Annotated in this window: 49 protein-coding genes (1 of these 49 cut by a window edge); 24 read left to right on the top strand and 25 right to left on the bottom strand. The window is 62.3% G+C overall.

Annotation, left to right across the window (positions count from 1 at the left end):
* Window positions 1–703, top strand: the 3' portion of a protein-coding gene (locus M2267_RS27715) for an FCD domain-containing protein (protein ID WP_429119063.1). The gene continues 176 nt to the left of window position 1, outside the view; 703 of the gene's 879 nt are visible here — the last part of the coding sequence; the start codon falls outside the window, past its left edge; its stop codon occupies window positions 701–703.
* A gap of 20 nt (window positions 704–723) precedes the next feature.
* Window positions 724–1,812: a mannitol dehydrogenase family protein gene (locus M2267_RS27710; protein WP_429119061.1), complete on the top strand. Its 1,089-nt coding sequence runs from the start codon at window positions 724–726 to the stop codon at window positions 1,810–1,812.
* Here the strand turns inward: M2267_RS27710 and M2267_RS27705 are convergent.
* On the bottom strand, window positions 1,806–2,612 hold the full coding sequence (locus M2267_RS27705; RefSeq protein ID WP_429119059.1) for an aldolase/citrate lyase family protein: 807 nt from the start codon (window positions 2,610–2,612) through the stop codon (window positions 1,806–1,808). The genes M2267_RS27710 and M2267_RS27705 overlap by 7 nt on opposite strands.
* Before the next feature lie 127 nt (window positions 2,613–2,739).
* On the bottom strand, window positions 2,740–4,194 hold the full coding sequence (gene gabD / locus M2267_RS27700) for an NADP-dependent succinate-semialdehyde dehydrogenase (protein ID WP_429119058.1): 1,455 nt from the start codon (window positions 4,192–4,194) through the stop codon (window positions 2,740–2,742).
* A gap of 246 nt (window positions 4,195–4,440) precedes the next feature.
* On the opposite strand from gabD, the gene M2267_RS27695 reads away from it, so the two are divergent.
* Window positions 4,441–5,037 (top strand): nitroreductase family protein, encoded by a 597-nt coding sequence (locus M2267_RS27695; RefSeq protein ID WP_043624348.1) that lies wholly within the window; start codon window positions 4,441–4,443, stop codon window positions 5,035–5,037.
* Window positions 5,038–5,100: 63 nt separating this feature from the next.
* Here M2267_RS27695 and gyrB read toward each other — a convergent pair whose 3' ends face one another.
* The 5 genes from gyrB to M2267_RS27670 all read right to left on the bottom strand — a co-directional run bounded on the left by gyrB (window position 5,101) and on the right by M2267_RS27670 (window position 10,430).
* Complete coding sequence (gene gyrB, locus M2267_RS27690; protein WP_043624256.1) at window positions 5,101–7,536, bottom strand: DNA topoisomerase (ATP-hydrolyzing) subunit B; 2,436 nt, start codon at window positions 7,534–7,536, stop codon at window positions 5,101–5,103.
* A 134-nt stretch (window positions 7,537–7,670) separates the two neighbouring features.
* Window positions 7,671–8,048: a helix-turn-helix domain-containing protein gene (locus tag M2267_RS27685; protein ID WP_043624249.1), complete on the bottom strand. Its 378-nt coding sequence runs from the start codon at window positions 8,046–8,048 to the stop codon at window positions 7,671–7,673.
* Window positions 8,045–8,614, bottom strand: coding sequence for a Smr/MutS family protein (locus tag M2267_RS27680; RefSeq protein ID WP_429119055.1), 570 nt, complete (start codon window positions 8,612–8,614; stop codon window positions 8,045–8,047). The genes M2267_RS27685 and M2267_RS27680 overlap by 4 nt, the downstream gene beginning before the upstream one ends.
* The gene (gene mltA, locus M2267_RS27675) at window positions 8,607–9,710 is read right to left on the bottom strand and encodes a murein transglycosylase A (RefSeq protein WP_429119053.1); all 1,104 of its coding nucleotides are present in this window, start codon (window positions 9,708–9,710) and stop codon (window positions 8,607–8,609) included. The genes M2267_RS27680 and mltA overlap by 8 nt, the downstream gene beginning before the upstream one ends.
* A gap of 15 nt (window positions 9,711–9,725) precedes the next feature.
* The gene (locus tag M2267_RS27670) at window positions 9,726–10,430 is read right to left on the bottom strand and encodes a Tim44/TimA family putative adaptor protein (RefSeq protein ID WP_043624242.1); all 705 of its coding nucleotides are present in this window, start codon (window positions 10,428–10,430) and stop codon (window positions 9,726–9,728) included.
* 130 nt (window positions 10,431–10,560) lie between these two features.
* Here M2267_RS27670 and M2267_RS27665 point away from each other — a divergent pair, with 130 nt between their 5' ends.
* Window positions 10,561–11,058 carry an FxsA family protein gene (locus M2267_RS27665; protein WP_429119051.1) on the top strand — a complete coding sequence of 166 codons (498 nt, stop codon included), beginning with the start codon at window positions 10,561–10,563 and terminating at the stop codon, window positions 11,056–11,058.
* Between the two features lie 180 nt (window positions 11,059–11,238).
* A complete protein-coding gene (gene secB / locus M2267_RS27660) occupies window positions 11,239–11,736 on the top strand; it encodes a protein-export chaperone SecB (protein ID WP_043624236.1) in 498 nt (165 codons plus the stop codon).
* Between the two features lie 62 nt (window positions 11,737–11,798).
* Here the strand turns inward: secB and dnaQ are convergent, their stop codons facing one another.
* Genes dnaQ through M2267_RS27635 form a run of 5 tightly spaced genes read right to left on the bottom strand, consistent with a single transcriptional unit; the run spans window position 11,799 to window position 15,400 of the window.
* On the bottom strand, window positions 11,799–12,503 hold the full coding sequence (gene dnaQ, locus M2267_RS27655) for a DNA polymerase III subunit epsilon (RefSeq protein WP_043624234.1): 705 nt from the start codon (window positions 12,501–12,503) through the stop codon (window positions 11,799–11,801).
* Window positions 12,496–13,098: a dephospho-CoA kinase gene (coaE, locus tag M2267_RS27650; RefSeq protein ID WP_429119049.1), complete on the bottom strand. Its 603-nt coding sequence runs from the start codon at window positions 13,096–13,098 to the stop codon at window positions 12,496–12,498. Before coaE ends, dnaQ begins: the two co-directional genes overlap by 8 nt.
* Window positions 13,098–13,955, bottom strand: a complete 858-nt coding sequence (locus M2267_RS27645; RefSeq protein WP_429119047.1) for a shikimate dehydrogenase — start codon at window positions 13,953–13,955, stop codon at window positions 13,098–13,100. Before M2267_RS27645 ends, coaE begins: the two co-directional genes overlap by 1 nt.
* Window positions 13,948–14,547, bottom strand: a complete 600-nt coding sequence (locus M2267_RS27640) for a Maf-like protein (RefSeq protein WP_429119046.1) — start codon at window positions 14,545–14,547, stop codon at window positions 13,948–13,950. The genes M2267_RS27645 and M2267_RS27640 overlap by 8 nt, the downstream gene beginning before the upstream one ends.
* Window positions 14,548–14,578: 31 nt before the next feature.
* Window positions 14,579–15,400 carry a pyruvate, water dikinase regulatory protein gene (locus tag M2267_RS27635; protein ID WP_043624228.1) on the bottom strand — a complete coding sequence of 274 codons (822 nt, stop codon included), beginning with the start codon at window positions 15,398–15,400 and terminating at the stop codon, window positions 14,579–14,581.
* A 408-nt stretch (window positions 15,401–15,808) separates the two neighbouring features.
* Between M2267_RS27635 and hemE the strand changes: the two genes are divergently transcribed.
* The 8 genes from hemE (at window position 15,809) to M2267_RS27595 (ending at window position 24,886) form a co-directional block, all read left to right on the top strand.
* Entirely contained in the window at window positions 15,809–16,840 is a 1,032-nt protein-coding gene (gene hemE / locus M2267_RS27630) for a uroporphyrinogen decarboxylase (RefSeq protein WP_429119044.1), read from the top strand.
* Complete coding sequence (gene hemJ / locus M2267_RS27625) at window positions 16,837–17,379, top strand: protoporphyrinogen oxidase HemJ (protein WP_429119043.1); 543 nt, start codon at window positions 16,837–16,839, stop codon at window positions 17,377–17,379. The genes hemE and hemJ overlap by 4 nt, the downstream gene beginning before the upstream one ends.
* Before the next feature lie 194 nt (window positions 17,380–17,573).
* Window positions 17,574–18,839, top strand: a complete 1,266-nt coding sequence (rho, locus tag M2267_RS27620; RefSeq protein WP_089044254.1) for a transcription termination factor Rho — start codon at window positions 17,574–17,576, stop codon at window positions 18,837–18,839.
* A gap of 370 nt (window positions 18,840–19,209) precedes the next feature.
* The gene (gene mnmE / locus M2267_RS27615; protein ID WP_429119041.1) at window positions 19,210–20,538 is read left to right on the top strand and encodes a tRNA uridine-5-carboxymethylaminomethyl(34) synthesis GTPase MnmE; all 1,329 of its coding nucleotides are present in this window, start codon (window positions 19,210–19,212) and stop codon (window positions 20,536–20,538) included.
* 94 nt (window positions 20,539–20,632) lie between these two features.
* A complete protein-coding gene (gene mnmG, locus M2267_RS27610) occupies window positions 20,633–22,513 on the top strand; it encodes a tRNA uridine-5-carboxymethylaminomethyl(34) synthesis enzyme MnmG (protein WP_429119040.1) in 1,881 nt (626 codons plus the stop codon).
* The gene (rsmG, locus tag M2267_RS27605; RefSeq protein ID WP_429119039.1) at window positions 22,510–23,148 is read left to right on the top strand and encodes a 16S rRNA (guanine(527)-N(7))-methyltransferase RsmG; all 639 of its coding nucleotides are present in this window, start codon (window positions 22,510–22,512) and stop codon (window positions 23,146–23,148) included. The genes mnmG and rsmG overlap by 4 nt, the downstream gene beginning before the upstream one ends.
* 17 nt (window positions 23,149–23,165) lie before the next feature.
* Window positions 23,166–23,960, top strand: coding sequence for a ParA family protein (locus M2267_RS27600; RefSeq protein WP_192451478.1), 795 nt, complete (start codon window positions 23,166–23,168; stop codon window positions 23,958–23,960).
* Window positions 23,961–23,995: 35 nt separating this feature from the next.
* On the top strand, window positions 23,996–24,886 hold the full coding sequence (locus tag M2267_RS27595) for a ParB/RepB/Spo0J family partition protein (RefSeq protein ID WP_043624216.1): 891 nt from the start codon (window positions 23,996–23,998) through the stop codon (window positions 24,884–24,886).
* Window positions 24,887–25,096: 210 nt separating this feature from the next.
* On the opposite strand, the gene holA is transcribed toward M2267_RS27595, so the two are convergent.
* The 3 genes from holA to leuS are packed head-to-tail and all read right to left on the bottom strand — an operon-like array spanning window position 25,097 to window position 29,281.
* Entirely contained in the window at window positions 25,097–26,131 is a 1,035-nt protein-coding gene (gene holA, locus M2267_RS27590; RefSeq protein WP_429119037.1) for a DNA polymerase III subunit delta, read from the bottom strand.
* An 11-nt stretch (window positions 26,132–26,142) separates the two neighbouring features.
* Window positions 26,143–26,667, bottom strand: a complete 525-nt coding sequence (gene lptE / locus M2267_RS27585) for an LPS assembly lipoprotein LptE (protein ID WP_043624211.1) — start codon at window positions 26,665–26,667, stop codon at window positions 26,143–26,145.
* Window positions 26,654–29,281, bottom strand: a complete 2,628-nt coding sequence (gene leuS, locus M2267_RS27580; RefSeq protein ID WP_429119035.1) for a leucine--tRNA ligase — start codon at window positions 29,279–29,281, stop codon at window positions 26,654–26,656. Before leuS ends, lptE begins: the two co-directional genes overlap by 14 nt.
* Before the next feature lie 223 nt (window positions 29,282–29,504).
* Here leuS and M2267_RS27575 point away from each other — a divergent pair, with 223 nt between their 5' ends.
* Together M2267_RS27575 and M2267_RS27570 are read left to right on the top strand one after the other, a co-directional pair.
* Window positions 29,505–30,164, top strand: a complete 660-nt coding sequence (locus M2267_RS27575; protein WP_429119034.1) for a YggS family pyridoxal phosphate-dependent enzyme — start codon at window positions 29,505–29,507, stop codon at window positions 30,162–30,164.
* A 112-nt stretch (window positions 30,165–30,276) separates the two neighbouring features.
* Entirely contained in the window at window positions 30,277–32,184 is a 1,908-nt protein-coding gene (locus tag M2267_RS27570) for a propionyl-CoA synthetase (protein ID WP_429119033.1), read from the top strand.
* Between the two features lie 43 nt (window positions 32,185–32,227).
* Here M2267_RS27570 and M2267_RS27565 read toward each other — a convergent pair whose 3' ends face one another.
* A complete protein-coding gene (locus M2267_RS27565) occupies window positions 32,228–33,094 on the bottom strand; it encodes a LysR substrate-binding domain-containing protein (RefSeq protein ID WP_429119131.1) in 867 nt (288 codons plus the stop codon).
* 142 nt (window positions 33,095–33,236) lie between these two features.
* Between M2267_RS27565 and M2267_RS27560 the strand changes: the two genes are divergently transcribed.
* Window positions 33,237–33,623, top strand: coding sequence for an ectoine synthase (locus tag M2267_RS27560; protein WP_043624205.1), 387 nt, complete (start codon window positions 33,237–33,239; stop codon window positions 33,621–33,623).
* A 74-nt stretch (window positions 33,624–33,697) separates the two neighbouring features.
* Here the strand turns inward: M2267_RS27560 and M2267_RS27555 are convergent, their stop codons facing one another.
* Complete coding sequence (locus M2267_RS27555) at window positions 33,698–34,399, bottom strand: DUF1013 domain-containing protein (protein ID WP_034800153.1); 702 nt, start codon at window positions 34,397–34,399, stop codon at window positions 33,698–33,700.
* Between the two features lie 227 nt (window positions 34,400–34,626).
* On the opposite strand from M2267_RS27555, the gene acs reads away from it, so the two are divergent.
* Window positions 34,627–36,576, top strand: a complete 1,950-nt coding sequence (acs, locus tag M2267_RS27550; protein ID WP_034800154.1) for an acetate--CoA ligase — start codon at window positions 34,627–34,629, stop codon at window positions 36,574–36,576.
* Window positions 36,577–36,741: 165 nt separating this feature from the next.
* Here acs and M2267_RS27545 read toward each other — a convergent pair whose 3' ends face one another.
* Window positions 36,742–36,942, bottom strand: coding sequence for a DUF1674 domain-containing protein (locus tag M2267_RS27545; RefSeq protein ID WP_429119032.1), 201 nt, complete (start codon window positions 36,940–36,942; stop codon window positions 36,742–36,744).
* A 125-nt stretch (window positions 36,943–37,067) separates the two neighbouring features.
* On the opposite strand from M2267_RS27545, the gene htpX reads away from it, so the two are divergent.
* From htpX to purH, 4 genes are all read left to right on the top strand, one after another.
* Window positions 37,068–38,027 carry a zinc metalloprotease HtpX gene (gene htpX, locus M2267_RS27540; protein WP_402325984.1) on the top strand — a complete coding sequence of 320 codons (960 nt, stop codon included), beginning with the start codon at window positions 37,068–37,070 and terminating at the stop codon, window positions 38,025–38,027.
* Window positions 38,027–39,439: an RsmB/NOP family class I SAM-dependent RNA methyltransferase gene (locus tag M2267_RS27535; RefSeq protein ID WP_429119031.1), complete on the top strand. Its 1,413-nt coding sequence runs from the start codon at window positions 38,027–38,029 to the stop codon at window positions 39,437–39,439. The genes htpX and M2267_RS27535 overlap by 1 nt, the downstream gene beginning before the upstream one ends.
* A 213-nt stretch (window positions 39,440–39,652) precedes the next feature.
* Window positions 39,653–41,338, top strand: coding sequence for a heparinase II/III family protein (locus tag M2267_RS27530; RefSeq protein ID WP_429119030.1), 1,686 nt, complete (start codon window positions 39,653–39,655; stop codon window positions 41,336–41,338).
* 223 nt (window positions 41,339–41,561) lie between these two features.
* The gene (purH, locus tag M2267_RS27525) at window positions 41,562–43,172 is read left to right on the top strand and encodes a bifunctional phosphoribosylaminoimidazolecarboxamide formyltransferase/IMP cyclohydrolase (RefSeq protein ID WP_429119028.1); all 1,611 of its coding nucleotides are present in this window, start codon (window positions 41,562–41,564) and stop codon (window positions 43,170–43,172) included.
* A 42-nt stretch (window positions 43,173–43,214) separates the two neighbouring features.
* Here the strand turns inward: purH and M2267_RS27520 are convergent, their stop codons facing one another.
* A complete protein-coding gene (locus M2267_RS27520; RefSeq protein WP_429119129.1) occupies window positions 43,215–44,576 on the bottom strand; it encodes an MFS transporter in 1,362 nt (453 codons plus the stop codon).
* A gap of 198 nt (window positions 44,577–44,774) precedes the next feature.
* The gene (locus M2267_RS27515; protein WP_429119027.1) at window positions 44,775–49,568 is read right to left on the bottom strand and encodes an NAD-glutamate dehydrogenase; all 4,794 of its coding nucleotides are present in this window, start codon (window positions 49,566–49,568) and stop codon (window positions 44,775–44,777) included.
* Between the two features lie 285 nt (window positions 49,569–49,853).
* Here M2267_RS27515 and pdxY point away from each other — a divergent pair, with 285 nt between their 5' ends.
* Together pdxY and M2267_RS27505 are read left to right on the top strand one after the other, a co-directional pair.
* Window positions 49,854–50,735, top strand: a complete 882-nt coding sequence (pdxY, locus tag M2267_RS27510; RefSeq protein ID WP_429119025.1) for a pyridoxal kinase PdxY — start codon at window positions 49,854–49,856, stop codon at window positions 50,733–50,735.
* A 128-nt stretch (window positions 50,736–50,863) separates the two neighbouring features.
* Window positions 50,864–51,517: a carbonic anhydrase gene (locus M2267_RS27505; protein WP_043623742.1), complete on the top strand. Its 654-nt coding sequence runs from the start codon at window positions 50,864–50,866 to the stop codon at window positions 51,515–51,517.
* Window positions 51,518–51,599: 82 nt separating this feature from the next.
* Here the strand turns inward: M2267_RS27505 and M2267_RS27500 are convergent, their stop codons facing one another.
* The 3 genes from M2267_RS27500 to M2267_RS27490 form a co-directional block, all read right to left on the bottom strand.
* A complete protein-coding gene (locus tag M2267_RS27500; protein WP_402325972.1) occupies window positions 51,600–52,421 on the bottom strand; it encodes a lytic murein transglycosylase in 822 nt (273 codons plus the stop codon).
* Between the two features lie 193 nt (window positions 52,422–52,614).
* Window positions 52,615–53,649 (bottom strand): aspartate-semialdehyde dehydrogenase, encoded by a 1,035-nt coding sequence (locus tag M2267_RS27495; RefSeq protein WP_034800169.1) that lies wholly within the window; start codon window positions 53,647–53,649, stop codon window positions 52,615–52,617.
* 113 nt (window positions 53,650–53,762) lie between these two features.
* Window positions 53,763–54,029 (bottom strand): hypothetical protein, encoded by a 267-nt coding sequence (locus M2267_RS27490; protein ID WP_043623745.1) that lies wholly within the window; start codon window positions 54,027–54,029, stop codon window positions 53,763–53,765.
* Between the two features lie 117 nt (window positions 54,030–54,146).
* Here M2267_RS27490 and M2267_RS27485 point away from each other — a divergent pair, with 117 nt between their 5' ends.
* On the top strand, window positions 54,147–56,036 hold the full coding sequence (locus M2267_RS27485; protein WP_043623748.1) for an MFS transporter: 1,890 nt from the start codon (window positions 54,147–54,149) through the stop codon (window positions 56,034–56,036).
* Window positions 56,037–56,136: 100 nt separating this feature from the next.
* Here the strand turns inward: M2267_RS27485 and M2267_RS27480 are convergent, their stop codons facing one another.
* Window positions 56,137–56,826, bottom strand: a complete 690-nt coding sequence (locus tag M2267_RS27480; protein WP_043623752.1) for a phosphatase PAP2 family protein — start codon at window positions 56,824–56,826, stop codon at window positions 56,137–56,139.
* A gap of 227 nt (window positions 56,827–57,053) precedes the next feature.
* The coding region (locus M2267_RS27475) for an isocitrate/isopropylmalate family dehydrogenase (protein WP_429119127.1) at window positions 57,054–57,214 on the bottom strand (161 nt) is incomplete at its 5' end.

Genomic DNA, 57,214 nt, shown 5'->3' with positions numbered 1-57,214 from the left:
GCGCAAGAAGAGCGTGCTGCGCCAACCCCGGCCCGACGATTATTTTCCGACGGAAGAGACGGATTCACTCGCCGAGATCATCGAGCGCAGCTTCATGCGCCGGATTCTCGCCGGTGGCGCCGAGCCGGGCATGCAGATCAACGAACTGGAACTGGCACGCGACATCGGGACCGGCACGACCAGCGTGCGCGAGTTCCTGATCCGCTTCAGCCGCTTCGGCCTGATCGAGAAGCGGCCGAACAGCCACTGGATCCTGAAAGGCTTCACCCGCGAATTCGCGCTGGAACTGACAGAAGTGCGCGAGATGTTCGAGCTGCGCTCGGCCGCGCGCTTTGTCTCCCTGCCCGACGACCATCCGGCCTGGGATGAGCTTCGGGAAATCGAGGCCCTGCACCGGGACATCCTCGCCGACATCGACAACCGTTACCGGGAGTTCTCCGAACTCGACGAGCAGTTTCACCTGCTGGTGCACAAGGCATCGAGCAACCGGTTCATCGTCGACTTCTACGACATCATCGCGATCGTCTTCCACTATCACTACCAGTGGAACAAGACGAATGCTCGCCAGCGCAACGCCCGGGCGCTGGAAGAACACCTCGCCTATATCGAAGCGCTGCGCTCGCACGATCCGGCAAAGGCCGAACAGGCCTGCCGGCGACACCTTCAGTCGGCGCGCGAAACCCTTCTCCAATCCATTCCATAGCCAGCTATCGGAGCCTATGCATGCCGACGCCGATCGTGCAATTCGGGACGAGCCGTTTCCTTCAGGCGCATGCCGATCTCTTCATCAGCGAGGCTTTGAAGAGAGGGGAGGCAGCAGGACCGATCACGATCGTTCAGACGACCGGGTCAAGCGAACGGTCAGGGCGGCTTGCAGCGCTCGCCCGCCCCGAGGGCTTTCCCGTTATCATTCGTGGCATCCAGGGAGGCGAGAGGATCGACGCGACGCAGCACGTGACAAGCGTCGTGCGCGCGCTTTCAACCGCCCAAAACTGGAGCGAGATCCGGGCGATTGTCGCCGAGGACGCCGAAATCCTGATCTCCAATACCGGTGACACAGGTTACCAGGTCGGCGACGACGACCTGACAAAGGACATTCCACGTTCCTTTCCGGGCAAGCTGATCCTTCTCCTGAAGGCGCGCTTCGACGCAGGAAGGCGCCCGCTGACGATCCTTCCCTGCGAGCTCGTGTCGCGCAACGGCGACGTGCTGAAGGCGCTGATGCTGCGGCTCGCGGCGGAGCGGGTGAAAGACAAAGCCTTTGCCGACTGGCTGGACAAGGATGTCGTCTGGGCGAATACGCTGGTCGACCGCATCGTCTCCGAGCCGCTCGAGCCGGCCGGTGCCATTGCCGAGCCCTATGCGCTCTGGGCAATCGAAAACCAGCCCGGCTTGCGGCCCCCATGCATCCACCCCTGCGTAAAGCTCGTGGATGACCTGACGCCTTACGAGAAGCTGAAGCTCCACATCCTCAATCTCGGCCACACGGTGCTGGCCGATCTCTGGCTTAGGCAAGGCCGCGACCCGAAGGAGACTGTGCGGGAAATCTTGACCGAGCCCGACATCGCCACGCGGCTAGACCGTATCTATCAATCCGAAGTGATTCCAGCCTTTGCGGCAAAGGGCCTGGAGAGCGAAGCGGCAGACTATATTGTCGCGACGCTGGAACGCTTCAGAAACCCGTTCCTCGATCACCGCCTAGGCGATATCGCCAACCACCACCGCGAAAAGATCGAGCGGCGGATCGTCGATTTGCGGCGCTGGAGCCCCGGCGTCGCGATGCCCGAACTCCAGGCAATCTGCGATCAGTAGCCGGATTCCTGCCTCTTCGGAGCCGACGTCGCTTCGCCGAGAAACTCCTGGCGCAGCGTCGTCGTCGCACGCACGAGGGAGGTGACATCCGTGCCGATCGCCATGAAATCGGCGCCCATCTCGCGATAGTCGCGCGCCTGCTCGAGATCGAGCGTCATGATGCCGCGTGCCTTGCCGGCCTTCTTGATGCGCTCGAACGCGTCGGCAATCGCCGCGCGCACCTCCGGATGGCCTGGCTTGCCGAGATAGCCCATGTCGGCGGCCAGATCGGAGGGACCGATGAAGAGGCCGTCGACGCCATCGAGTGCGGCAATCTCGTCGATGGCGGCAAGACCTGCGCGGCTTTCGATCTGCAGGATCAGGCAGATTTCATCGCCGGCGGTCTGGAGATAATCGCCGATGCGGCCGAACTCAGAGGCGCGCCCGAGGGCGGCGCCGACGCCGCGAACTCCATGCGGCGGATAGCGGGTGGCGCATACCAGCTGCTGCGCCTGCGCCAGGCTTTCGACCATGGGGATCAGGAGCGTCTGCACGCCGGTGTCGAGGATCTGCTTGATCAGCACGGTATCGCCCACCGGAAGGCGAACCATCGGGTGGCTCGCCGATGCGGCGACGGCACGAAACTGCGCCGACAGCAGCGGAATGTCGTTCGGCGCGTGCTCGCCGTCGATCAGCAGCCAGTCGTAACCGCTGCCGGACACCACCTCGGCTGCATAGGGGCTGGCAAGCGCCACCCACAGCCCGAGCTGGAAGCGGTTTTCGCGCAGCGCTGCTTTGAAGGGGTTCTTCGGTGCCGGCATGGGTCGTCTCCTCCTGCAATGCGACGGGACGAGCGATGCCTCGATCCCGCAATTACGAGATTTCTATCGGCAAAGAAAAAAACCGGCCAGAACTTTCCGGCCGGTTTTTCAGATTGGGTACCGTATCTTACGCGACGCCGCCGAGGCAGACGTATTTGATCTCGGTGAACTCCTCGATGCCGTAGCGCGAGCCCTCGCGGCCAAGACCCGAAAGCTTCACGCCGCCGAACGGCGCTTCGGCCGTGGAGATCAGCCCGGTGTTGACGCCGACCATGCCGTATTCCAGCGCTTCGGCCACACGGAAAACACGCGCAAGATCCTTGGCGTAGAAGTAGGAGGCAAGGCCGAACTCGGTGTCGTTTGCCTGCTCGACCACATCAGCCTCGTCGGTGAAGCGGAAGAGTGGTGCGACCGGCCCGAAGGTTTCCTCGCGTGCAACCGCCATCGCCTGGGTGACATCGGCCAGAACCGTCGCCTCGTAGAAGGTGCCGCCGAGGGTGTGACGCTTGCCGCCCTGGATGACGCGAGCGCCCTTCGAGGTGGCGTCGGCGACATGTTCCTCCACCTTCTCCAGCGCCGCCTTGTCGATCAGCGGGCCGAGGATCACGCCCTCGTCGACGCCGTTGCCGATCTTCAGCTTGGCGACCGCCTTGGCGAGCTTGTCGGCGAAGGCGTCATAGACCTTGTCCTGCACATAAATGCGGTTGGCGCAGACGCAGGTCTGGCCGTTGTTGCGGAACTTGGCGATCAGCGCGCCTTCGACAGCCGCGTCGAGATCGGCATCGTCAAAGACGATGAAGGGCGCGTTGCCGCCAAGCTCGAGGCCGAGCTTCTTGATGGTGGCCGCGCTCTGGCGATAGAGTTCCGCACCCACTTCGGTCGAGCCGGTGAAGGTCAGCTTGCGCACAACCGGATTCGAGGTCATCTCGGCGCCGATTTCACGAGCCGAGCCGGTGATGACGCTGAAAAGACCCTTCGGCAGACCGGCGCGCTCGGCCAGAATGGCGATCGCAATCGCCGAGAACGGCGTCTGGGCGGCCGGCTTCAGCACCATGGCGCAGCCGGCGGCAAAGGCCGGGCCGGCCTTGCGGGTGATCATCGCATTGGGGAAGTTCCAGGGCGTGATCGCTGCGACAACGCCGATCGGCTGCTTCATCACGAGGATGCGCTTGTCGGGCTGGTGGCCGGGGATCAGGTCGCCATAGAGACGGCGCGCCTCTTCGGCAAACCACTCGACGAAGCTTGCGCCATAGACGATTTCGCCGGTCGCTTCGGCCAGCGGCTTGCCCTGCTCCAGCGTCAGGATGCGGCCGAGATCCTCCTTGTTCTCGATCATCAGCTCGAACCATTTGCGCAGGACACCGGCGCGGTCCTTGGCCGTGCGCGCTGCCCAGCCCTTCTGGGCGACACGCGCGGCCTCGATCGCAGCCTTGGTTTCCTTGGCGCCGAGCTTCGGCACGCGACCGATGATTTCACCCGTCGCCGGGTTGTTCACCTCGATCGCGTTTGCCGCGTCCGCTTCGATCCACTCGCCGCCGATAAGCGCTGCCTGGCGAAACAATGATGGGTCCTTAAACGACATGATCCGTCCTCTCTCAAATCCTACAGAACTTATACAACTTTTTTCTTGGAAACAGCAATGACCCCAAGTCGCCGTTTCTGCAATTTCCTGAGGCGCACTAGGCGAACGGGCGCTCACGTTTGCGTGCATCCAACCCGTTCCTTCGCCATCCGTCCTCATGTAGCGTTCGAAACGAATCAAACCATGGGCCGCCCGTCGGTCCGGCGGCGTTCCCAAGTTCACGCGACACCGAGAAGAGGCATGTCCATGACGGCGACCGACAACAGAAAAGCTGACCATCCGATCGATGCCATGTTCATCGAGCGCTGGTCGCCCCGCGCCTTCACCAACGAGGAAATCGACGAAAAGACCCTGCTTTCCTTCTTCGAAGCGGCCCGCTGGGCGCCGTCTGCCAGCAACCGCCAACCCTGGCGCTTCGTTTATGCGCGTCGCGGCACGGATCGCTTCCCGGTGCTGCTCGAAACGCTCGACGAGGGAAACCAACGCTGGGCGAAGAACGCGGCAGCACTGCTGATCGTGATTTCAAGAACGCATAATGCAGCACAGAACGGCGAGATGCGGCACGCCTATACCCACGCCTTCGATACCGGGGCGGCCTGGTACAGCCTCGCCTTGCAGGCCTCGCTTGCGGGCTGGCACACCCACGGCATGGCGGGCATCGATCGCGACAAGGCAATGCACGCCCTGAACGTCCCCGAACACTACCGGGTCGAAGCCGCCGTTGCGATCGGCCGGCTCGCCGATCCCTCGACATTGCCGGACGATCTGCGCGCACGCGAAATTCCGAGCCAGCGCAAGCCGGTCGGCGAATTCGCCTTCGAGGGCCAGTTCAAGGGCGAGTGAAGCACAAACAAAAATCCCGGCTCTCAGGCCGGGATTTTCTTTTTGTCTCTGCAATGGCCTCGATCAGATGTCGAGGTTGGCGACGCTCAGCGCATTTTCCTGAATGAAATCGCGACGCGGCTCGACCTCGTCACCCATCAGGCGCGAGAACAGACCGTCCGCGTCGGTGGCGTCGGTCACCCGGACCTGCAGCAACGAGCGGACGTTCGGATCGAGCGTCGTTTCCCAGAGCTGCTCGGCGTTCATTTCGCCCAGACCCTTGTAGCGCTGCATCGACAGGCCCTTGCGGCCGGCGGCGAAGATCGCGTCGAGAAGCGCACGCGGGCCGCTGATCTCCTGCGTGCCGTCACGGCGACGCAATACCGGCGGCGCCGAGTAGACTTCTTTCAGCTTCGACGCCAGCTGGTCGATGTAGCGCGCATCGGACGAACCGATCAGCGCCATATCGAGCACCGCGGCTTCCTTGACGCCGCGCACCATGCGTTCGAACCGCAGCCCGCCTTCGCTGGTAACGGTACCGGTCCAGCCGCGCTCGGTTTCCTCGGCGATCACGTCGAGACGTCGGGCGATTTCAGCGGCGGTCTTTTCGTATTCGTCGCGCTGGCCGTTGAGCTCGACGTTCAGCGCGCCGGCAATGGCCGCCTGCTCGACAATCGCCCGGTTGTAGCGCGAGTGAAGCCCGTTCATGAGGTTACGCAGGCGCAGCGCGTCGGTGATGACCTCGCGCAGGTCCTGCCCGGCGCGGACTTCACCCGATTCAAGCTGCAGCGTCGCTTCCTCGAGACCCATCGAGATCAGGTAATCTTCGAGCGCCTGTTCGTTCTTGAGATACTGCGCCGACTTGCCGCGCGTCACCTTATAGAGCGGCGGCTGGGCGATGTAGATGTGGCCGCGCTCGATCAGTTCCGGCATCTGCCGGAAGAAGAAGGTGAGCAGCAGCGTGCGGATGTGGGCGCCGTCGACGTCGGCGTCCGTCATGATGATGATCTTGTGATAGCGCAGCTTGTCGGCGTTGAACTCGTCCTTGCCGATCGAGGTGCCGAGCGCGGTTATCAGCGTGCCGATTTCCTGGCTCGACAGCATCTTGTCGAAGCGCGCACGCTCGACGTTGAGGATCTTGCCGCGCAGCGGCAGGATCGCCTGGTTTTCGCGCGACCGGCCCTGCTTGGCGGAACCACCGGCCGAGTCACCTTCCACCAGGAAGACTTCGGATTTGGCCGGATCGCGTTCGGAGCAGTCCGCCAGCTTGCCGGGCAGCGACGAGATATCGAGCGCGCCCTTGCGGCGGGTCAATTCGCGGGCCTTGCGGGCGGCTTCACGGGCGGCAGCCGCTTCGACGACCTTGCCGACCAGGATCTTGGCTTCGGTCGGGTGTTCCTCGAACCAGGTGCTCAGCGCCTCGTTGACGAGGCTTTCGACCACCGGCCGCACTTCCGACGACACCAGCTTGTCCTTGGTCTGCGACGAGAACTTCGGATCGGGAACCTTGACCGAGAGCACAGCCGTCAGGCCTTCGCGGCAGTCCTCACCCTGGAGCGTGACCTTTTCCCGCTTCGTGATGCCGGATGTATCGGCATAGGACGTGACTTGTCGGGTCAGCGCGCCCCGGAAGCCCGCCATATGCGTGCCGCCGTCGCGCTGCGGGATGTTGTTGGTGAAGCAGAGCACGTTTTCGTGGTAGCTGTCGTTCCACCACATCGCCACTTCGACGGTGATGCCGTCCTTTTCGCCGCGGATAGCCACCGGCTTGTGCACCAGCGGCTTCTTCGCGCGGTCGAGATAAGCGACGAAGGCTTCGAGGCCGCCCTCATACATCAGTTCGTCCTGCCGGACGTCGGAATGGCGCTTGTCGGTCAGCATGATGCGGACGCCGGAATTGAGGAAGGCGAGCTCGCGCAGGCGATGTTCGAGCGTGCTATAGTCGAACTCGGTCTTGGAGAAGGTCTCGGCGCTCGGCAGGAACGTCACCTCGGTGCCTGTCGCGTCACCCGCATCGCCGGTGACGGCGAGCGGACCATCGGCGACGCCGTGGGTGAAGCTCATCTCGTGGATCTTGCCGTCGCGGCGGATCTTCAGCTTCAAGGAGACCGAAAGCGCGTTGACCACCGACACGCCAACGCCATGCAGGCCGCCCGAAACCTTGTAGGAGTTCTGGTCGAACTTACCGCCGGCGTGCAGCTGGGTCATGATGACCTCGGCGGCCGAGATACCCTCTTCCTTATGGATGCCGGTCGGGATGCCGCGACCGTTGTCGGTCACGGTTACGGATCCGTCCGGATTGAGCGTCACCGTGACCACGTCGGCGTGGCCGGCAAGCGCCTCGTCGATGGCGTTGTCGACGACTTCGTACACCATGTGATGCAGGCCGGAGCCATCGTCCGTGTCGCCGATATACATGCCCGGCCGCTTGCGTACGGCGTCGAGGCCCTTCAACACCTTGATGGAATCGGCACCATATTCGGCGCTGGCGCCGGCTGCGGTTTCAGGAGTATCGGTCATACGGTACGGGTCTTTCCAGGTTCTTCGGACATGGTGATTCGTTGCGAATCACGTCTCGGACGCCTCGCGGACTATAGGAAATTTGTCCACGGTTCCAAATCCCGGACCGCCAGGCAGCGGCCGGAAACAAGCATTCATCCCCTGTCATTATCAGGAAATGTGGCTTTTTCCAAAACATCTTCCAGCTTGCGGATCGTCTCCGGAGACAAAGCACGGATTTGCTCGCTCAGACGGTTTGCAAATGCGGTGTGCTCGGGCGTCAGACCCGACGTGTCGAGCACCGTTTTCGGCGAGGAGACATTGGCGATGCGGAACAAATCCTCCGCCTCGTCCCAGATCACGTTGAAGTAGCCGGTGACGCGCTGGAGGAAATCGAAGCTCGGTGCACCGCGCTTTCCGTGCTCGAGCGCCGAGAGATAAGCCGCAGAGACGCCGATCGCCTTCGCCATCTCCTTCTGCGACACGCCCTTGCGGCGCCGGAGTTCGCGCAGAGCCTGGCCGAAGGGCGTCATAGCGCGCTGCCCCTCACCCGCGCCAGGCGAACATAGAGCGCGCCGTCGCCGCCATGGTTTCGGGCGGCAGGTTCATAGGACGAGATCAGCGGCCGGAATTCGGGAAGCGAGAACCAGAGCGGCACGGCTCGCTTCAAGGCGCCGTCACTGCCGAACGAAGTGCCCTTGCCGGTAATGACGAGCACATGCCGCAGCCCCCGCTCGTGCGCCCTCAGCAGAAACTGCAGAAGAAGACCATGCGCTTCGCTCTGGATCATGCCGTGCAGGTCGATGCGACCCTCGAGCACCAGGTGCCCCTTGGCCAGCTTGCGCTTTACCGGCCGCTCCAGAGGATGATGCACTTTTTCGCCGGGCTTCTTCGTCAGCGCTATGCCCGACTGCTCGGCTGCCGTTGCCGGCTGTTGCGGCTGCTGCTTGGCCTTCGCCTCTTCCGGAGGCTTTGCCTGTTCGGCCTCGGCCAGAATCTCCATGAGATCGACGAGCCGACCGGGCATCGGTCTCGCCGAACGGGCAACCTTGCCCCAGAGAATGCGATCCTCGGCCGAGAGCTTCTTGTCCTTAGCCATGGCCGTAACGGGCCGCGGCCGCCTTGGGAACGAAGACGTAGAAGTCGGCCGCGTTGCGAACCGCTCCGGCCCGTTCGCCAGCCTCGAAACCGGACCCGGTGAAGATATCGCCGCGCGCCGGGCCGACAATCGCCGAGCCGGTATCGAGCGCCAGCATCAGGTGCTGGAAGGGCTTTCCGTCATCGAGTCGCGTCAAGCTCCCGCTGGCGATAAAAAAGGGAACGCCAAAAGTGTGGATCAACCGATCGACGGCCAATGAGCGGTTCGGCTCGAGCGAGACCTTGGCGGCGGCAATCGGCCCCAACCGCTCGTCCTCGACCTCTGCCTCGCGGAAGAAGATGAACGACCGGTTGTGCCAGAGAACTTCATCGACCTCGTCGGGATGGGCTTCCAGCCAGTCACGAATGCTCATCATCGAAACGGTGGCGGCATCGATCTTGCCGCGCTCGATCAGCAATTTGCCGACTGCTGAGAAATAGTGCCCGGTCTTGGCCGAATAAGTGACGCGACGACGCGAACCATCCGGGAACCGGAGCCGTGCGGCACCCTGCACATGAACGAAGAAGATCTCGACCTTGGACTTCGCATAGGCGATCTCCAGGCCGCGGCCGGCCAGATGGCCCTGCTCGATTGCCTGCCTGTCCGGATACTCGCTGATGCGTCCACCCTCGGAGAGGCCGAATGCAAAGTAGGGATCCATGCCCTCCGGCCTGTTGCCATCATTGACATCGACCAGATCGTCCGGCCGGCGGTAGAGCGGATAACGATAGGTCTCGTCCGGTTCGGCGCGGACATCGATCTCGGGCTCGTAGAAGGCCGTGACAAAACCGGAACCCGTCTCGGGCACGATCCGGAAGGGGACGAACTGCGCTTCGAAAAACGCCCGCGCGTTCTCTGCGCTGTCAACCTGCTGCTGCGATGCGGAGAAGGCCGGCGAAAGATCGTCGACCGAAATCCCGAGAGAACCCGTGCGATAGGGTTTGACCGTCGAGACATGCTGGTGACAGCGACGCATCGCCTCGATCACCGTGGTCGGATCATCATCCTGCCAGCCCGGAAGCTCGGAGAAACGGGCTGGCTCAAGTCGATAGGACATCGGTACCGCGTCCGCTCAGTTTTCGGATTCGGTGGCGATCAGCTTCCAGTTCGGATCCCGCGAGCGAATGTCGCGCGCGAAGGTCCAGAGATCGTTGACCTCCGCAACCGACTCGGCGTCGCCGTCGATCAGACCGCCCTGCTTGTCGTAGGTCGCCGAGATCAGCTGGCTGACGATGCGAACGGTGATGTTCTCCTCGCTGTCCTTCACTTCGGCGTGAATGATGTCCGCCTTGTCGATGCCGACGAAGGTGGACTTGACGACTTCGCCCTTGCGCTCGCGATCGGTGATCGCCGCGTCGAAGCCTTCATAGACCTCGCGGGACAGCAGATTCTTCAGCGTCTTGCGGTCGCCGTCCGCGAAAGCCATGACGATCATCTCGTAGGCCATCTTGGCGCCGTTGACGAATTCCTTGGGATCGAAACCCTGATCCGCATCGCTCAACGCCCGCAGCTGGGTGTTCAGCGTCGTTCCGGTCTTGGCGAAGGCGTCGATCGCTTCATAGCGGTTCGCTTCTTCGTCCGCATTCTCGCGGCGCGGCAATTGCACGACCTTGCCCTTGTCGCCGTTATCCGGCCCTTGGCTCATGTCGCGTGGCGAATACGGATCGAACGGCGGCCGCTCGTTCCCGGTCCGGCGGCCCAAGACGCTGCGCAGTTGCAGGAAAATGACCACCGCGGCGATCAGGAAAAAAAACGTGATGAAGTCAAAAGAGCCCATTTCCACCCGGAACCGCTGTTAGAATTTCTCGTGGCTATTCCATATAGTCCGCAAGAATAGATCATTCAAATGGCGATGTCGCACCCTTAGACGGGGATGTGACACTAGGTTTCATTTTCGGGCAGCATCGATGCGTTCATTTCTTATCCCCCTTGCCATCTTCGGGCTTCCGCTGGCCGAGATCGCCGGTTTCGTTGTCGTTGGCCGAGAGATCGGCCTCCTGATGACGTTGCTTCTGGTTCTTGCCAGTGCATTTGTCGGCGTTATCCTGCTGAGAGTCCAGGGATTTACCGTCATTCGTCGGATGCAGGAAGTCGCGCGCAACGGCAGCGACCCGGGCCGGGAGGTGCTTGGCGGCGCATTGTTGTTCGTCGCGGCGATCCTGCTGGTGGTGCCGGGCTTCGTCAGCGACGTGATCGGCCTCCTGCTGTTTTTGCCTTTCGTGCGCAATGCGGTTGCCGGTTTCCTGCGCAAGCGAATGACGATCGTGACCGCTGCCTCCGGTGCCGGCTGGACACGTCCGCGCGAACCGGGCCCCTCGCCGCGCGTCATCGATCTCGAAGACGGCGAATTCTCGCGGACGGACGACGAGGACCCGCCGCAGGTCGGCGATCGCCGCCGGCCCTAGCCAAAGCCATGCTGGCAGAATGCAGGAACGGCACGCTATCGCCCATATTCCGGAGCATTCTTTCAACTCTCCGCTTGGAGCGGGAGGCCGCGCGTCCGCTGGAAAGCGCCGGGCCCGCAGGGTTGTAAGCCCTAGGCCGAAATGCTAGATGGCCTCACCTATTTTTGTCGAGGAACCCTTATGACGACTGATACCGCATCCAACGGCAACGGCAGCGCGCAGCAGAGCCCGACGCTGAACATCCTCGCCCAGTATATCAAGGACCTTTCCTTCGAAAACCCGGGCGCGCCGCGTTCGCTGCAGGCCCGTGACAAGGCGCCGGCGATCAATATCAACGTCAACGTCAATGCAAACCCGCTCGCAGAGAACGATTTCGACGTCGTGCTCTCGCTGAACGCAGAAGCCAAGGACGGCGACCGCGTTCTGTTCAACGTTGAACTCGCCTATGGCGGCGTCTTCCGCGTTGCCGGCTTCCCGCAGGAGCACATGTTGCCGCTGCTCTTTATCGAGTGCCCGCGCCTGCTGTTCCCGTTCGCACGTCAGATCGTTGCCGACGCAACCCGCAACGGCGGCTTCCCGCCGCTGATGATCGACCCGATCGACTTCGCCCAGATGTTCGCCCAGCGCATGGCCGAAGAAAAGGTCCGCGCCCAGGTTTCGAACGAAACCGCAAACTGATCGAATTTCAGATTGCTGAAACGAAAAGCCCGGCCAATGTGCCGGGCTTTTTCGTATCTGCCTCATTCCTGAGGTTCGTATTTTGTCCAGATCGCCTTGGAACCGATCTTTGCAATCAACGCCGCATGAGCGGCCAGGTCAGCCTCCGAGAGCCGGTTCGGCAAGGGGCGCGGCCGCTGGCCGATAAGGATCGGCGCTTCATCGTGTTCGATCGCCTGGCCGGTCGATTTGCTGGACACGAGCCCGAGTGCGGCCTGACGGCCACCGAGCATCTCGATGTAGACTTCAGCCAGCAGTTCGGAGTCGAGAAGAGCGCCATGCTTGGCGCGATGCGAATTGTCGATGCCATACCGGCGGCACAGTGCGTCGAGCGAGTTCGGTCCCATCGGATTTTTGCGGCGGGCGAGCGCCAGCGTATCCGTTACCCGATCGTTCGCGATCGGAGGCATTCCCAGCCGTGCGAACTCGGCGTTGATGAAACCCATGTCGAAGGTGGCGTTGTGCGCGACCCAGCGGGCATCGCCGAAGAACGCGAGGATCTCCTCGACCACATCGGCAAAGGGCGGCTTGTCCTTCAGGAACTCGTCGGTGATGCCATGGATGGCGAGCGCATCCGGGTGAACCTTGCGGCTGCCGGGATTGACGAAGATGTGCAGCGTGCGGCCGGTCGGAAACTGGTTCTCGAGCTCGACACCGCCGATTTCGATCACCCGGTCCTCGCGATTGTCGAGGCCTGTCGTTTCCGTATCGAAGATGATCTCACGCATCCGCGTCTCCGTTGCTGGCTGCGAGTTGGTCGACGACGGCCTTCACCTGGGCCCGGGTGACGTCGAAACTGTCGCTGGTATCGATGATGTAGTCGGCGCGTTTACGCTTTTCGCTGTCCGGCACCTGCCGCGCAAGGATCATCGCAAGTTTTTCCTCGGTCATCCCTGGGCGCTTCAGCGCCCTTTGGCGTTGCAGTTCGGCCGAACAGGTCACGACGACGACGCGATCGACCCGCTTTTCCGCGCCCGTTTCAAACAGAAGAGGAATGTCGAGGACCACAAAGGGCGCATTGGCGGCGCGGTTTTCCGCAAGGAACTCCTGCTCCCTGCCGCGCACCAGCGGATGGACGATCGCCTCGAGTTCGCGCAGCCGTTCCGGCGCCTGCATGAGTTGGCGCGAAAGTTCGGCGCGATCGACCTTTCCATCTCTCGTGCTTCCGGGAAAGGCCGCTTCCACCGGTGCGACCGCCTCGCCGCTATAGAGCTGATGCACGACCTCGTCGGCATCGTTCACCGGCACCCCGAAATCGCGAAACATCTGGGCGGTCGTCGACTTGCCCATGGCGATCGATCCGGTGAGCCCGAGGATAATCATCAGTGCCTGTCCATGTCGTCGATAATCAATTGTCGAAGAGCGGCGTCCACCGTCGGCCGACAGCCGAACCAGAGTTCGAAGCCGGGCACCGCCTGATGCAGAAGCATGCCCAGACCGTCTACGGTCGCAAAGCCTTGCGCTTCTGCCTGCGCCAGGATCGGCGTCTTCAAGGGAACATAGACGATATCCGTGACAACGGCGCTCGAAGCCATGACACCGAAGTCGATTGCCGGTGCTTCGCTGCCGTCCATGCCGAGTGAGGTGGTGTTGATGAACAGACCTGCGCCGGTCATTGCGTCCGTGAGTGCGCCCATCGGGTGGGCTTCGACCGCCGGGCCGAACCGGTCGGCAAGTTCCTGCGCCCGTTCGACGGTGCGGTTGACGACATGGATCGTTTTTATGCCACGGTCGCGAACAGCCTGGATGATCGCCCGGCTGGCGCCGCCGGCGCCGAGGATGACCGCCGTCGACGTTTTGTCCCAACCGGCCGCCCGCTCGTCGAGGTTGGCAACGAAGCCGCGGCCGTCGGTGTTGGTGGCATGCACCTTTCCGTCCTGAACCCACAGCGTGTTGGCAGCGCCGAGTTCCTGGCTCAGCTCATCCGGCTGATCCGCCAGCCGACAGGCCACTTCCTTATGGGGAATGGTGACATTGCCGCCGCTGAAACCGGATGTCCCATCCTTGAGGCTGGCCACGAAGGCGGCGAAATCTTCCGGCTTGACCTCATGGGCGCGGTAGCTGCCGGGCAGCCCGAGCTGTTTCAGCCAATAACCATGGATCAACGGCGACCGGGAATGCTTGATCGGGTAGCCGGTGACGAAGGCGTGGTTAACAAATGTTTCACGTGAATCACGCATCGATCGTTCCCAGTTCGCGAAGTTTGGAAAGCAGCGGCAGCATCGGAAGACCGAGGATGGTGAAGTAGTCGCCCTCGATCCTTTCGAAGAGCTGGATGCCCTCACCTTCCAGCTGGTAGGCGCCGACGCTCGAAAGCGCCTTCTCGCCGACACGCTCCAGATGACGCTCGACGAACTCCGCTGTCAGCGGTCGTACGGTCATGTGGGCGGACGACACGTGCCGCCAGACTACCTCGTCACCACGAAGAAGCACGATCGCGCTGTTCAGGCGGTGCGTCTGGCCGGAAAGCGAAAGCAGGTGTGCGGCGGCTTCAGCCATGGTCTTCGGCTTGTGGTAGACCCGCGAGCCCAAGGACATCGTCTGATCGGAACCGATCACCAGCGCCCCGGAAAAATGCCGCGCGACATCCCGCGCCTTTGCTTCCGCCAGTTCAAGAGCGACGGTCTCGGGTGCCGTACCTTTATCTTCAAGCGGCTTTTCCAGCGCGCGCTCATCGATCTCGGCTGCCCTCGCTTTAAAGACCAGGCCGGCATTCTCGAGGAGCGCCCGGCGAAACGGGCTGGCCGAGGCCAGGACGAGCGAAGATGTCATCATACAGGTTCCCGAATTGTTCGAATCCGCTCTAACGCAGACGTGGACGCAGGGCAACGATCGCCGCCGCGGTTTCCTCGATCGAACGGCGGGTGACGTCGATGACCGGCCAATTGTTGCGCGCGCAGAGCGACCGGGCATATTTCAGTTCCTCGGTAATCGAGGCCTTGTCTGTGTACTGATCGCCGTGAAAGCCTTGCGTCGTTCCGAGCACCCGATGCTGGCGCACCTGCGAAATACGGTCGGCCGTCGCGATCAGCCCGACGACGAGAGGCTTCGTCGCTTCCATCAATCTTTCAGGCAAAGGCACGCCCGGGACGATCGGGATATTCGCCGTCTTGATGCCGCGATTGGCGAGATAGATGCTGGTCGGCGTCTTCGACGTCCGGCTGATGCCGACGAGAACGACATCCGCATCATCGAAATCGGCCGGCAGCTGACCGTCGTCATGGTCCATGGTGAAGTTGAGTGCGTCGATGCGGGCGAAATATTCCGCGTCCATCACATGTTGCGCCCCCGACCGGCGGCGAGATGGCGATCCCAGATAGGACTGGAAAAGGTCGATGATCGGATCAAGCACCGAGACGCAAGGAACACCCATCTCGCGGCAACGGCGATCGATGATGTCGGCGAGTTCGCGATCGACGATCGTATAGAGAACAATGCCCGGTGCGCCATCGATGGCGTCGAGAACCTGCAGCAGCTGCTTGCGGTTTCGGATCAGCGGATAGACGTGCTCAAGCGCATGCGAGCTTTGAAATTGGGCGGCGGCGGCGCGCCCGGCGGCAATGAGAGTCTCGCCCGTTGAGTCCGAAATCAGGTGAAGGTGGAAGTAGTTTTTCTTGTTCTCCACGCAATTCTCCTGGTGCTGTTGATAAGCCGGGATGAAACATCAGCTAACGACGGGGCCTGGATCCAGGCAAGTGGAAAACAGCCGAGTTATTCACAATTGGCACTGTCGCGGACATTGTTTCGGGGCGGATGTGGACAAGACTCGCGGTGCGGACAAAGTGTCACGCGTATCAACCGCTTTTCCACAGGCGCGGAAAAAATCGAGCGCGGCTTAAAGACATGATTCAAAAAGCGTTTCCGAGATTGACCACGCTGTTTTTCCAGAGACCGCTCTCATTGTCCCGTCAGTTGGCGCCGCGATCGCCGGTCGTGGACAAGTCAGTGGGTTGTTTTAATCCTTGATACCCACCGACTCTAAGAAATAGAAACCTTCTAAATATCTTTGATTTTAAATTGGGAGAGACGATCCGTGACCGAAACGCGCAGAAAGGTTCTGGAAGTTTTGGCAGGGAAGACGGTGTCACCTCCTCCGATCTGGCTCATGCGCCAGGCGGGACGATACCTGCCGGAGTACAGGGCGACACGTGCTGTCGCTGGAAGCTTCCTCGATCTTTGCTACACGCCCGATCTCGCCGTCGAGGTCACCTTGCAGCCGATCCGGCGCTACGCTTTCGATGCTGCCATTCTCTTCTCCGACATCCTGGTCATTCCCGATGCACTGAAACGCAACGTGCGCTTCGAAGAAGGCCATGGGCCGCGAATGGATCCGATCGATGTCGATGGTATCCGCGTGCTGAAGCCTGAGGGTATCGCTGAACACCTCCAGCCGGTCTTTGAGACGGTTTCGCGGTTGCGCGCAGAACTTCCCTCGGAAACGACGCTGCTCGGCTTCTGTGGCGCTCCCTGGACGGTTGCGACCTATATGATCGCCGGACACGGTACGCCGGACCAGGCTCCTGCCCGTCTCTTCGCCTATCGCAATTCCGAAGCCTTCGATCATTTGCTCGCCTTTCTGGCGGATGTGTCGGCGGATTATCTCGTGCGGCAGATCGATGCCGGCGCCGATGCGGTGCAGATCTTCGATTCCTGGGCAGGTGTTCTCGGCGAGGAGGAATTCGCCCGCTACGCCATCAAGCCGGTGCAGCGGATCATCGCCTCCGTTCGGGCGCAGCGGCCGCAGGCAAAGATCATTGCTTTTGCAAAGGGCGCAGGGCAGCTTTTGAACGGCTACCGGCAGGCGACCGGGGCAGACGCGATCGGCCTCGACTGGACGGTTCCGGTTTCCTTCGCAAAGGATCTGCAGAAGGAAGGGCCGGTACAGGGCAATCTCGATCCGATGCGGGTGGTCGCCGGCGGCGTGGCGCTTGAGGAAGGCATCGACCGCATTCTCGACGCACTCGGTCACGGCCCGCTGATCTTCAATCTCGGCCATGGCATAACGCCGCAGGCAGATCCCGATCACGTCTCGGCGTTGGTTGCCCGGGTTCGCGGAGCAAGATGATGGCGGAGAAGCAGACCGATCGGGCGCCCGGCAACAGGGCGCGGCTCAGGGCAGCGATTGCGCTCGGCGCGTTCGCCGCGCTTCTTGTCGGTCTGTTCGTCTGGCGCCCGGATGATCTCTATCTCTGGATCAAGGCGTTGCACGTTATCGCCGTGATGTCCTGGATGGCGGCGTTGCTCTACATGCCCAGGCTGTTTATCTACCACACGGATGCTGAGCCTGGCTCCGCCCAGTCGGAAACCTTCAAGATGATGGAGTTGCGGCTCCTGAAGGTCATCATGAACCCGGCGATGATGATTTCCTGGGGGCTCGGGCTTTATCTCGCCTGGAGCGTCTATGGCTTCCAGGGTGGCTGGCTGCATGCCAAGCTTCTGTTCGTGGTGCTGCTGACGGCTGTCCACATGCGTTTCAGCCGTGCGGTGGGCGCCTTTCAGCGCGACGAAAACAGGCACGACGCGCGCTATTGGCGGTTGATGAACGAGGCCCCTACGCTCCTGATGATCCTCATCGTCATCATGGTCGTCGTGAAGCCATTTTGAATTTAATCGATTTGCGGCCTGTCATAGGCGTTTCTAATTTGCGAGAGCCCCTTGCAGGGTTTCACGTGAATCGCTATTTTCTGCCATCTCCTCTTCATGGCTTGTGACAAAGACAAGAGCCTGCCCCTTCCAGCTGCAGCTCCCTAATCAATACTCGCCATCTCTCCACTACCCATACCAAACATGGATCCTTCATGGCTGAAATGAAGCTACAAGAACTCAAGAACAAGACGCCGACCGATCTGCTCGCTTTCGCCGAGGAGCTCGAGGTGGAGAACGCCAGCACGATGCGCAAGCAGGAGCTGATGTTCGCGATCCTCAAGATGCTCGCGGCTCAGGATATCGAGATCATTGGTGAAGGCGTTGTTGAAGTGCTGCAGGACGGCTTCGGCTTTCTGCGCTCGGCGAATGCAAACTACCTCCCCGGTCCGGACGACATCTACATCTCGCCCTCCCAGATCCGCCGCTTCTCGCTGAAGACCGGCGACACGGTCGAGGGTCCGATCCGCGGACCCAAGGAAGGCGAGCGCTACTTCGCCCTCCTCAAGGTCAACACCATCAACTTCGACGATCCGGAAAAGATCCGTCACAAGGTTCACTTCGACAACCTGACGCCGCTCTACCCGAACGAGCGCTTCAAGATGGAACTCGATGTTCCGACCTCGAAGGATCTTTCGGCCCGCGTCATCGACCTGGTCGCACCGCTCGGCAAGGGCCAGCGCGGCTTGATCGTCGCGCCGCCGCGCACCGGTAAGACCGTTCTCCTGCAGAACATCGCCCACTCGATCACCGCCAACCATCCGGAATGCTACCTGATCGTTCTCCTGATCGACGAACGTCCGGAAGAAGTGACGGACATGCAGCGCTCGGTAAAGGGCGAAGTCGTCTCCTCGACCTTCGACGAGCCGGCGACGCGCCACGTTCAGGTTGCCGAAATGGTGATCGAAAAGGCCAAGCGCCTCGTGGAACACGGTCGCGACGTCGTCATCCTGCTCGACTCGATCACCCGCCTTGGCCGCGCTTACAACACCGTTGTTCCGTCATCGGGCAAGGTCTTGACCGGCGGTGTCGACGCCAACGCCCTGCAGCGCCCGAAGCGTTTCTTCGGTGCCGCCCGTAACATCGAGGAAGGCGGCTCGCTGACGATCATCGCGACCGCGCTGATCGATACCGGCAGCCGCATGGACGAAGTCATCTTCGAAGAGTTCAAGGGCACCGGCAACTCGGAAATCGTGCTTGACCGCAAGGTCGCCGACAAGCGCATCTTCCCGGCGATGGACATTCTCAAGTCCGGTACGCGTAAGGAAGACCTGCTCGTTCCGCGCCAGGATCTGCAGAAGATCTTCGTGCTCCGCCGTATTCTGGCGCCGATGGGAACGACGGACGCGATCGAGTTCCTTATCGACAAGCTCAAGCAGACGAAGAACAACGGCGATTTCTTCGACTCGATGAACACCTAAGACGTTCATCGCCAATTGTGAAAGCCGGTCGACCATGCGTCGGCCGGTTTTTTCGTTTCAAAACCTTAGCCGGATTCTCCACTGCGTTCGATTCGGTTTCGCAACGATCTCCGCTCTACGCCCGCCGTTGGATCGCCGCCCCACCTGCTGATTCACGTGAAACACGTACGGGCGTGAAACACGAGGATGCAGCGGCATCTTGAAATTTCGGCATTCTTTCGGCATAAGCACGCCGACCCTTTGAGATACCGTTTGGCTCCGTGTGAGCGCACTCCGCGAAGCAGGACGATCCGGTCGGGAACTTCGACGATCCCCATTGTTTCGACCATCGACGCACTTGCATGCGCCCGCGGTCTTTTCAGGTGAGCCCATGACAGCGACGCAAACGATCTATGCGCTTTCCAGCGGAGCTCTGCCCGCCGGCGTCGCCGTCGTGCGTGTCAGCGGAAGGCATACCAAAGCGGTGCTGCAGGCACTATGCGGTGGGGTTCCCTCGCCGCGGTCGGCGGCATTGAGATCGATTCGGTCTCGTAACGGTGATGTTATCGATAGCGGCCTTGTTCTCTACTTTCACGGACCTGCCTCCTTTACCGGAGAAGATTGCGCCGAATTTCAGATCCATGGTGGCCGCGCCGCGGTCAACGCGCTGCTTGAGGAACTCTCGAAGCTCGAGGGTTTGCGCCATGCAGAAGCCGGTGAGTTTTCACGCCGCGCTTTCCAGAACGGCAAGCTCGACCTGGTCGAGGTGGAGGGTCTCGCTGACCTGATTGTCGCCGAGACGGAAATGCAGCGTCGGCTCGCGATCGAGCATTCCGGCGGCGGACAGTCAAAAGTCTATGCCGGCTGGGCGAAGCGCTTGACCCATGCGCGGGCGATGATCGAGGCGGAGCTCGATTTTGCCGATGAAGACGACGTGCCGGGATCGGTCAGCGAGCGCATCTGGCGGGACATGTCTCTACTGTCGCAAGAGATCGCAGCGCATATTGCCGACGCACCGATCGCGGAGATCATCCGCGATGGCCTGAAGATCGTTATCGCAGGTGAGCCAAACGCCGGCAAGTCGAGCTTGCTCAACGCGCTGGCCCAACGCGACATTGCAATCGTCACTGAGATTGCCGGCACGACCCGCGACGTTCTTTCTGTCGACCTTTCCTTAGCCGGATTCTCCGTGAAACTTTATGACACGGCCGGTCTGCGGGAGACCGACGAGAAAGTAGAACAAGAAGGCATTCGTCGCGCGCGAGAAATTATCGAGAGAGCGGATCTGATCTTGCTGCTGGCCGATGCGCCTGATGGATTTGATGTCATATCCGACCTTGCACCCGAGATGACGCCGGTGCTGCGCGTCGGAACCAAACTCGATCGCGGCAGTGTTAGTTGGCGCGATGGTTCTGCCGACGTGTTGGTTTCCACGAAAACCGGCGACGGTATGGAACAACTGCTGGACGCGATCGCGGCGCATCTGCCCGATCTCAGTGGGCGCACGTCGCTGTCACTGCCGTCTCGGCGGCGACATGTCGATAGCCTGCGGCAGGCGCAACACTCGATCGACGACAGCCTGGCAAGGCAGGATCTGGGACTGGACATACGCGCAGAACTCTTGCGCCTTGCTGGCGATGCAATTGGACGGATAACCGGGCGTGTGGATGTTGAGAACCTTCTTGATGTGATATTTTCCGAATTCTGTATCGGGAAATAATCAGTAGCGCAGAGCAATACAACGTTTGCGAGTCCTTCATCGTGTTTCACGTGAAACGATTCGTACAGGGGTCAACCCCGGAGAAGAGGCAAAGATGCAATTTGACGTAATCGTCATTGGCGGTGGTCATGCCGGCTGCGAGGCCGCGGCTGCAGCCGCGCGTCTGGGCGCCAACACGGCGTTGATCACGCACAAGGCATCGACGATCGGGATTATGTCCTGCAACCCGGCCATCGGTGGCCTGGGCAAGGGACACCTGGTCCGCGAGATCGATGCGATGGACGGCTTGATGGGGCGCGTCGCGGATGCTGGCGGCATTCAGTTTCGTCTGCTCAATCGCCGCAAGGGACCGGCCGTGCGTGGACCTCGCACGCAAGCCGATCGTCGCCTCTATCGCGAAGCCATGCAGCGGGAGATCGCTGCCATCGACAATTTGACGGTTATCGAGGGCGATGCCTTCGACCTGTTGGAAGACCACGGCCGTATCCAAGGTGTCGTCATGAAGGACGGCCGAAGCTTCCAAGCCAAGTCCGTCGTTCTGACGACGGGCACGTTCTTGAAGGGCCTCATTCATATCGGCGATCAAAAGATCCCGGCCGGTCGCGTTGGTGAGGAACCGTCCGTCGGGCTCTCCGGCACCTTGTTGCGGTTTGGCTTGCGGCTTGGCCGCCTGAAGACTGGAACGCCCGCCCGCCTGGATGGACGCACCATCGACTGGGCAAGTGTTGGCCGCCAGGGCCCGGACGAGGATCCGGTGCCGTTCTCATTCATGACCGACACGATTGTGAACCGCCAGATCGATTGCGGCGTGACGCGCACCACGGAAGCGACACACAAGATCATTGCCGACAATATCGGCAAGTCGGCGATGTATTCTGGTCAGATCGAGGGTGTCGGACCGCGCTATTGCCCGTCCATCGAGGACAAGATCGTACGGTTTGGCGAGCGTGATGGTCACCAGATCTTCCTGGAGCCCGAGGGTCTCGACGACGACACGATCTATCCTAACGGTATTTCGACATCGCTGCCGGCAGACATTCAGGAAGCCTTTATCAAGACGATCCCCGGCTTGGAGAATGTTGCAATCCTCCAGCCTGGTTATGCCATCGAGTATGATCACGTCGATCCGCGCGAATTGAACGCGACCCTCGCCGTGCGCAAGATGCCGGGGCTTTTCCTGGCTGGGCAAATCAACGGCACGACGGGCTACGAGGAAGCTGGCGCCCAGGGCCTCGTCGCCGGCTTGAATGCCGCTCTGGTCGCGACGAACCGTCCCGAAGTCGTGTTCAGCCGGACGCAGTCCTATATTGGTGTCATGATCGACGACCTGACGTCGCGTGGCATCACTGAGCCCTACCGCATGTTCACCTCCCGCGCGGAGTACCGACTGTCGCTGCGGGCTGACAATGCCGATGCGCGCCTAACACCGCTTGCGATAGAGATCGGCTGCATCTCCGATGTGCGCCGCGATCGCTTTGTCGATTGGCGCGCGCGTTTCGATGAGGGGCGCGCGCTGCTGAAGAGCCTCTCGGTCACCCCGGCCGAGGGTAACCGTCATGGCTTGAAGCTCAATCAGGATGGTCAACGGCGTACCGCTTTCGAGATCCTGTCCTATCCCGATCAGTCGATTGCCAGCTTGCAGCCGATCTGGCCCGAGCTGTCGTCGATTGGTCCGCGCGTCGTTGAGGCGCTTGAGATCGATGCGGTCTACGCCGTCTACATGGATCGTCAGGCCGCGGATATTGCCGGCATTCAGCGCGAAGAAAATCTCGTCATACCCGATGGCTTCGACTTCGATATGCTTTCGGGCCTCTCCAATGAGTTGAAGCAGAAGCTCAAGCAGCAGGCGCCCCGCAATCTGGCGCAGGCGATGAAGGTCGACGGCATGACGCCGGCAGCCGCATCGCTGATCCTGGCATGGCTGAAGCGACAGAACCGTACCGTAGAACGTGAAGAAAAGGTCAGCGTACAATGAAGGCGAGTCCAATCGATGTGTTGAACGGACTGCGTGTTTCACGTGAAACGAATGAACGGCTCGAGCATTTTGCCAGACTTTTTCAGAAGTGGGCGAAGTCGATCAATCTTGTAGCGCCGTCGACGGTCGAGGATCTTTGGCGCCGGCATATCGTCGATAGTCTGCAACTCGCGCAGCTGTCGCCGGATCCGAAGACCTGGGTCGATCTCGGCAGCGGTGGCGGTTTTCCCGGCGTGATTACGGCGATCTATCTCGCTGAGTTTGCTGACGGCTGGGTGCATCTCGTCGAAAGCAACAATAAGAAGGCTGCCTTTTTGCGCGTCGCCTTGGCAGAAACGGGCGCGCGCGGCTCCGTTCACCCGGTTCGAATCGAAGATGCGGGCGCGATTATTCCCCGCGCCGACGCTGTTTCTGCGCGTGCGTTAGCGGATTTGACCCTGCTGCTTGACTATTCTGCGCCGTGGATGACGGCACAGGACCAAAAAGCAGTCGCCTATTTTCACAAAGGGCGGGATTACCAGCGCGAAATCGACAAAGCCATTAGCCGCTATCAGTTTGATCTGGTAAAACATCCAAGCGTGGTCGAGCCGGATTCTGTCGTGCTCGAGATCGCAAATCTGTCACGCAAGGCTTAGTGATCGCGAGCGGAAACATGTTTGGTGGCAAAAACCGGATCATCACAATCGCAAATCAGAAGGGTGGCGTGGGCAAAACCACGACGGCCATCAATCTGGCGACCGCATTGGCGGCTATCGGCGAGCGCGTCCTGATCGTCGATCTCGACCCTCAGGGCAACGCCAGTACCGGTCTTGGTATCCAGCGCCGCGATCGGAACCTGTCGTCCTATGAATTGATGATGGGATCGCACGGAATCGGCGAGATCGCCCAGGAAACGGCGGTCCCCAACCTTGCAATCATTCCGTCGACAATGGACCTTCTCGGCGTCGAAATGGAAATCGCGCAGGAACCGGATCGTGTCTTCCGTTTGCGCAAGGCCTTGGTCAGCCCCGCCGCAATGGAGTACTCCTACGTGCTGGTCGATTGCCCGCCATCGTTCAACCTACTGACGATGAACGCGATGGCAGCGGCCCATTCGGTGCTTGTGCCGCTTCAGTGCGAATTCTTCGCGCTTGAGGGGCTGAGCCAGCTACTGGAGACCGTGGATCAGATACGCCGGACCGTGAATCCGAGCCTGGATATCCAGGGTATCGTCCTGACCATGTTCGATTCGCGCAACAACTTGGCACAGCAGGTCGTCAGCGACGTGCGGACGCATCTGGGCGACAAGGTCTACCACACTCTGATTCCGCGCAATGTTCGCGTTTCGGAAGCGCCGTCCTACGGCAAACCGGCCATTCTGTATGATCTGAAATGCGCCGGCAGCCAGGCCTATCTGCAGCTGGCCTCCGAAGTCATTCAGCGCGAGCGCCAGCGCAAGGCGGCATAATCATTTCGGTAGCGTAATTTAACTCGGGTGACGATATGAACGACGATAGCTCGAAGAGGCGGCTCGGTCGCGGATTGGCCGCGTTGATCGGCGAGATGGATCAGCCGTTGCAAACGGGCGCGGCTGCCCCTGCCCCGGTCAATCCCGATCGGCGCGTGCCGATCGAGTTCGTATCGCGCAATCCGCGCAACCCGCGTCGTCAGTTCGACGAGGCCGAACTGCAGGATCTTGCCAATTCGATCCGCCAGCACGGGATCGTTCAACCTGTCGTCGCCCGGACGATCGGCGCCGATCGCTACGAGATCATCGCTGGTGAACGCCGTTGGCGTGCGGCACAGTTGGCCGGATTCACCGAAATCCCGGTCATCATTCGCGACGTCGACGATCGCACGGCGCTCGAAATCGCCATCGTTGAAAACGTCCAGCGCTCGGATCTCAATCCGCTGGACGAAGCGCTTGGCTATGAACAACTGATCGCCGAGCACGGCTATACGCAGAACGATCTCGGCGAGATCATCGGCAAGAGCCGAAGCCATGTCGCCAACAGCCTGCGTCTCTTGAAGTTGCCGGAGCCGGTTCGGGACATGTTGTCGGAAGGCACGCTGTCGGCCGGACATGCGCGCGCACTCATTCCAACGTCGGATCCTGCCACCCTCGCCCGGGCGATCATTGCCAAGGGTCTCTCGGTGCGTGACGCCGAGCGTATCGCGCAGAACGATATTCGCGCGCAGAACGATCCGAACTACGGCAAGACCGCCCGTCGCGACGAGAAGGATGCGGACACGCTGGCGCTCGAGCGCACGCTGTCCGATAGCCTCGGGCTTGAAGTCACGGTGAACCACAAGGCGTCCGGTGGCCATCTGCGCATCGCCTACAAGACGCTGGATCAGCTTGAAGAAATCTGCAGGCTGCTGGAGCGGCGATAAGCCACTCCTTCAGATCTCGAATTCATGCATTGATGGCGCGTCGCTCCAAGAGCGGCGCGCCTAATTGTTTGATATAACGAGATCTTTTGGCATACAGCTTAATTCGGCTGGTGACATGAAGGCACCCAAACATCTCAGGCAGACCCGCCGAAAGCCCGCCGGTGAAGCTCTGACTCAGCGTTGGAAGCGGCAATAGGCCTGGCGGAGAACTCAGCGTCGCGCCGACTGCACCGCGATCGCCATCAGGTTCTGTAGCACAAGGCTCTCTTCCAGGCTCGCGCGGCTGCGGCTCTGAAAAACGGTCGTCTGCAGGCGGTTGAGTTCGCGACGGATGGCAGGGCTCGACCAGTGCTTCAAGGCTGCCTCGACGATCGGCTTGCGGCGAAAGTGCAGACCACGTCCGAGGGTGGCGATCACCTGGCCGGCCTGCTGACGGCTTGCGTCCATCTCGGCGCGCATCACATCGAGTTGCTGGAACTGGCGCAGGCACGCCTGCAGCACCAGAAAGGCCGGCGTCTTGGATGTCGTGATCTTCTGCATGGCGTGCAGCAAACCATCGAGGTCGCCCTTCAGCACCGCATCGACGGCATCGTCGACGGAGATGGCGCTGGCATCGCCAACGATATCGAGTACGTCCTCTTCGTCCACCGTGGACTTGCCACGGCAGTAGAGCGCGAGCTTTCGCAACTCGTTGCGCGAGGCCAGGCGGTCGCCGCCGAGCGCCTCCAGCAGCCTTTGCCGAGCCGCGGGGCTGATGCCCAGCTTCTCGTCGCCGAGTTCCTTGTCGATCAGCGCCTGCAGGCTGCGCGTATCGTCGCTGTAACAGGCGATACAGGCGACCGAACGGGCGCTCTCGCCGACCTTTCGAAGTGCCGACCCCTTCTTCAGGTCGCCGGCCTCGACGATCACATAGCTTCCGGTCGGTGGTTCGGTGGACAGGATTTGCAAGGCATCGACCAGCGGCTTTTCGTTGGCTGCGCCACGGACCCAGACGAGCTTTTCTCCGCCGAAGAGGCCGATCGAGTTTACCTCATCGAGCAGCCGCCCCGGCGACTGCGTCAGTTCGCTGACGTCGAGCTTCAACAGCGAAAAGGGATCGTCGAGCGGCACGCCGCAGCGGCCGGCGATTGCCGAAGCACGCTCGGAGACGAGCCCGCGGTCGGGCCCGTAGAGGATGAAAAGCCGGTAGACTCCGGCTGACTTCTGGAGAAAGGAGTCGAACTCGTGCGACTTGACCTCGCTCATGCCGACACCGCTTAGCGGCTGAGAGCCGCGGCGATGTCGGCCCGGATCAGCTCGGCCAGTTCCTTGGCCGCGCGGTTTTCGCCGTCACGAACGGCGCGCACCTTGGCAAATTCCTGAACCGGGAAGTCAACGAGGGCCACCGCCGTGCGGTTGCCCGACTTGATGGTCTCGCCCGTGCCGATCTTCGTCAGATTGTAGTCCGCCTTGACGACGATACGGCCGGCGCCGGCGCGGTCCTTGGCCTGATCGTAGAGCACGCCCATCGAGCGGTGGGTGACGGTGAGCGCCAGGTGATATTGCGGGTTCGCGGGCTCGCCCTGGCCACCTGCGGCCAGGAAGATCAGCGCGTTGCGCACTTCCTGCTCGACGCGGTCGTTGGCTTCGGAAATCTCGATCGCCGCCAGTGCCGTCGAGGTGCCGACCGGGTCGGAATAGAGCGGCCGGACCTGGCAGCCGGCGAGCGCGGTCAACATGAGCACGCCAGCCAGAACCGGAATCGACCGGATACGGAAACCAGCTCTATCAGACAACGACATTGACGATCCTCTGGGGCACGACGATGATTTTCTTGGGGCTGCTGCCGTTGAGCGCGGACTTGACGGCATCGAGCGCCAGGACGGCGCTTTCGATCGCACTCTGATCCGCATCGCGGGCGATTGTCAAATCAGCGCGCTTCTTGCCATTGATCTGCACCGGCATGGTGATTTCGTTCTCGACCACCAAGGCTGGGTTGAACGCCGGCCAGCGGCGTTCTGCAATCAGCCCTTCGCCGCCGATCTGGCGCCAGCATTCCTCGGCGAGGTGCGGCATCATCGGTGCGATCAGGTCGATCAGGATCGTCGTGGCATCCTTTACGGCACTTGCCAGGGCCGCGTCGGCCTTGCCGGCGGCTACCTGTGTCAGCGGTGCGGCAAGCGTGTTCACGAGCTCGTAGATGCGCGCCACGGCCTTGTTGAAGGCGAGCTTGTCATAGTCCGCCTCGACCGCTCGCAGCGTCTTGTGCGCGGCTTGCGAAACCGACAGTCCCTCGCCTTCGAGCGCCGGGGCGGCCTCGATTGCGCGCAGCTTCTCGGCCGCTTCGCTGATCAGGCGCCAGACGCGCTGCACGAAGCGATGCGATCCTTCGACACCGGCTTCGGACCAGATCACGTCACGATCCGGCGGTGAATCGGAGAGAACGAAGAAGCGAGCGGTGTCGGCGCCGTAGGAGGCGATGATGTCGTCGGGATCGACGACGTTCTTTTTCGACTTCGACATCTTCTCGATCGAGCCGATGGCGATGTCCTCACCTGTCTCGATCAGCGTCGCACGGCGGCGTCCATCGATCTCCTCGATGTGGATTTCGGCCGGCGTCACCCATTCGCGCTGGGCGCCTTCGCCGCGGCTATAGGTTTCGTGCACGACCATGCCTTGCGTAAACAGGCCCTTGAACGGCTCGTCGACGGCCACATGGCCGGTTGCCTTCATCGCGCGGGTGAAGAAGCGCGAATAGAGCAGATGCAGGATCGCGTGCTCGATGCCGCCGATGTACTGATCGACCGGCAGCCAGTGGTTGGCGACCTTGGGGTCGGTCGGATTGTCTTCCCAAGGTGCTGTGAAGCGCGTGAAGTACCAGGACGAATCGACGAATGTGTCCATCGTGTCCGTCTCGCGGCGGGCGTCCTTGCCGCATTGCGGGCAGGCGACGTGGCGCCAGGTGGCGTGACGGTCGAGCGGATTGCCCGGCTTGTCGAAGGTGACATCCGGCGGCAGCACGACCGGCAGGTCGGCTTTCGGAACCGGTACGACGCCGCAGTCCTCGCAATGGATGACCGGGATCGGGCAGCCCCAGTAGCGCTGGCGCGAGATGCCCCAGTCGCGCAGGCGGAAATTGACCTTGCGCTCGGCACGTGGCGCGCCGTCGAGCATTTCCTTCTCGAGCTTCGAAGCAACGGTCTCGAAGGCGTCTTCCGTCGACAGGCCATCGAGGAAGCGCGAATTGATCATCACGCCGTCGCCGATATAGGCCTCGTCACCAATGGCAAAGGTTGCGGCGTCGCCGTCCTTCGGCATGACGACTGGAACGACAGGCAGATCGTATTTGCGGGCGAAGTCGAGGTCGCGCTGGTCGCCGGAGGGGCAGCCGAAGATGGCGCCCGTGCCGTAGTCCATCAGCACGAAGTTCGCGACATAGACGGGCAGCTCCCAGCTCGGATCGAGCGGGTGCTTGGCGCGGATGCCGGTGTCGATGCCCTTCTTCTCGGCCGTCTCCAGCGCAGCAAGCGAGGTACCGGCGCGGCGGCATTCTTCGCAGAATGCATCGACCTCAGGGTTGCTGGCCGCCACCTGCCTTGCCAGCGGGTGATCGGCAGCGATCGCCAGGAACGAGGCACCGAAGAGCGTGTCGGGACGGGTGGTGTAGACGGTGAGTTCCGTTGCGTCGCCGGCGGTGCCTTCGACGATTTCCCAACGCAGCGACAGGCCCTCGGAGCGGCCGATCCAGTTCTTCTGCATCAGGCGCACCTTCTCGGGCCACTGATCCAGCGTATCGAGCGCGTCGAGCAGTTCCTGGCTGAAGTCGGTGATGCGGAAGAACCATTGCGTCAGTTCGCGCTGTTCGACCAGAGCGCCCGATCGCCAGCCGCGGCCGTCGATCACCTGCTCGTTGGCGAGCACGGTGTTGTCGACTGGGTCCCAGTTGACCTTGGACTGCTTGCGGTAGACGAGGCCCTTTTCCAGGAAGTCCAGGAACAGGTACTGCTGGCGCTGGTAATAGGCGGGGTCACAGGTTGCGAACTCGCGGTTCCAGTCGAGCGACAGGCCCATGACCTTCAGCTGGGCCTTCATCGAGGCGATGTTCTGGTAGGTCCAGCTGGCCGGGTGCACGCCACGCTCCATGGCGGCGTTTTCGGCCGGCATGCCGAAGGCGTCCCAACCCATCGGGTGCAGCACGTTGAAGCCGCGGGCGCGCTTGTAGCGCGCTACCACGTCACCCATGGTGTAGTTGCGCACGTGGCCCATGTGGATGCGGCCCGAGGGATAGGGGAACATCTCGAGCACGTAGTACTTTTCGCGCGGATCATCGTTCTCGGTCTGGAAGACCTCGTTCTTTTCCCATTCCTGCTGCCAACGGGGCTCGGCATCACGCGGATTGTATCGTTCGCTAGACATGTCTTTTCGATGTTCCGGAAGTTCTGCGGCGCATAGTTGCGCCTCATGATAGTTGGGGTGACCTTCACCACGAAACCGCCTGACGGTCAAGTTTTTGAAGGGTTTGGCGCGACACTTTGGCGGATTTGAGCCGGTCCACGACGGAGCGGCCTTGGCAATCGGCTCAACTTTGCCTAAGCCGCTCGGTCAGTGGTTTGGAAATCCCGTGTCGGAGAGCAGGTCCATGGAAGTTCAAGAGCGGTTGCAGGATGTCGTGAGCCGGATTCAGGCGGCGGAGAAGTCTGCCGGTCGCGCCAAAGGCGCCGTCACGCTTGTGGCTGTCTCCAAGACCTTCGACGCTGATGCCATCCGCCCGGTGATCGCGGCCGGGCAGCGGGTGTTCGGCGAGAACCGCGTGCAAGAAGCGCAGGGCAAGTGGCCGGAGCTGAAGGCCGAGACGTCCGGTCTCGAACTGCACCTGATCGGTCCGCTGCAGTCGAACAAGGCGGCGGAAGCCGTCGCGCTGTTCGATGTCATCGAGACGGTCGATCGCGAGAAAATCGCCCGCGCGCTTGCTGCCGAAATGCAGAAACAGGGCCGAACACTCAGGCTCTATGTGCAGGTCAACACCGGATTGGAGCCGCAGAAGGCCGGCATTGCGCCGGACGAGACCGCCGCCTTCGTGGAACTCTGCCGCGGCGAGCTGGGCCTTTCGATCGAGGGGCTGATGTGCATTCCGCCGGTCGAGGAAAATCCCGGTCCGCATTTTGCTCTGCTCGCCAAGCTGGCTGCTGCCTGCAAGCTCGAGAAGCTGTCGATGGGCATGTCCGGCGACTTCGAGACGGCTATCCAGTTCGGCGCCACCGGCGTTCGCGTCGGTTCGGCCATTTTCGGCGCACGCTGAGGTCACTTCGTCACATACCGCTTTCGTCGGGGTTCCCCTCGTCTCTCATTAGCCTATCCTTGTGCACGAGGAGGCCGGACATGTCCGGCAACATGCGCAGGGAGGAACGGACATGGCGAGCAGCTATGCCGACGTGTACGCGGGCTGGAAAGCGGACCCGCAGAGTTTCTGGTCCAATGCAGCCAATGCGATCGACTGGTTTGAAAGACCGGTACGGGCGTTCGATGCGGAGGCCGGCATCTATGGGCACTGGTTCGCCGACGGCGTTACCAATACCTGCTACAACTGCCTGGATCGCCATGTGGCCGCGGGCCGTGGCGAGCAGATCGCCTTCATCTATGACAGCCCCGTCACCGGGCGTGTGGAGCGCATCTCCTATGCGTCCCTGCTCTCCGACGTAGCGGCCCTGGCCGCCGTCTACCGCAAGCTGGGGGTCGGCAAGGGCGACCGGATCATCATCTATATGCCGATGATCCCGCAGGCGGCGGTTGCGATGCTCGCGGCTGCGCGCATTGGCGCTGTGCACTCCGTGGTCTTCGGCGGCTTTGCCGCCAACGAGCTCGCCGTGCGCATCGACGATTGCCAGGCGAAGCTGATCGTGTCCGCAAGCTGCGGGATCGAATCCGGTCGTACTGTCGCCTACAAGCCGCTGCTCGATACGGCGCTCGACATCGCAACCCACAAGCCGGCCCATTGCCTTGTCTTCCAGCGCGAGATGGCGGAAGCCGCCATGACCGAGGGACGCGACATCGATTTCGCGTCGGCGCTCGCCGCGGCGAAAGAGGCGGGGGAAGAAACCGAATGCGTGCCGGTCGCCTCGACCGATCCGCTCTATGTGCTCTACACCTCGGGCACGACCGGCCAGCCCAAGGGCGTGGTGCGCGACAATGGCGGCCATATGGTCGCGCTCAAATGGTCCATGGAGAACTTCTTCGGCGTGCAGCCGGGCGAAGTCTTCTGGGCCGCGTCGGACATCGGCTGGGTCGTCGGCCATTCCTATATCGTCTACGGCCCGCTCCTGAATGGCAGCACGTCGATCCTGTTCGAAGGCAAGCCGGTCGGCACGCCGGACCCCGGAACCTATTGGCGTATCATAGCCGAGCACGGCGTCGTGGTGATGTTCACCGCGCCGACGGCGCTCAGGGCGATCCGCAAGGAGGATCCGGAGGCCTCTCACGTTCGCCGATACGACCTTTCGAAGTTCCGCGCGTTGTTTCTGGCCGGTGAACGGGCGGATCCCGACACGATCCACTGGGCCGAGAAGGCGCTCGGCGTGCCCGTCATCGATCACTGGTGGCAGACGGAAACCGGATGGCCCGTGGCGGGAAATCCCATGGGGCTCGGCCTCCTGCCGGTAAAATACGGTTCTCCGGCCGTTCCGCTGCCGGGATACGACGTCCAGATCCTCGACGATGCCGGACATCCGGTAACAGCCGGTACGCTCGGCAATGTGGTGGTGAAGCTGCCGCTTCCGCCGGGATGCCTGCCGACGCTCTGGAATGCAGACCACCGGTTCCGCGCGGCCTATCTCGACGAGTTTCCCGGCTACTACAAGACTGCCGATGCCGGCTATCTCGATGAGGATGGCTATATCTTCATCATGGCGCGAACGGACGACATCATCAATGTGGCTGGCCATCGCCTCTCTACCGGAGCGATGGAGGAGGTCTGCTCCAGCCACCCCGATGTTGCCGAATGTGCCGTCATCGGTATTGCCGACGATTTGAAAGGCCAGATCCCGGCCGGCTTCCTCGTCATCAACTCCAATGTTTCCCGTGAAACGTCGGAGATCGAACGCGAAGTCATCAGCCTCGTGCGCGAACGCATCGGACCGGTAGCCGCCTTCCGGCTGGCGATCTGCGTCAAGCGGCTGCCGAAGACGCGGTCGGGCAAGATCTTGCGCGCCACGATCCAGAAGATCGCCGACCGTCAGCCCTGGAAAATGCCGGCGACGATCGATGATCCTGTCATCCTCGACGAAATCACCGTCGCTCTGCATGGGCGAGGCATCGGCGTCTAGTGATTGCTAAGCCGGCTCATGAATTTGCGTGGTGCACACCGCATTAGGTGTGCACGACCGCGGCAAACCAATCACTGAAACTGGCTGCGGCCCTTGAGCGTGTGACTTTGGTGATCAGGAAGTAGCTTTCGTCCTCCAGGGTGGCGATATCGGACAGGATCACCAGGTCTCCGTTGTCGATTTCGCGCCGGAAGACTTCGACCGGGCAAAGCGCCACGCCATGGCCGGCAATGACTGCCGTTGCCAAAAGGTTGAAGTCCTGAAACACCGGGCCACGCAACGTCTGCGTGGCCTCCTGCCCTGCCCTTGCCAGCCAATCGCGCCAGCGTGACGTCGTTTCGTCGTGCAACAGATCGGCTGACGCGATCGCCTGCGGTGACGTCAGCGCGCCTTTTCGTTCGAGATAGCGGGGGCTCGCAACCGGACGGTTGATGCGGGAGAACAGCCGGTCGGAACGCGTTCCTTCGCTCTTGTCGGCCCCGAGCGTGATGAGGACGTCGCAGCCGGTTTCCCGTAATTGCTGCTCGGCCATCGCGTAGACGACCGTGACGTCCACCTCCGGGTGACGGTGCAGGAATTCGCCGAGTGCCGGGATCAGCCAGCGCGTGGCGATCGAGGGTATGCAGGCAACGCTCACCTGCGCCTTGGCGTTCAGTCGTAGCAGTTCCGTTTCCGCAGCGATGCGCTCCAATGCCGATGTCAATACCGTGGCCAGGTTCTCGGCCTCTGGCGCCAGCCTGACCCCACGCTTCTCGCGCACGAAGAGCGGCCGGCCGAACCACTCCTCCAACAGCCGGATCTGGTGACTGATGGCCGCGTGCGTCACATGCAACTCGTCGCCGGCGCGGGAGAAGCTCGCCAGACGCGCCGCGGCTTCGAAGGCGCGCAGCATGCCGAGTGGTGGCAACATCATCTGTAAGATTTCCTCATCAATGCCTTGAGGAAAGGTCGTTTGATTGGTCAACGTTGTCAACGGATACTGGGCCTACCATCGGATTGGGGGAGAGTTTCCCGTCCGTGGGCATTAGAAATCCTTACAGATGGAGAGACCTATGTTCGTGCGCAGCCTGCAGCAGATCGAAGCTACCGACCATTTTGTCGAATGGGGCAGCGGGACCAGCCACCGGCTGCTGACCGAGCGGGATGGCATGGGTTTCACCGTCTGCCACACGGTAGTGCGCGCCGGGACCGTGTCGTTGCTCGAGTACCGCAACCATCTCGAAGCCTGCTATTGCATCGCCGGGCACGGCGAGGTCGAGGACATGCAGGGCAAGGTCTTCCCGATCAACAAGGGCGATATCTACGTGCTCGACCAGCACGACAAGCATTTCCTGCGCGGCGGCAAGGACGAAGACCTGATCCTCGTCAGCATCTTCAATCCGCCCCTCAAGGGGACCGAGCGGCACAATCTCAACGACCCATCCGGCTCGGCCTACTGAACTCGTTGCCGAGCACCGACCAACAAAAAAGCCCGGATCGACGATCCGGGCATTTTCATTGGGCTGGACGGCGATCAGTACTGATCGTCTTCGTCCTCGTCCTTGCGGTCCGACTTCAGCGACTTGAGCTTGGCGAAGACGGCATCGGCGTCGATTTCCTTCTCTTCCTCGCGCTCGTAGCTGAAGCCCAGCTTTTCGGTTTCCTGGGCCGATTCCAGCGTCTGGCCGAGTTCGGCAGCCGTCGGCAGCGGACGGCCCTTGGAAGCGCGTTCGACTTCGAGGTCGAGGTCGATCTGCGAGCAGAGGCCGAGGGTTACCGGGTCCATCGGCGTCAGGTTGGCGGAGTTCCAGTGGGTGCGCTCGCGGATCTGTTCGATCGTCGACTTGGTGGTGCCGACGAGACGCGAGATCTGCGCATCCTTGAGTTCCGGATGGTTGCGAACCAGCCACAGAATGGCGTTCGGGCGATCCTGGCGCTTGGAAACCGGGGTGTAGCGCGGGCCCTTGCGCTTGCTATCAGGCACACGAACCTTCGGCTCGGACAGCTTCAGCTTATGGTTGGGGTTGCCTTCGGCGCGGGCGATCTCGTCGCGCGAAAGCTGACCGGTCGCGATCGGGTCGAGGCCCTTGATGCCCTGCGCGGATTCACCGTCGGCGATCGCCTTCACCTCGAGCGGGTGCAGCTTGCAGAACTGCGCGATCTGGTCGAAGGACAGCGCGGTATTGTCAACCAGCCAGACGGCGGTCGCCTTGGGCATAAGCAGTTGCTGAGCCATGGATATAGTCCTTTTGTCCGCCGCGCCGGTGTCGCGGGCCGTGGAGTCTACCACTGATTTCCGGGAAATGTGGGCCTCTATACCGTCGTTGTCGCGAAATTGCAATTCTTCAGTTCCAAATGTCCTTTTGTCTAATTGCGGCGGGCATTTGACCTGCTATGAATGTGCGCGAAACGGGGGAGCCCTAGGAGGGGCGAACCGCACTAGGAATGCGTAGGGAGGAAAATATGTCCGCCAAAATCTATCCGGTGTTGAAGTCTGCCAAGAGCCGGACGCTGCTTGATAACGCCACATACCTGAAGTGGTACGAAGAGAGCGTTTCCGATCCGGCAAAGTTCTGGGGCAAGCACGGCAAACGGATCGATTGGTTCAAGCCCTATACCAAGGTCAAGAACACATCCTTCAAGGGCAAGGTGTCGATCAAGTGGTATGAAGACGGCCTTACCAACGTCTCCTACAACTGTATCGACCGCCACCTGAAGACGCATGGCGAAAAGACCGCCATCATCTGGGAAGGCGACAATCCCTATATCGACAAGAAGATCACCTACAACCAGCTCTACGAGCAGGTCTGCCGCCTTGCCAACGTCCTGAAGAAGCATGGCGTCAAGAAGGGTGACCGCGTCACCATCTACATGCCGATGATCCCGGAAGCATCCTATGCGATGCTTGCCTGCGCCCGCATCGGCGCCATTCATTCGGTCGTCTTCGGCGGCTTTTCGCCGGATGCGCTTGCCGGCCGTATCGTCGACTGTGAGTCCACCTTTGTCATCACCTGCGACGAGGGCGTTCGCGGCGGCAAGCCGGTCCCGCTCAAGGAAAACACCGATACGGCGATCGACATCGCGGCCAAGCAGCATGTCATCGTCAACAAGGTTCTGGTCGTGCGCCGCACCGGCGGCAAGACCGCCTGGGCACCGGGCCGTGACCTCTGGTACCACCAGGAAATCGCGACGGTGAAGCCGCATTGCGAGCCGGCGAAGATGAAGGCGGAAGATCCGCTATTCATCCTCTATACCTCGGGCTCGACCGGCAAGCCGAAGGGCGTGTTGCACACGACCGGCGGCTACCTCGTCTATGCGTCGATGACGCACGAATATGTCTTCGATTATCGCGATGGCGAGGTCTACTGGTGCACCGCCGACGTCGGCTGGGTCACCGGTCACTCCTATATCGTCTACGGTCCGCTCGCGAATGCTGCGACCACCGTGATGTTCGAAGGGGTGCCGAATTTCCCGGATGCCGGGCGTTTCTGGGAAGTGGTCGACAAGCACAAGGTCAACGTCTTCTACACCGCGCCGACGGCAATCCGCTCGCTGATGGGCGCCGGCGACGACTTCGTCAAGCGCGCCTCGCGCTCGTCGCTTCGCCTGCTCGGTTCGGTCGGCGAGCCGATCAACCCGGAAGCCTGGGAGTGGTATTACAATGTCGTCGGCGAGCAGAAGTCGCCGATCGTCGATACCTGGTGGCAGACGGAAACCGGCGGCATCCTGATCACGCCGCTGCCGGGCGCGACCGACCTCAAGCCCGGTTCGGCCACGCGGCCATTCTTCGGCGTTCAGCCGCAGCTCGTCGACAATGAAGGCAACGTGCTCGAAGGCGCTGCCGACGGCAACCTCTGCATTATCGACAGCTGGCCGGGCCAGATGCGCACGATCTATGGCGACCACGCGCGTTTCGGGCAGACCTACTTTGCCACCTACAAGGGCAAGTATTTCACCGGTGACGGTTGCCGCCGCGATGAAGACGGCTACTACTGGATCACCGGCCGCGTCGACGACGTCTTGAACGTGTCGGGCCACCGTCTCGGCACGGCCGAAGTGGAATCGGCCCTCGTGTCGCACCACCTCGTCTCGGAAGCGGCCGTCGTTGGCTATCCGCACCCGATCAAGGGCCAGGGCATCTATTGCTATGTCTCGCTGATGGCTGGTGAAATCGGCAACGACGAACTGCGCGCCGCCCTGGTGAAGCATGTCCGTTCGGAAATCGGCCCGATCGCCACACCGGACAAGATCCAGTTCGCTCCGGGCCTGCCGAAGACCCGCTCGGGCAAGATCATGCGCCGCATCCTGCGCAAGATCGCCGAGGATGATTTCGGCGCGCTCGGCGATACCTCGACGCTTGCCGATCCGGCCGTCGTCGACGATCTGATCGCCAACCGCCAGAACAAGGCCTGACCTTGAAAAGCCGCCGCACGCCCGAGAGGCGCGCGGCGGCTCTCCTATCGTCGCAGATGATGTAAGATCTCCGGTATCGCCGATGCGGCACCTGTCTCGCCAAGCCGGACAATTTCGTGAGCCGGATTCAGATCTCGGTCGCAGGCGTCGGCGCCCGACCCGGACTTAGAAGTCGATTGCGCGACCCTTGATCTCCCAATCGCCGTAGCGGGCTGGATCTTCACCCCCGCGCCCCCCGATCTCCGGCGGCAGCTCTTTCTTGATCTTCGCCTGACGCCGCTCTTCCGCTTCCTTCAGCGCCCGCACGGCGGCGGGCGGCAGCGGCTTCTTCGGGCGGTCGGCGGCGTTGTCATTGTCGTTCTGCATCTGAACGGTATCCGGATTCGAGCATCAATATTGAAGAATTGGGTGTTTGCACCCATCATATAGGACGCCGTTCCCCTTACGGGAACCCTGATTCACGTGAAACGTCGACGACCCGGAGCCTTCTGATGAACCTTGTCCGCACCGCCATGCTGCTTGCAGTCATGACCGCCCTGTTCATGGCGGTAGGTTTCGCCATCGGCGGACGCGGTGGCATGATGATCGCCTTCGTCATGGCCGCAGGCATGAACTTCTTCTCCTATTGGAACTCCGACAAGATGGTGCTGCGCATGTATCGCGCGCAGGAGGTCGATGAGCGCAGCGCGCCGGAATATTACGGCATCGTTCGCGACCTCGCGCGCAATGCCGGGCTGCCGATGCCGCGCGTCTACGTGATCGACAGCCCGCAGCCGAATGCGTTTGCCACCGGCCGCAACCCGGAGAATGCCGCGGTTGCCGCTTCGACCGGTCTGCTTCACGCTCTCAACTATGACGAGGTCGCCGGCGTGATGGCGCATGAACTCGCCCACGTACAGAACCGCGACACCTTGACGATGACGCTGACGGCCACCCTTGCCGGCGCGATCTCGATGCTCGGCAACTTTGCTTTCTTCTTCGGCGGCAACCGTGAAAACAACAATCCGCTCGGCTTCATCGGCACGCTGGTGGCGATGATCGTGGCGCCGATGGCGGCGATGCTGGTGCAGATGGCGATCAGCCGCACGCGCGAATACTCGGCCGACCGTCGTGGCGCCGAGATTTGCGGCAAGCCGCTCGCACTCGCTTCGGCGCTGCAGAAGATCGCAGGCGCCGCCCATCAGATCCACAACGACGATGCCGAGCGCAACCCGGCAACGGCGCATATGTTCATCATCAATCCGCTCTCCGGCGAGCGCATGGACAACCTGTTTTCGACCCATCCGAACACCGAAAACCGCATCGCTGCCCTGCAGCAGATGGCCCAGGAGATGTCTTCGGTCTCGACGCCGCCGGTTCGGGCTGATAATCCCGTGCGCAAATCGCGCTCTGTGCCCTCTACCGGTTGGGGTCGCGGTGGTTCCGAACCGCCCAAAGGTCCCTGGTCCTGATGTCCGCAGAAAACAACAACGATTCACGTCCGAAACGATCGCACCGCAACGGCGGCGCAGCAAAGTCGAAGAAGCCTGCCCCGGCGCCGCGTGGTCCGGAGAAGCCTGGCCTGAGAGCGCGTCAGGCCGCCGCGAAGATCCTGGCGGCCGTTATCGACCGCAAGACGTCTCTCGACGGCATGCTCGATAGCGAGCACGGCAACCCGGCCTATCGCGAGCTGAATGAAGCCGACCGCGCCCTGGTCCGGGCAATTCTCAATTCCGCCCTTCGCCATCTGCCGCGCGTGCAGGCTGCGATCAACTCGCTGCTGCAGACGCCCTTGCCGGAGGGTGCGCGGGCGCTCGACCACGTGCTTGCCGTGGCGGCGGCACAGATCCTCTATTTGGACGTGCCTGATCATTCCGCTGTCGATCTCGCTGTCGAACAGGCACAGAACGATCCGCGTAACCGCCGTTTCGCCAATCTCGTAAACGCCGTGCTGCGGCGTCTGTCGCGTGAAAAGGATGCCGTTCTCGAAAGCACGCGCCACATTCCGGCGATGCCGGAATGGTTCTTCGAGCGCCTCATTGTCCACTATGGCGCAGCGGCGGCCGAGAAGATCGCCGAGGCGCAGCTGACGCCGGCGGCGATCGATCTCTCCGTCAAGTCCGAGCCTGCAGCTTGGGCCGAGCGGCTTGGTGGCACCGTCCTGCCGACCGGCTCGGTGCGGCTCGGCGCATTCTCCGGCTCCATTCCTTCCTTAGCCGGATTCGATGATGGCGCCTGGTGGGTCCAGGACGCGGCCGCATCGATCCCGGCGCGGCTCTTCGGTGACCTCAAGGGTAAGCGCACGGTCGATCTCTGTGCTGCACCGGGCGGCAAGACCGCCCAGCTCATCCTCGCCGGCGCCGAAGTGACGGCGCTCGACCAGTCCGGTAGCCGCTTGCGCCGGCTGAAGGGCAATCTCAAGCGGCTTGGGCTCGAGGCCGAGACCACGGAAGTCAACATGGCGGACTTCCAGCCGGAGACGCTGTTCGATGCCGCCCTGCTCGACGCCCCCTGCTCTTCGACCGGCACGACCCGCCGTCACCCTGACGTGCTGTGGACCAAGGGACCGGAAGACATCGAAAAGCTCGCAGACCTGCAGGAGCGGCTGCTCCGCCATGCGCTGACGGTGGTCAAGTCCGGCGGCACGGTCGTCTTCTCCAATTGCTCCCTCGACCCGCGCGAAGGCGAAGAGGTCGTTGCCCGGGTTATCGGTTCTGGCGAAAGCTACGAGCGGGTGCCGATTTCCGCCGCCGACTGGCCGGGGCTCGAGGACGCGATCACGCCGATCGGCGAAATGCGGACGACGCCTGCCATGCTGCCGCTCGATGCTCCGTTTTCGAGCGGCCTCGATGGTTTCTACGCAGCGGTGATTCGCCGCAAATAACAGCGCAAACGCGCATTTCAGCGCTTGGAACTGGGCCTCAAGGCCCTGTTCCACCGCATCATTTGACGCTTTCGACCGGGAAGCCTATCAAAGATGGCAGGATTGATAAAAGTTTAATGGTCTTCGCGGCACCATGCGGGCGCTGGCGCGAGGTCCTGGCCGGCTCCGATGACGTGAGCGATCGTGCCAGAAATGAGGTAACCGGCGGCGTTGATGTTGTTTTCCGGCAGGCGAAGGCTTTCTTACCTGTATGTGCGTGAAGGCTGGCGCCGTGTGTCGCGTCGCCTGTCGATCGGGCGCGTCTCCACGCTGCGCTTCACCGGCTCCACCCCCAATCGTCTGATTGTTGCGCCGACGGATCTCAGGGCCGTCGATCCCTTTGTCGCGGAAGAGATTCTTGCTGGGCGTTTCCCGCTTGCCGGCCGCGTGCTCGACACGGAGGGCGAATCGCCGTTCGAGATCGATCTGCCGTCGCGCGAATTTGCCGCCCGGCTGCATTCCTTCGGCTGGCTGCGGCACCTGCGGGCGATCCGCGAGGATGCAGGCTTCGTCCGGCTGCGGCAGATCGTCGACGACTGGATCGGCACCCATGGACGCGATCTCGGCGGCGTTGCCTGGGATGCGGATATCATGGCGCAGCGCATCATCGCCTGGCTTTCCCATTCGCCGGTCGTGCTGCGCAATGCCGAACATGGCTTCTACCGACGCTTCCTCAAGAGCCTGGCGCTGCAGGTGCGCTATCTCAGGCATATCGCCGATACGGTGCGCGACGGCGAGCAGAGGCTTCGGGTGCGGCTTGCGCTTGCCATGGCGTCGGTTTCCATGCCGGCATCGCCCAGCGCCATCCGCAAGGCATCGCGCCACCTCGATCTCGAACTCGACCGGCAAATCCTGCCGGACGGCAGCCACTTCTCGCGCAGCCCGCGCGCTGGCCTCGAACTGCTGCTGGACCTGCTGCCGCTCCGCCAGACCTACGTCAATCTCGGCCATGACGTGCCGTCGCGCCTCATTCCCTGCATCGACCGGATGTACCCGGCCTTGCGCTTCTTCCGGCATCAGGGTGGTGAGTTGGCGCTGTTCAATGGCGCCACCTCGGTTCTGGCGCATGAACTGGCATCGGTGCTGCGCTATGACGAGACGGCCGGCGAACCCTTCCGGTCGCTGCCGCACGCCCACTACGAACGTATGGCGATGGAAAACACCGTTGTCATCATGGACACCGGCCGACCACTTTCCGTCGATCTTTCTCGCAGCGCCCATGCCGGCTGCCTGTCCTTTGAAATGTCCTCGGGCAAGACGCGCTTCGTCGTCAATTCCGGCGCGCCGAAGTTTGCCGGGGAGCGATTCCGCCAGATGGCGCGGATGACGGCTGCCCATTCGACCGTGACGGTCAACGACACCTCGTCGTCGCGCTTCTCGCAGTCGCGCTTTCTCGGACCGATCATGACGTCGGGCGTCAAGCAGGTGACGGCGGCCCGCAAGGACGAGGCGGGCGGGCTCGAGTCGGTGACGGCAAGCCATGACGGCTACCTTTCCACCTTCGGCCTCGTTCACGAGCGTGGCATCGGTGTCCTGAACGGCGGCCGCATGATCCGCGGTCGCGACCGGCTGTCGCGCGCCGACGGCAGCGACCCGGAGGCAGGCGATACGGGGGTTGCCGTAGCACGATTCCACATTCACCCCGCGGTCGCCATTCGCCAGAACAGTGCGCGCGAGATCTTCCTGACGGCGCCCGACGGCGAGGTCTGGCTGTTTGCCTGCCAGGACGGCGAGCTTGCAGTCGAGGAGGATATCTTCTTTGCCGATCCCTCGGGTATCCGGGCCTCGCAGCAGTTGACGGTGACCTTTGCGATCGCGCAGCAGCCGGAGATCCAGTGGACGTTTTCACGCGCCAACTGAGCCTTCTGTCTTGACGACGGGCACGCCCAAGAAAGCGCCTCAGGTTTTCCGTTCGCGTTTCAGAAGCGGTCGCAGTGGTGAATTTGGATCGATCCGATCCAAATTCATCGCGATCTTCAGGCCCGGCGAGGTTCCTTCACCCGGCAAGCTATGCTAACGGGCAGCCATCTCAACCGCCGGAGCTTCCTCCCGGGGCGTCCGGCGCCGCCAAAGGAGCATGGTTGTGGCTGTCGCCTCCAAGAAAATCCCCGCCCCGAACGAGGTTACGGTCCGCACCGCCCTCCTCTCCGTCTCCGACAAGACGGGTGTCGTCGAGCTCGCGCGCGCTCTTAACGAGAAGGGCATCCGGCTCGTTTCGACGGGCGGCACGCACAAGGCGCTCTCCGAGGCCGGCCTGCCGGTGAGTGACGTTTCCGAGCTGACCGGTTTCCCTGAGGTCATGGACGGCCGCGTGAAGACGCTGCATCCGGGCGTTCACGGTGGCCTCCTGGCGATCCGCGACGATGCGGATCACGTTGCCGCCATGTCGACCCACGGCATCACCGCCATCGATCTTGCGATCATCAACCTCTATCCCTTCGAGGAAGTCCGGGCCAAGGGCGGCGACTATCCGACAACGGTCGAAAACATCGATATCGGCGGTCCGGCCATGATCCGCGCTTCGGCCAAGAACCATGCCTATGTGACGATCGTCACCGATCCGGCCGACTATCCGGTGCTGCTCGAAGAGCTTGCTTCCGGCAAGACGACCTATGCCTTCCGCCAGAAGATGGCCGCCAAGGCCTATGCCCGCACCGCGGCTTACGACGCCGCCATTTCCAATTGGTTTGCCGAAGCGCTCGACACGCCGATGCCGCGCCACCGGGTGATCGGCGGCGTCTTGAAGGAAGAGATGCGCTACGGCGAGAACCCGCATCAGAAGGCGGGCTTCTACCTGACCGGCGAGAACCGCCCGGGTGTTGCCACCGCGACGCTGCTGCAAGGCAAGCAGCTCTCCTACAACAACATCAACGACACGGATGCGGCTTTCGAGCTGGTGGCCGAGTTCCTGCCCGAAAAGGCACCGGCTGTCGCCATCATCAAGCACGCCAACCCTTGCGGCGTTGCCACTGCTTCGACGCTTGCCGAAGCCTATCGCCGGGCGCTTGCCTGCGATTCCACCTCGGCCTTCGGCGGCATCATCGCGCTCAACCAGGAGCTCGACGCCGAGACGGCCGAAGAGATCGTCAAGCTCTTTACCGAAGTGATCATCGCGCCTTCGGTCAGCGATGCAGCCAAGGCTGTCATCGCCCGCAAGCCGAACCTGCGCCTGCTCTCGACCGGCGGCCTGCCGGACCCGCGCATTCCGGGTCTTGCCGCCAAGACCGTCTCGGGCGGCCTGCTGGTGCAGACCCGTGACAACGGCATGGTCGAAGATCTCGAGCTCAAGGTCGTGACCAAGCGCGCGCCGACGGCGCAGGAACTTGAGGACATGAAGTTTGCCTTCAAGGTTGCCAAGCACGTCAAGTCGAATGCGATCGTCTACGCCAAGGACGGCCAGACGGCCGGCATCGGCGCCGGCCAGATGAGCCGCGTCGATTCCGCCCGCATCGCGGCGATCAAGGCGGAGGAAGCGGCCAAGGCGCTCGGCTTTGCAACGCCGCTCACCAAGGGCTCGGCCGTCGCGTCCGAAGCGTTCCTGCCCTTTGCCGATGGTCTGCTCTCGGCGATCGCCGCCGGCGCCACCGCCGTCATCCAGCCGGGCGGCTCCATGCGCGACGAAGAGGTCATTGCGGCCGCCAACGAGCATGGCGTTGCCATGGTCTTCACCGGCATGCGCCACTTCCGCCACTAGGACTGCGGGGACAAGCTTTTTTCGCCCGTCCCGCGTCGATTGTCAGAGGCCGCCGCGTCCAAAGGATGCGGCGGCTTTTTTGCGTCCGTCATCGGCCGGATAGGGCGTGCGCAGCAGGATGATGAGGCCGACGACCAGGAACGCGATGAGCGCCATCATGCCGATACGGGCGGAGCCCGTCGCGAGCGTGATCGTGGCGACGGACGCCGGGGCGAGGAACGACGTCGCGCGGCCGGAGAGCGCGTAGAGGCCGAAGTAGCGCCCGGCCTCGTCCAGGCTGACGCTGCGGGCGAGATAGGAGCGCGACGAGGCCTGTACCGGGCCGAATGCGATCCCGACCAACAGGCCGTAGAGAATGTAGGCCTTCTCGGCCGCTGTGCCGAACAGGCCGCCGGAATCTTCAGTCGACAACGGCATCAGCCCGAACAGCGTGAAGCCGGGGCCCGTCGAGACGATGCCGATCGTCGCCAGCGTCAGGCAGACCAGGCTGGCGGTGACGATCATTTTCGACCCGAGCCGTGTGTCGAGCCGGCTGGCATAGAGGCAGCCGCCGATCGCGACGACGTTGAGGATGATCCCGTAGATGCCGAGCTCCAATGTCCGCCAGCCGAACATGGCCGCGGCGAAGGTGCCGCCAAGAGCCAGAAGGCCGTTGACGCCATCCTGGAAGATCATCCGTGCGATCAGGAAGCGCAGGATGCCCGTTCTTTGCTTGAGCTCGCCGAGCGTCCCCTTGAGCTCCCTGAGGCCCGTGACGGTGGCCTTGCCGAGCGACATGGTCGCTTTGGTGGCGTCGGGCGTGAACAGGAATATCGGCAGGATGAAGACGAGATACCAGAGTGCGGAGATCGGTCCGGTGATCCGCGCATCCTCACCCTTGGCTGGATCGAGACCAAACAACGGGTCGATGCCGGCGGCGGTCTTGCCGGTTTCCGGGCTGCCGGCGAGCAGTGCCACGACCGCGATCAGCACGATCATCCCGCCAAGATAGCCGAGGCCCCAGGCAATGTTGGAGATGCGGCCGACGTCCTTTTCCGGCACGAGCCGCGGCATCATCGAATCGTTGAAGACGATCGAGAACTCGGCAGCGATGCTTGCGAGGATCATGAAGATCGCCGGATAGAGGATCGGCGATCCGGGAGCCGCGAACCAGAGCATGGCCAGCGATGTAATCTTGATGACGGCAAAGAAGGCGATCCACGGCTTGCGCGGGCCGGTCGCATCCGCGATGGCACCCAAGACCGGCGAGAGAACCGCGATGATGATGCCCGAGACGGTGAGGGTATAGCCCCACATCGCCTGGCCGAGCGCATGATCTTCGGTCAGGCGTGAAACGAAATACGGGCCGAAGATGAAGGTCGTGATCACCGTGAAGAACGGCTGCGCCGCCCAGTCGAAGAACATCCAGCCGGCAATCCCTGCACGGGACGTGCGTGGTTGATCTACAGTCCTCTCGGCCGAAATCTGCAAGGTCCCCTCCCGAAACGACTGCGCCGCGCGTCCCCTCGAACGCGCGGCGCAGCCTAACTTCAATCTGACGAATTCCAAAAGGTTTAGAACGGGATGCGGGCGAAAAAACTGCCCGCATCCGTGTTCTCCAGGCTACTTCGCCCGTCCGCGCGCCAGGTCGTTGAGCAGACCCGCAGCAACGGTGATCTTGGCAAGCGTCGTTTCACCCTTCTCGGTCAGAAGGCGCAACTGGCCGGTCGCCTGGGCGACGCGAACGCGTTCGCTTTCTTCCCAGGCGGCAACCGGATTGCGCTCCTTCTTCTGCTCGCGCAGGGCCGCCGCGGTGATATCGCGCCGGGCAGCGGCGATATCGGATACGGCGCGAGACAGAGCCATGGCCTCGAACTGCTCCGTTGCCGGAACGCGATCGGACGCCGCCAGCAGGCGGTTGATGCGCAGCGTGTCGGTGACGGCGAAGTAACCTTGCGCCGTGCGGCTCAGCGTCTCGCCGGTTTCCGCGGCAATCTGCATGATCTCGGGCACCAGCGTCATCAGCGCCAGTTCCGAGATTTCCTCGGCGAGCTTGGCGGGGACGCCGCCCTCGACGAAGGCAGCCGTCTTCAACCGGGCTTCTTCGGCGCTCTCGCCGGAGACTGCAGTGCGCATGGTTGCGCGCAGCTTCTGCAGGCCATCGCCGAGGCGCGATACGGCCTCGGACACCGAACCGGTCGCCGCATGGGTGCGCAGCGTCCGCTCGGTGACGAGCGTGAAGATGCGGCCCACTTCCTGGTAGAGGATGTTCTGCAGGCTCCCGCTGATCTTGTTGTCGAGCGCGTCGATCTCGTCATAGATCCGCGGCAGATCGAAGCCGTCGAGCGCCAGCACCGCCGCCTTGACGACGTCGGCCGAGAGGAAGCCGGTGGCGTCCGTCAGGGTCGAGACGAAGGCCGGACCACCGCGGTTGATCACCTCGTTGGCGAGGATCGTCGCGATGATTTCGCGGCGCAGGCGGTGGCCGTGGATGTCGCCGGCATAGGCCTTGCGCATCTTGCCCGGGAAGTAACGCTCAAGCGTCGCCGTGAAGTACGGATCGTCGGGCAGCTCGCTCGCAATCAGCTCATCGAAGAGAACGAGCTTGGAGTAGGAGAGCAGCACGCCGATTTCCGGGCGGGTCAAAGGCTTGCCCGCCTGGTAGCGCTCGGTCATCGCCTGGTCTGTCGGCAGCGTCTCGACCTTGCGGTTGAGATGGCCGTCGGCCTCGAGGCGAGTCATGAGTCGGCCGAGCGTCGTGCGGTTGCCGAGCCCCTGCATGGCGGTCAGAGAGATCGCCAGCGACTGCTCGTAGTTGTTGCGCAGCACGAGGTGGCCCACTTCCTCGGTCATCGAGGCGAGCAGCGTGTTGCGCTTCGGACGGGTCAGGCGACCATCGCGCATGGCGGAAGCAAGCGCGATCTTGATGTTGACCTCGACGTCGGAGGAGTTGACGCCTGCCGAGTTGTCGATGGCGTCCGAGTTGCAGCGGCCGCCGTTGAGGCCGAAGCCGATGCGACCCTTCTGGGTAACGCCGAGGTTGGCGCCCTCGCCGATAACACGGGCGCGGACCTCTTCGGCCGCCACGCGAATGGCGTCGTTGGCGCGGTCGCCGACTTCGGCGTCCGTTTCGTTGCTGCCGCGCACATAGGTGCCGATGCCGCCGAACCAGAGCAGGTCGACCTGGCTCTTCAGGATCGCGTTCATGATCTCGAAGGGCGTTGCCTTCTGCTTGTCGAGGCCGATGGCGGCCATCGCCTCAGGCGTCAGCGTCACCGACTTTTCGGCACGCGAGATGATCATCGCGCCGTCCGAAAGCGTCTTGCGGTCATAGTCCTGCCAGCTCGAACGCGGCAGGTCGAACATGCGCTTGCGCTCGGCAAAGGAGGCATCGATATCCGGCGACGGATCGATGAAGATGTCGCGGTGATCGAAGGCGGCGATCAGGCGGATCTTTTCGGAGAGCAGCATGCCGTTGCCGAAGACGTCGCCCGACATGTCGCCGACGCCGGCAACGGTGAAGGGCGTCGTCTGGATATCGATGTCCATCTCGCGGAAGTGTCGCTTGACGGTTTCCCAGGCGCCGCGGGCGGTGATGCCCATCTTCTTGTGGTCGTAGCCGGCCGAGCCACCCGATGCGAAGGCGTCGTCGAGCCAGAAGCCTGCTTCCTGCGCCAGGCCGTTGGCCGTGTCGGAGAAGGTCGCAGTGCCCTTGTCGGCGGCCACGACGAAGTAGGGATCGTCGCCGTCATGGCGCTGCGTGTCGGCCGGTGGCACGACGTCCTGGCCGACGATGTTGTCGGTTACCGACAGAAGCGTGCGGATGAAGGTCTTGTAGGCTTCGGTACCGGCCTTGAAGACCTCGTCGCGGGTGCCGCCCACCGGAAGCAGCTTCGGATAGAAGCCGCCCTTGGCGCCGACGGGCACGATAACGGCGTTCTTCACCTGCTGCGCCTTGACGAGGCCGAGCACTTCCGTGCGGTAGTCCTGGGCGCGGTCCGACCAGCGAAGGCCGCCGCGGGCGACCTTGCCGAAGCGCAGGTGCACGCCCTCGACCTCGGTGCCGTAGACGAAGATTTCGCGGAACGGATGCGGTTCCGGCAGGCCGTCGAGCTGCTTCGGGTCCAGCTTGAAGGCGAGGACCGCGCGCGGCTTGCCGTCGGCGTCATGCTGGAAGTAGTTGGTCCGGAGCGTTGCTTCGATCGCGTTGACGTAGCGGCGCAGAATCCGATCCTCGTCGAGGCTCGGAACGGCCGAGAGCGCGTCCTCGATCGCCGACAGCAGCGCGTTGCACTTTTTGGCGCGAGGCTTTTCCTCGAGCTTCGGATCCATGCGGGTCACGAACAGCTTGAAGATGTCGGCGGCGATCGCCGGATACTTGTTCAGCGTGTCGGCGATATAGCCCTGCGAGTAGGTGATCCCCGCCTGGCGCAGATAGCGGGCATAGGCGCGCAAGACCGTCACCTCACGGGCATTGAGGCCCGCAAGCAGGACCAGCCGGTTGAAGTTGTCGTCCTCGGTCGTGCCGTTCCAGGCGGCGAGGAACGCTTCTTCGAGCGCCGGTCCGGACTTTTCAAGGTTCAGCGCGTGGCCGTCGCGGTGGATGAGCTCCATGTCGTGCAGCACGACCTTGCGCTTCTCTTCGCCGTGGGCGTTGACGCCGATGTCGTAGGTCTGTTCGCTGATCACTCGGAAGCCGAGGTTTTCAAGCAAGGGTACGCGACGCGACAGCGACACGGGTTCGCTGGCGTGGAAGATCTTGAGCTCGGCGGTATCGGCCCGCGAAACGGTGCGGGGATAGTGATAGAACTCGATCCGGATCGGATCCGGCCCCTTGCAGGCGGCGATATCTGCGAGATCCGCATAGGCTTCAGCCGGCGTGAAGAACGACTGGTAGGCATTGTCGACATCGAGTTCGATGCCGTCCTTGCGGGCAAGCAGGTCAAACCGGTCGATCCAGCGGGTGACGATGCCGCGAACGGCCTCTTCGAGCTTGGCCTGCGGAATGCGCGGCGTCTTGCCGGCGTAGCGGCCGATGATGAAGTGGACGCGGGCGAGACCGCCTTCCGGGAAGGCCGGGTAATAGGCGGAGACGCGACCGTCATAGACCGTCTTCAGATAGTCGCCGATCTTCTCGCGAACATCCGAATCGTACTGTTCGCGCGGCACGAAGACGATGACCGACACGAAGCGGTCGAAATGGTCGATGCGCGGCAGCACGCGGATGCGCGGCCGATCGCCGAGTTCGTTGATCTGTTCGCAGAAGGCGGCCAGCAGGCCGACATCGATCTGGAACAGGTCGTCGCGCGGATAGGATTCCAGCGTGTTGGCCAGCATCTTGCCGGAATGGCTTTGCGGATCGTAGCCGAAGTGATCGACAATCTTTTCGATCTTGTGGCGCAGAAGCGGAATTTCAGCTGCCTGGCGGGTGTAGGCCGAGGAGGTGAACAGGCCGACGATGCGCAACTCGCCAGCGACGTTGCCGTCGGCGTCGAAGCGCTTGACGCCGATATAGTCCATGTAGGCGCGGCGATGCACGACCGACTTGACGTTGGCCTTGGTGACGATCAGGAAATCCGGGCCATCGAGGAAGGCGAGAATTTCAGGCGTGGTCAGCACCGCGTCCTTGCCCTGGCGCAGAACGCGCACATCCGGGTTGGATAGGATGCCAAGGCCCCTGCCCTTGCCGCGTTCGACGGCTGCCTTCTCGCCCTTGCCCGAATAGGTGTATTCGCGCATGCCGAGGAAGGTGAAGTTGTTGTCTCGCAGCCAGCGAAGGAAGGCGAGCGCCTCGTCGCGGTCGCTCTTCTTGCGCGTCGCGTTGTAGGTTTCGAGTTCCGACATGGCCTGATCGAGCAAGGTCGTCATCGCCGGCCAGTCGTGCACGGTCTGGTGGACCTGCTCCAGCACGTCGCGGATGCGGTTGCTGAGCTGCTCCGCCTCGACGGGCGCAAGCTTGGTCAGGTGGATCTGGATATGGCTGACGCGGTGCGACGGATCGCTTTCCTCTTCCGGATCGAAGAGCTTTGCCGGCTTGCCCGGTTCCTTGACCAGGATGGGATGGATCGCGAGGTGAATGTCACGGTGGGTGCTGGTGATTTCCCCCATGACCGAGTCATAGAGGAACGGCATGTTGCGTTCGGTTACGGCGATGACCGATACCTCAGTACCACCCGGCGCGATGCCGGCGACGGCTTCGACCGAAATCTGCGGCTTGCCGCCGTCCCAGCGGGCGAGTTCACGAGCCGCATGGGCTGCGGTCAGCGCCAGCATGTCCGCCGAATAGAGATCGAGGTCATCGTTGCTGGCCCCACCGAAGAGGATCTCCGGCGCCAGCGCCTCGACGCCCAGTTTGATGGCGGCCGCCTTCGCTGCGTCGATGTGTCTGTCCCGCTTCGGATTGTATTTCACGCCCATGAAGTCTCTCCCATTCATGATAGGCCAAACCCTATCAGAACCATGGCTAATGGCGACCGCTTTTTACGCTGATTTCGGCAAAATCGAGCCCAAAATCGGAGAATTTCACGTGAAAACAGCTTAAATCCATTTAAATCGAAGGTAATTTCGCAAAAATTGCTCGAAAATCGAAGAAAAAGCACGAAAACGCCAGAGGCTTCTCCGGAGCCTATCTGCCATCGGCTGTTGACAGGGCGGTGACAGTCGGGTGAACAGAGTTTCGAGATCGTAGGATTGGACTGGTCGATGCCCGAAATGCCTTCCCTGCCCGGCGCCGTCATCGTCATCTCGAGCCATGTCGTGCGCGGCAAGGTGGGCAACAGGGCCGTGGTCTTCGCGCTGGAGACCCTGGGGCATCCGGTCTGGGCCCTGCCGACCGTCATCCTCCCCTGGCATCCGGGCCATGGCCGCTCCACGCGGGTCGCCATTTCCGATCAGGATTTCGGGGCGGTGATCGATGACCTCATTGCAGCACCCTGGGCCGGAGAGGTGCGCGCCGTCCTTTCGGGCTACCTCGGCTCGGCGGGACAGGCGGAAGCTGTGGCGCGGCTGGTGACGGCGCTGAAGGAGCGCAATCCCAAGCTGATCTATGCCTGCGACCCCGTGGTCGGCGATGCCGGTGGTCTCTATGTGCCGGAAACCACGGCGGTTGCCATTCGCGACCGCCTGCTGCCGCTTGCAAATCTTGCGACCCCGAACCGCTACGAGCTTGCCTGGCTCGCTGGCGCGACGCTGGAGACGAACACGGCGATCCTCGACGCGGCGCTCGGCCTTGGTCCGGCCCGCGTGCTGGTGACGTCCGCCGTGCCGATGATGAGTGGCGGGACCGGCAATCTCTTTCTTTCGGGCAACCACGCGCTGCTTGCCGAACATCGTCTGGTCGAAAACCCGCCGAACGGCACGGGCGACCTGTTGGCGGCGGTGTTTCTCGCCCGGATCCTTGAAGGACTTTCAGAGGAACGCGCCTTGCAGATGGCGACGGCGAGCGTATTTGAGATCATCGCGCGGAGCGTCAAGCGCGGCGCAGATGAATTGACCATCGAGCAGGACGCGTCGAGCCTCTCGACGCCTATGGCGATGGTGCAGATGCGCCGGCTGGTTCATCCGAATCAGATGCGGCGCAAGTGAAGAAGCTGTTCACGGACCGCCACCCTATGGCATCGTGGATTGAATTTTAGATCGCGATCATTTTCATGACGGAGGTGCGGGTGGGCGAAAGCCGGCCATGCCGCCTTGAAGCACGAGCGGAGCAATCGATGGACAAGCAGCAGCAGCGTTTTCCGGACTATCTTCTGAACGGCTACCACAATTTCATGAACGGTCGCTTCAGCGAACAGCAGAAACGCTACAAGGCGCTGGCGGAAACCGGGCAAAAGCCGAAGACAATGGTCATTGCCTGTTGCGACTCGCGCGCTGCGCCGGAAACGATCTTCGACAGCGGCCCGGGCGAACTCTTTGTCGTGCGCAACGTCGCCAATCTCATGCCGCCCTACGAGCCCGATGGGCACTACCACTCGACTTCGGCGGCGCTGGAGTTCGCCGTACAGTCGCTGCGCGTGAGCGACATCGTCGTCATGGGCCACGGCCGCTGCGGTGGCATCAAGGCGGCACTCGATCCGGATGCCGAGCCGCTATCGCCAGGCGATTTCATCGGACGCTGGATGCATCTTCTGAAGCCCTCGGCCGAACAGATCCAGAGCAATGACGTGATGACCCAGGCGGAGCGCCAGCGCGCGCTTGAGCGGGTTTCGATCCGCAACTCGCTTGCCAATCTGCGCACGTTCCCCTGCGTCCAGATCCTCGAGGCCAAGGGCAAGCTGCACCTGCATGGCGCGTGGTTCGACATCTCGACCGGCGAACTCTGGGTGATGGACCCGGTCACCGGTGACTTCTCCCGCCCGGGAATGTAATCGCTCAGCAAAAAGGCCCGGCTCTTTCGAACCGGGCCTTTTGTCTGGTTGGAACGGCTAGACGTTCCGCAAGACGCAAATCCTAGAGACCGTCGATCTCGGCGCCGATGATGGCGATCGCCTGCTGGTAGACGGTTGCCGCATTCCAGCCCTGGATCGCGGCGAAGTTCGCCTGACCCTGCTGATAGCCGGCGCCCGGCTGCCAGCCATGGCCGCGCAGGAAGTTGGCGGTGGACGCCAGCGCGTCGGCCTTGGAGCGAACCATGTCGACATGGCCGTTGCCGTCGCCATCGACGCCGTATTTCAGGACGTTGGCGGGCAGGAACTGGGTCTGGCCGATTTCGCCGTGGGCGGCGCCCCGCGCATCCGGGCTCAGGTCGCCGCGCTGCACGAGCTGCAGGGCCGCGTAAAGCTGGTTGGTGAAGTAGTCCGAGCGACGGCAGTCATAGGCGAGCGTCGAAACGGCCGAGAGCGTGTGCTCCTTGCCCATGAAACCGCCGAAACCGGTTTCCATGCCCCAGATGGCGATCAGCGGGCCGGCCGGTACGCCGTAGCGCCGCTCGATGCTGGCAAAGAGGGCAGCGTTCTGCTGCTTCATCTTCTTGCCGCGGGAAATGATCACCTGGCCGCCACGCTTCTGCATGAACTGGTCCAGCGACAGCTTGAAGCTCTTCTGGCCGCGGTCGGCGCGGATCGTCGCCTTGTTGTAGGAGACGCCGGAGAGTGCACGGTCGAGCACCTGCGGGCTGATGCCGCTGCCGGAAGCCTGTTGCTTGAAGTTCTGCACCCAGGCTTCAAAGCCGCTTCCGTCATTGCCGCATTGAGCGGCAGATGCCACCGCCGGAAAAACTGCAGTCGAAATCAGGGCGGCAAGCCCCACTGCTGCGCACTTCGCCCTGTGCATGAAATACCCCGTCATAGCCCGAATCTCGTTGCTCTTAAAAATGCCAGCCTTCGCCGGCCGTGTCACCTCCCGCAAGCGGCAGGTAACTTTATCGTGGTTTCACGTGAATCCGGGAAGGATCGGCCCCTCGTGAAACAGGAAACCCGCCAGGCCCGAAAGAGCCTGGCGGGAGTGAATGGTTCTAGTGCCGTTTTCAGGCAGCCTGCTTACGCGGCTTGATCAGGCCACGGTTGACCAGGAGCTCGGCAATCTGGATGGCGTTGAGAGCAGCGCCCTTGCGCAGGTTGTCGGAGACGACCCACAGGTTGAGGCCGTTCTCGACGGTCGCGTCCTCGCGGATGCGCGAGATGTAGGTCGCATCTTCGCCGGCGCATTCGTAAGGGGTGACGTAGCCGCCGTTCTCGTGCTTGTCGACGACCAGGCAACCCGGCGCTTCGCGCAGGATGTCGCGCGCTTCGTCGGCGGTGATCTCATTTTCGAACTCGATGTTGACCGATTCCGAGTGGCCGATGAAGACGGGCACGCGCACGGCGGTGCAGGTCACCTTGATCTTCGGGTCGAGCATCTTCTTGGTTTCGGCCAGAACCTTCCACTCTTCCTTCGTGTAGCCGTCTTCCATGAACACGTCGATGTGCGGGATGACGTTGAAGGCGATGCGCTTGGTGAACTTCTTCGATTCGATCGGATCGGCAACGAAGACAGCGCGGGTCTGGTTGAAGAGTTCGTCCATGCCGTCCTTGCCGGCGCCGGAAACCGACTGGTAGGTCGAGACGACGACGCGCTTGATCTTGGCGTGGTCGTGCAGCGGCTTCAGCGCGACGACGAGCTGGGCGGTCGAGCAATTCGGGTTGGCGATGATGTTCTTCTTGGTGAACTGCGCGATCGCGTCCGGGTTCACTTCCGGCACGATCAGCGGCACTTCGGCGTCGTAGCGCCAGGCCGAGGAGTTGTCGATGACGACGCAGCCCTGCTGGCCGATCTTCGGCGAGTACTTCAGCGATACGGCACCGCCGGCCGACATCAGGCAGATATCGGTGTCGGAGAAGTCGTAGTTTTCGAGGTTCTTGACCTTGAGGGTCTTGTCGCCAAAGGAAACTTCCGTGCCCTGGGAGCGGGCCGAAGCAAGGGCGACCACTTCATCCGCGGGAAAGCCGCGTTCGGAAAGAATGTTCAGCATCTCCCGGCCGACATTGCCGGTGGCGCCTGCGACTGCAATCTTGAAACCCATGATCTAAGCTCTCTTTTCTGTCTCTCCTCGTCGGGTGAGGGGGAAACCGCGCGACCTGCCGCGAGGGTTCCTGTCCCCGGCCAAACCGGGGAGAGAGCGGAGGGCCAGAGACGTCAGACGGTTTTCGTCGTCGTTTTGGCCGTTGTTTTGCAAGCGAACGAAAAATCGACATCCTGCCCCGCGGCAAGAGCCGGCAGGATCAAAGCAGCGATGGCTGGACCGATCGGTCGCATGGTGGTGATTTCCTCGTTCGTCGCTGCTCTTACGCGGTTTTGGGGAAGAGTCAAGACGTAGCCGCGCGCCAGCACGCTCTCCGGTCCGGCCGCGATTGATCGCCGCATTAGACGAAAGTCATAAGCCGAAAGCATCTCTGCCTGCATCGGTTGTTTTCTGCCATCCTCTTCACCAGGCGCACCACGTCCGGCCATTCTCGGGAGGAATGCCGGACCTGCCAATGGGCGCTCCAACAGGCTGTTTTGGAGTGGAGGATAAACAAAATGGCAAATGTCGCGACAGCGGACGACGCAAAAACGCGTCCGATGACCGGCGAGGAGAAGAAGGTCATCTTCGCCTCGTCGCTCGGTACCGTCTTCGAATGGTACGATTTCTATCTCTACGGTTCGCTCGCCGTTTACATCGGCGCGACCTTCTTCAGTTCCTACCCGGAAACGACGCGTAACATCTTCGCGCTTCTGGCCTTTGCCGCCGGCTTCCTGGTTCGCCCGTTCGGCGCCCTGGTCTTCGGTCGCCTCGGTGACCTCGTCGGCCGCAAATACACCTTCCTCGTCACCATCCTGATCATGGGTCTGTCGACCTTCCTGGTCGGCATCCTGCCCGGCGCTGCCTCGATCGGCATTGCCGCGCCGATCCTGCTCATCGTGCTGCGCATGCTGCAGGGCCTGGCGCTCGGCGGCGAATATGGCGGTGCTGCAACCTACGTGGCCGAACACGCGCCGAACGGACGCCGTGGCTACTTCACCTCCTGGATCCAGACCACGGCAACGCTCGGTCTGTTCCTGTCGCTGGTGGTGATCCTGCTCGTGCAGTTCGCGCTCGGCAAGGAAGCCTTCGCCGCCTGGGGCTGGCGCATTCCGTTCCTGCTGTCCTGCGTTCTGCTCGGCATTTCCGTCTGGATCCGCCTGAAGATGAACGAATCGCCCGCCTTCAAGAAGATGAAGGAAGAGGGCAAGACCTCGAAGGCACCGCTGCGCGAAGCTTTCGGCCAGTGGAAAAATGCCAAGATCGCCCTGCTCGCGCTGTTCGGCGCCGTCGTCGGCCAGGCCGTTGTCTGGTATTCCGGCCAGTTCTACGCGCTGTTCTTCCTGACCGGCGTTCTGAAGGTGGACGCGCAGTCGGCCAACATCATGGTTGCCGCTTCGCTCATCCTCGGCACGGGCTTCTTCGTGCTCTTCGGCTGGCTCTCCGACAAGATCGGCCGCAAGCCGATCATCATGGCCGGCCTTCTGCTCGCCATGCTTACCTACTTCCCGCTGTTCAAGGCACTGACCTGGGCCGGTAACCCTGCACTCGCCCAAGCCCAGGCAACCGTTCGCGCAACGGTGACCGCGGCTCCCGGCGACTGCAAATTCCAGTTCAACCCGACGGGCACGGCGAAGTTCACGACCTCGTGCGACATTGCAACCGCGTTCCTTACCAAGAACTCCGTTCCCTATGACGTCGTCACGACGGCAGCAGCGGGCACGGCAGCGACGGTCAAGGTCGGCGACACCACGATCAACAGCTACGACGCCGTTGCTGCTGGCGATGGTGCCAAGGCTGCCAACGCCGCCTTCGAAAAGCAGACCAACATGGCGCTCCACAATGCCGGCTATCCGCTGGTTCGTGGTGCGGCAAAGGTTCCGGACGCCAAGCTTGACGGCTTCGTCACCGCCAACCCGGAACTGTCGCTCGATGCAGCCGCAGTGCGCGGCGGCGAAAAGACCATGGTTCCGGCCGAAAAGCTCATCGCCGACAAGCTGCTGACCAAGGATGAAGTGGGCGCTGCCACCGAAATGGCCGTCTACACGGTCGCTGGCGGCGGCACCTACGCGATGGTCGCGGACCCGGCCAGCGTCAACTGGACGACGATCATCGCGGTGCTCACCGTGCTCGTCATCTACGTGACGATGGTCTACGGCCCGATCGCCGCCCTGCTGGTCGAACTCTTCCCGACCCGCATCCGCTACACCGGCATGTCGCTGCCCTACCACATCGGCAACGGCTGGTTCGGTGGCCTGCTTCCGGCTACGGCCTTCGCGATGAGTGCTGCCCAGGGCGACATCTACTACGGCCTCTGGTACCCGATCGTCTTTGCAGGCATCACGCTGGTCATCGGCCTCCTGTTCCTGCCGGAAACGAAGGATCGCGACATCCACGCGATGGATTAAGCCCGGCGCTCCCGGAGAGAACACATCCCGGGAGCACCTCAATTCTTCCCCGAGCTATTATGGCTCTCCTGACTCCGGCGCGGTCTTCCGCGCCGGCTTTTTATTGAGTCGGTTCGCTGCGTCCGGCAAGCGGCCACCCACCCGGGCCGAGATGAAACAGGCGGCCGTATTTTGCGAAGGCAAATGCCATCATCACCGATGTCCATAGGCCGAGCAGCAGCCCGGCGGCGACGTCGCTCGGATAGTGCGCGCCGACGATGACGCGGGAAACACCGATCGTCAGCGCCAGGACCAGAAACAGCGGCCTCAGTCTCGGCAGCAGCATGGCGAAGACGCCGAAAAACGCACCGGCCGCGGTCGAGTGCCCGGACGGAAAGCTCTCATAGAGATCACTGGTGGCGAACGGCGTCAGGCTGTAGGCGCCGAGTTCGGCAAAGAGTTCCGGTCGTGCCCGGCCGATCAGGACCTTCAGCGTGTGCACGAGGGCGCTGGCCGTGCCGATCGTCAGCAGGAAATAGGCGGCGAGATCGCGGGCGGCGCGCGCCTTGTTCTGAAGCGGCCCCTGGCCTGCCGCCCGTCGCAGCACGAAGGCTCCCGCGAGCAGGGCGCCGGAAAGATAGATCATCCAGCCAAAGGTACCGAAATCGGTGATCCGTTCATTGAAGGTGACGATGCTGTCCGGCAGGCCCTGAGCGCGCTGCGACAGAAACGGATCGAGCGGGATGAGCGCGAACACGAGGACGGCAGTCGTCAGCACGATCCATCCGGTGGCCGCAAGTGGTCGGTTCATGGTTTTCCCGTCCTGCCGGCCAGATCGCGCGGCAATTGTCTGTTCCTGTCGGGGCTTGGTGCAGGGCGCTTGCTGCGCCGGGCGGCCCGGGCTGTCTTCCCCGATGTGTCGGTTCTTTTGGCAAATTCAAGGCCGTAAACGCAAAACACCTCCGGATGCGCTCCGGAGGTGTTTGTTTTCGTAGGCCCGTTGGCGTCAGTGTGACGCTGTTTGGGATCGGTCGTCGTTTAGGCCGAGAGCGCCTTGAACTCGGCGAGAATGGCGTCGCCCATCTCCGTGGTACCGACCTTCTTCGCGCCTTCGGCCATGATGTCGCCGGTGCGGATGCCCTGGTCGAGCACGTTGGCGATCGCCTTCTCCAGATTGTCGGCTTCCTTCACGAGGTTGA

The organism is Ensifer sp. KUDG1 (genome assembly GCF_050434285.1).
Lineage (GTDB): Bacteria > Pseudomonadota > Alphaproteobacteria > Rhizobiales > Rhizobiaceae > Ensifer.
This window is presented reverse-complemented; position numbering and strand designations above follow the sequence as displayed.

Bases quoted from the DNA above. Each gene is read 5' to 3' on its own strand.
- M2267_RS27520 (WP_429119129.1), bottom strand. From the start codon at position 44,576: ATGTTCTTCGACTGGGCGGCGCAGCCGTTCTTCACGGTGATCACGACC.
- mnmG (WP_429119040.1), top strand. From the start codon at position 20,633: ATGCAATTTGACGTAATCGTCATTGGCGGTGGTCATGCCGGCTGCGAG.
- secB (WP_043624236.1), top strand. From the start codon at position 11,239: ATGACGACTGATACCGCATCCAACGGCAACGGCAGCGCGCAGCAGAGC.
- M2267_RS27500 (WP_402325972.1), bottom strand. From the start codon at position 52,421: ATGCACAGGGCGAAGTGCGCAGCAGTGGGGCTTGCCGCCCTGATTTCG.
- M2267_RS27490 (WP_043623745.1), bottom strand. From the start codon at position 54,029: ATGCAGGCAGAGATGCTTTCGGCTTATGACTTTCGTCTAATGCGGCGA.
- M2267_RS27505 (WP_043623742.1), top strand. From the start codon at position 50,864: ATGGACAAGCAGCAGCAGCGTTTTCCGGACTATCTTCTGAACGGCTAC.
- lptE (WP_043624211.1), bottom strand. From the start codon at position 26,667: ATGTCGTTGTCTGATAGAGCTGGTTTCCGTATCCGGTCGATTCCGGTT.
- mltA (WP_429119053.1), bottom strand. From the start codon at position 9,710: ATGTCCTATCGACTTGAGCCAGCCCGTTTCTCCGAGCTTCCGGGCTGG.
- M2267_RS27695 (WP_043624348.1), top strand. From the start codon at position 4,441: ATGACGGCGACCGACAACAGAAAAGCTGACCATCCGATCGATGCCATG.
- M2267_RS27515 (WP_429119027.1), bottom strand. From the start codon at position 49,568: ATGGGCGTGAAATACAATCCGAAGCGGGACAGACACATCGACGCAGCG.
- gyrB (WP_043624256.1), bottom strand. From the start codon at position 7,536: ATGACCGATACTCCTGAAACCGCAGCCGGCGCCAGCGCCGAATATGGT.
- holA (WP_429119037.1), bottom strand. From the start codon at position 26,131: ATGAGCGAGGTCAAGTCGCACGAGTTCGACTCCTTTCTCCAGAAGTCA.
- M2267_RS27575 (WP_429119034.1), top strand. From the start codon at position 29,505: ATGGAAGTTCAAGAGCGGTTGCAGGATGTCGTGAGCCGGATTCAGGCG.
- M2267_RS27595 (WP_043624216.1), top strand. From the start codon at position 23,996: ATGAACGACGATAGCTCGAAGAGGCGGCTCGGTCGCGGATTGGCCGCG.
- hemJ (WP_429119043.1), top strand. From the start codon at position 16,837: ATGATGGCGGAGAAGCAGACCGATCGGGCGCCCGGCAACAGGGCGCGG.
- M2267_RS27495 (WP_034800169.1), bottom strand. From the start codon at position 53,649: ATGGGTTTCAAGATTGCAGTCGCAGGCGCCACCGGCAATGTCGGCCGG.
- mnmE (WP_429119041.1), top strand. From the start codon at position 19,210: ATGACAGCGACGCAAACGATCTATGCGCTTTCCAGCGGAGCTCTGCCC.
- M2267_RS27600 (WP_192451478.1), top strand. From the start codon at position 23,166: ATGTTTGGTGGCAAAAACCGGATCATCACAATCGCAAATCAGAAGGGT.
- gabD (WP_429119058.1), bottom strand. From the start codon at position 4,194: ATGTCGTTTAAGGACCCATCATTGTTTCGCCAGGCAGCGCTTATCGGC.
- pdxY (WP_429119025.1), top strand. From the start codon at position 49,854: ATGCCCGAAATGCCTTCCCTGCCCGGCGCCGTCATCGTCATCTCGAGC.
- M2267_RS27670 (WP_043624242.1), bottom strand. From the start codon at position 10,430: ATGGGCTCTTTTGACTTCATCACGTTTTTTTTCCTGATCGCCGCGGTG.
- M2267_RS27530 (WP_429119030.1), top strand. From the start codon at position 39,653: ATGTTGTTTTCCGGCAGGCGAAGGCTTTCTTACCTGTATGTGCGTGAA.
- acs (WP_034800154.1), top strand. From the start codon at position 34,627: ATGTCCGCCAAAATCTATCCGGTGTTGAAGTCTGCCAAGAGCCGGACG.
- M2267_RS27535 (WP_429119031.1), top strand. From the start codon at position 38,027: ATGTCCGCAGAAAACAACAACGATTCACGTCCGAAACGATCGCACCGC.
- rho (WP_089044254.1), top strand. From the start codon at position 17,574: ATGGCTGAAATGAAGCTACAAGAACTCAAGAACAAGACGCCGACCGAT.
- M2267_RS27485 (WP_043623748.1), top strand. From the start codon at position 54,147: ATGGCAAATGTCGCGACAGCGGACGACGCAAAAACGCGTCCGATGACC.
- M2267_RS27645 (WP_429119047.1), bottom strand. From the start codon at position 13,955: ATGCGTGATTCACGTGAAACATTTGTTAACCACGCCTTCGTCACCGGC.
- htpX (WP_402325984.1), top strand. From the start codon at position 37,068: ATGAACCTTGTCCGCACCGCCATGCTGCTTGCAGTCATGACCGCCCTG.
- M2267_RS27570 (WP_429119033.1), top strand. From the start codon at position 30,277: ATGGCGAGCAGCTATGCCGACGTGTACGCGGGCTGGAAAGCGGACCCG.
- dnaQ (WP_043624234.1), bottom strand. From the start codon at position 12,503: ATGCGTGAGATCATCTTCGATACGGAAACGACAGGCCTCGACAATCGC.
- M2267_RS27545 (WP_429119032.1), bottom strand. From the start codon at position 36,942: ATGCAGAACGACAATGACAACGCCGCCGACCGCCCGAAGAAGCCGCTG.
- M2267_RS27640 (WP_429119046.1), bottom strand. From the start codon at position 14,547: ATGACATCTTCGCTCGTCCTGGCCTCGGCCAGCCCGTTTCGCCGGGCG.
- M2267_RS27480 (WP_043623752.1), bottom strand. From the start codon at position 56,826: ATGAACCGACCACTTGCGGCCACCGGATGGATCGTGCTGACGACTGCC.
- rsmG (WP_429119039.1), top strand. From the start codon at position 22,510: ATGAAGGCGAGTCCAATCGATGTGTTGAACGGACTGCGTGTTTCACGT.
- M2267_RS27665 (WP_429119051.1), top strand. From the start codon at position 10,561: ATGCGTTCATTTCTTATCCCCCTTGCCATCTTCGGGCTTCCGCTGGCC.
- M2267_RS27705 (WP_429119059.1), bottom strand. From the start codon at position 2,612: ATGCCGGCACCGAAGAACCCCTTCAAAGCAGCGCTGCGCGAAAACCGC.
- M2267_RS27685 (WP_043624249.1), bottom strand. From the start codon at position 8,048: ATGACGCCCTTCGGCCAGGCTCTGCGCGAACTCCGGCGCCGCAAGGGC.
- leuS (WP_429119035.1), bottom strand. From the start codon at position 29,281: ATGTCTAGCGAACGATACAATCCGCGTGATGCCGAGCCCCGTTGGCAG.
- M2267_RS27710 (WP_429119061.1), top strand. From the start codon at position 724: ATGCCGACGCCGATCGTGCAATTCGGGACGAGCCGTTTCCTTCAGGCG.
- coaE (WP_429119049.1), bottom strand. From the start codon at position 13,098: ATGATTATCCTCGGGCTCACCGGATCGATCGCCATGGGCAAGTCGACG.
- M2267_RS27565 (WP_429119131.1), bottom strand. From the start codon at position 33,094: ATGTTGCCACCACTCGGCATGCTGCGCGCCTTCGAAGCCGCGGCGCGT.
- M2267_RS27560 (WP_043624205.1), top strand. From the start codon at position 33,237: ATGTTCGTGCGCAGCCTGCAGCAGATCGAAGCTACCGACCATTTTGTC.
- M2267_RS27555 (WP_034800153.1), bottom strand. From the start codon at position 34,399: ATGGCTCAGCAACTGCTTATGCCCAAGGCGACCGCCGTCTGGCTGGTT.
- M2267_RS27680 (WP_429119055.1), bottom strand. From the start codon at position 8,614: ATGGCTAAGGACAAGAAGCTCTCGGCCGAGGATCGCATTCTCTGGGGC.